The sequence below is a fragment of the Streptomyces sp. NPDC046727 genome, assembly GCF_040645635.1.
In the GTDB taxonomy this organism is placed as follows: Bacteria; Actinomycetota; Actinomycetes; order Streptomycetales; family Streptomycetaceae; genus Streptomyces.
Genome location: NZ_JBEYYR010000010.1, coordinates 224,903 through 269,377, shown reverse-complemented (window position 1 = coordinate 269,377; position 44,475 = coordinate 224,903). Strand labels below are relative to the sequence as shown.

The following is a 44,475-nucleotide window of genomic DNA, read 5'->3' as shown; positions in this document are numbered from 1 at the left end:
TACGCCTTCAACAAGGCCCACTCGGCCGCGTACGGCCTGGTCTCGTACTGGACCGCGTACCTGAAGGCGAACCACCCCGCCGAGTACATGGCCGCCCTGCTGACCTCGGTGAAGGACGACAAGGACAAGTCGGCCGTCTACCTCAACGAGTGCCGCCGCATGGGCATCAAGGTGCTCCCGCCGAACGTCAACGAGTCCGAGTCGAACTTCGCCGCCCAGGGCGACGACGTGATCCTCTTCGGTCTCTCCGCGGTCCGCAACGTCGGCACCAACGTGGTCGAGTCGATCATCAAGTGCCGCAAGGCGAAGGGGAAGTACAGCTCCTTCCCGGACTACCTGGACAAGGTCGAGGCGGTGGTCTGCAACAAGCGGACCACGGAGTCGCTGATCAAGGCCGGCGCCTTCGACACCATGGGCCACACGCGCAAGGGCCTCACCGCGCAGTACGAGCCGATGATCGACAACGTGGTCGCGGTCAAGCGCAAGGAGGCCGAGGGCCAGTTCGACCTCTTCGGCGGCATGGGCGAGGAGACCGGCGACGAGCCCGGCTTCGGACTCGACGTGCAGTTCAGCGACGAGGAGTGGGACAAGACCTACCTGCTCGCCCAGGAGCGGGAGATGCTCGGCCTGTACGTCTCCGACCACCCGCTCTTCGGCCTGGAGCACGTCCTGTCCGACAAGGCCGACGCGGGCATCGCCCAGCTCACCGGCGGCGAGCACGCCGACGGCGCGGTCGTCACCATCGGCGGCATCATCTCCGGCCTCCAGCGCAAGATGACCAAGCAGGGCAACGCCTGGGCCATCGCCACCGTCGAAGACCTCGCGGGCTCCATCGAGTGCATGTTCTTCCCCGCCACCTACCAGCTCATCTCGACCCAACTCGTCGAGGACGCGGTCGTCTTCGTCAAGGGCCGGCTCGACAAGCGGGAGGACGTGCCCCGGCTCGTCGCCATGGAACTGATGGTCCCCGACCTCTCCAACGCGGGCACCAACGCACCGGTGATCCTCACCATCCCCGCCGTGAAGGTCACCCCGCCCATGGTCAGCCGGCTCGGCGAGATCCTCAGCCACCACAAGGGCGACAGCGAGGTCCGCATCAAGCTCCAGGGCCCCCGCAAGACCACCGTCCTCCGCCTCGACCGGCACCGGGTCAAGCCCGACCCGGCCCTGTTCGGCGACCTGAAGGTGCTCCTCGGTCCGTCCTGCCTGGCCGGCTGACCCCCACGGCACGAAGCAGCATGAAGGGGCGCACCCATGACGGGTGCGCCCCTCGCATGTGCCTGGGCTTCAACTGCCCTCGGGCTTCAAGCGCCCTTTAGTTGTGGCCGAAGCTCTTCTGCTTCTTGCGAGCAACATCCGCGGGGCTGCCCTGGATGTGCGACACCGGCGACTCGTGCGTCTCCGACGCCGGCCGCTGCCCGTGCTCGTGTGCCTGGTCGGCCTGGGGCGCGCGGCTCTGCGGGCTGCCCTGCTTGCGGTTCTTGTTCTTGGCCATGGTGATCTGCCTCCTGTGGGGGATCTAGGGGCCAGGGCCGGGACCAGATTCACATAGGCTGACATCAGGCGCATGTCGGATAATTACCGTGTGTGACAGGGCAGGTGGGCGGGCGAGAACCGCAAACGCCACGCCGAAGATCGAGTTCGGGCCGTTAACCCCCGCGCGGTCGGGCAGACTCGAAGGAAGTCCGAAAGCAAAGCCTCCCGGGAAGAGGGTGAGTCGCGTGGACCGCTGCATCGTCCTGGTGGACGCCGGGTATCTGCTGGGCGCCGCCGCCAGCCTCCTCGCCGGCGAGCCCTCGCGGTCCCGGATCACCGTCGACCACACCGCGCTGATCCAGGCCCTGCGCGAACGCGCGGAGTCCGAGACCGAGCGTCCCTTGCTGCGCATCTACTGGTTCGACGGCGCGCCCGACCGGGTCCCCCAACCGGAGCATCGCCGGCTGCGCGTGATGCCCCGGGTCACCGTCCGGCTCGGTGCCCTCACCCGCAGTGACGGACGCTGGGCCCAGAAAGGCGTGGACGCCGCCATGCACGCCGAGCTGACCGAGCTGGCCCGCAACCGCGCCTGCTCCGACGTCGTCCTCGTCACCGGCGACGGAGATCTGCTGCCCGGCATGATGGCCGCCAAGGAGCACGGCGTCGCCGTCCACCTGTGGGCCGTCCAGGCCGCCGACGGCGACTACAACCAGTCCGAGGACCTCGTCGCCGAGGCCGACGAGCGGCGGGTGCTGGACCGCGCCTGGATCACCAAGGCCATCCGCGCCAAGGAGCTGACCGGCGTCTGCGCCCCGCCGCCCGCGCCCCGCCCCGAGATCGCCGCGATCCTCTCCGCGCCGCTGCCCGATTCCGCGCTCGCCGCGACGGCCGAGCGGCCCGCCGAACAGCCCGCGCACCCGTCGGCCGCCGCGACGGAGAACGGCACCCCGGAGCGGGTCCCCGCCGCCAAGGGCGTCCCCACCCCCAAGGACCTGGCCGCGCTGCGCGCCCCCGGCGCCCAGCCCGCGCAGCACCCGGCGACCGCGACGCTGCGCTGGTCCTCCGACAAGGGCTGGGTCGACCGGCCGGGCGTGGCGGCCGAACCCGCCGAGGCGGCCTCCATGCCGACGCTGGCCCAGCTCACCACCGCCGAGCAGCGGTGGGCCGACCGGGAGGAGGACATCACGACGGTCGGCGGCGATCCGTACGAGGTGGGGCAGGTCTTCGCCCGCCGCTGGATGTCCCGGCTCGGCGACCAGAGCCATCTGCAGCGGCTGTCGCAGATGTATCCGCGCATCCCGCACCGCATCGACGGCGAGCTGCTGCGGTACGCGGCGCGGTTCGGGCTGCTCGCACACAAGGACGACCAGATCGACGAGCACGACCGTTACGCCATTCGGGCGGGCTTCTGGCGGGAGTTCGACGTCCCGGCGGCGGCCGAGCCGCACGCACCCGCCGCCGACTGAGTCCCCGTAGCCGCCCCCGAAGACGAGTACAGGCCCCCGACCCCGTAGTCTCGTCCCTTGTGATGACGCGCGCGGGGCAGGCACTACGGTACGACACGGTCGTACGCGTGCGCGGGCTCAGCAAGACCTACCCGGCCGGGAAGGGCCGGCGGGGCACGCCGGGCACCCCCGAGGTGCGGGCCACCGACGAGGTGGAGCTGGACGTGCGGCGCGGCGAGGTCTTCGGGCTGCTCGGCCCGAACGGCGCCGGCAAGTCCACCCTCGTACGGCAGCTCACCGGGCTGCTGCGGCCGGACGCGGGCAGCGTCGAGATCCTCGGCCACGACATCGTGCGGCACCCCGAGCGGGCCGCCCGGATCCTCGCGTACCTCGGCCAGGAGTCCACCGCCCTGGACGAGCTGACCGTCTCCCTCGCCGCCGAGACCACCGGACGCCTGCGCGGCCTGGAGGTACGGCGGGCGCGGGCCGAGCGGGACGCCGTACTGGAGGAACTCGGGCTGACCCCGATCGCCGGGCGGGCGCTGCGGAAGCTGTCCGGCGGGCAGCGCCGGCTCGCCTGCTTCGCCGCCGCCCTCGTCGGCCCGCGACCGCTGCTCGTGCTGGACGAGCCGACCACCGGCATGGACCCGGTGGCCCGGCGCGCGGTCTGGGCGGCCGTCGACCGGCGGCGGGCCGAGCACGGGACGACCGTGCTGCTGGTCACCCACAACGTCATCGAGGCCGAGACGGTCCTGGACCGGGTCGCCGTGCTCGACCAGGGCCGGGTCATCGCCTGCGACACCCCCGCCGGGCTCAAGGCGCAGGTCGCCGGCGAGGTGCGGGTGGAGCTGGTGTGGCGGGAGCGGGCGCCGCTGGAGGTGCCCGAGGTCGCCGTCCTGCGCGAGCGGGCCGTGGAGTCCGGCCGGCGCTGGACGCTCCGGCTCGCGCCCGAGGAGGCACGCGCCGTCGTCGCCACAGTGACCGGCGGGGCCGCCTTCGCCGCCCTGGACGACTTCACGCTCGCCACGCCCAGCCTGGAGGACGTCTACCTGGCGCTGGGCGGCGCGGCCCGGCAGGGGCTGGTGAAAGCGTGAGCACACCGGCCGCGAAACGCGTATGGGTCTGCGCGACTGCCGTAGGGAAGAGGAGCAGCTCGTCGTGAGTGTCGTACCCGCCGAGGTTCTGCCGGGCGGCTCGCGGGCCGTGCCGGAGACGGTGCCCGGCGCGGCCGAGCTGGGGCCGCCCGCGCGGCTGTGGCCGTCGCTGGTGGCCGTCTACCGGGCGCAGCTGTCCCGGGCCCGGGTGGCGCGCATCCCGCTGCTGTTCGTGGCGACCTTCCAGTCCGTCGGCATCGCCGTGATGATGCGCGGTGTCGTCGACAGCGGCCACGAGGCCCAGTCCGTGGTGGCCGGCTCGTCCGTGCTGGTCGTCGCGTACGTGGCGCTGAACCTGCTCTCGCAGTACTTCGGGCAGCTGCGGGCCAGCGGCGGGCTCGACCACTACGCCACCCTGCCGGTGCCACCGGCGGCGGTGGTGCTGGGCGCGGCGGCGGCGTACGCCTCCTTCACCGTGCCGGGGACCCTGGTGACCGCCGTCTTCGGCTGCGCGCTGTTCGGGCTGCCTCTGTCCAACCTGTGGATCCTGGTGGCCGTCATCCCGCTCGCCGGGGCCGCGCTGGCCGGGCTCGGCGCCGCCTGCGGGCTGCTCGCGCCCCGGCCCGAGCTGGCCACGCTGCTCGGGCAGCTGGGCATGTCGGCGGCGCTGCTGCTGGGCGTGCTGCCGCCCGACCGGATGCCGGAGCTCGTACGGCTGGCCCGTGATCTGCTGCCGTCGACCTACGGCGTGGAGGCGTACGCCCGGACCTTCGGCGCCCACCCCGACTGGGCCGTCGTCCTGGTTGACCTGGGGGTGTGCGCGGGCGTCGGGGTGGTCTCGCTGGCCGTGGCGACCTGGGCCTACCGCAGGGCCGCCGTCCGGTGACGCGGGGCACAGCACGACCTGGCACGATGTCAGGGTGACCGCACCGTTGACTCCGCCACCGCCGCCGCACGACGACTCCCCGCACCAGGTCTGGCAGGCTTCGCCGCCGGCCGGGGCACCCGTCGGGAGTGGGTACGAACAGGACGGTCCCGGGATGAGGACGGAAGTGCGGGAGGCCGCCGTGATCACGGTGGCGTTGGCGCTCGGCGGCGTGCTGCTGGGGCTGCTGTGGTGGTGGCTGGCGCCGCATGTGCCGCTGGTCGGCGACGAGGTCGACAAGAGCTGGGTCGTCTACCTGAAGGACTCCGAGGGCGAGCAGGCCGTCGGGGTGGACGGTACGTTCGCCCTGCTGGGCCTCGCCTTCGGGCTGGTCAGCGCGGTCGTGCTGGTCCTGCTGCGGCGGCGTGGCGGGGTGCCGCTCGTGGTGGCGCTGGGCCTCGGCGGGCTGCTGGGGTCCCTGCTGGCCTGGCGGCTGGGGGTGTGGCTGGGCCCCGAGTCCGATGTGCTCGCGCACGCGCAGGCCGTGGGCAAGGGGGTGACGTTCTCGGCGCCGCTGAAGCTGTCGGCGAAGGGGGCGCTGCTCGCGTGGCCGCTCGCCGGGCTGCTGGTGCATCTCGGGCTGACCGCGCTGTTCGGGCCGCGGGACCCCGAGCCGCCCTATCCGCAGCAGCCGTATCCGCAGCAGCCGTAGCGATATCCGCAGCAGCCGTAGCTACGTCCCTCGCGCCCGCGCGCCCCGTGGGCCGCGCGGGTGCCGGCTCAGCCCCGGCCGATAGGCCTCAGCCCCGGCCGATAGGCGCCAGCACCGCCCCCGTCAGCTTCGCCAGATCCCCCGGCGCCAGCTCCACCTCAAGACCCCGCCGCCCCGCCGACACACAGATCGTCTCGTGGCCCTCCGCCGAGTCGTCGAGGACCGTCGTCAGCCTCTTGCGCTGGCCGAGCGGGGAGATCCCGCCGCGGACATAGCCCGTGGTGCGCTCGGCGAGGGTCGGGTCGGCCATCGCCGCCCGCTTGCCGCCCACCGCCGCCGCCAGGGCCTTCAGGTCCAGGGAGCCGGCCACCGGGACCACACCGACCACCAGGGCGCCGTCCACGTCGGCCACCAGGGTCTTGAAGACACGGTCGGGGGAGACGCCCATCGCCTCGGCCGCCTCCTCGCCGTAGGAGGGGTGGGACGGGTCGTGGTCGTAGGCGTGGACGGTGAAGTCCACGCCCGCCGCCGTCAGGGCCACCGTCGCGGGCGTGCCCCCGGACTGCTGCTGCTTCTTCGACTTCTTCGCCATCAGGAGTGCGGTTCCCTCGGTGTCCCTCAGTTCAGGCTGGTCGGCGCCCGCGTCAGCTCGAACGCGGGCAGCGACGGCAGGTTACGGATGATCGCCGTCTCCGCGCGAAGGAGTTTCAGCTCGTCCCGCAGGCGGGAGGCGGTGTCCGGGGCCTGGAGCAGGCGCTGTTTGGTCGGCGTGTCGTGCACCATCGCCGCCGCCACCAGGTACGACACCACGCTCGGGTCGTCCGGCAGCTCGGCGCCGGTGGACATCGAGCGCTCACGGGCGCCCGCCAGCCGCTTCTGGTACTGCCGGAAGGACCGCAGGACGCCCTCGGCCAGCGCGCCGGCCTCGTCCCCGGGTTCCTCCGGAAGTTCCTCCAGCTCCGCGGTCAGGAAGGGGCCCGACGCGTCCACGGACAGCAGACGGACGCGGGTCGTGCCCGTCGCCAGTACCTCGAACGTGCCGTCGGGCCGTTCCCGGACGGTCGCCGCGTCCGCCACACAGCCCACCCCGTGGAAGGCTCGGAGCGGGTCGGGGCCGAAGCCCGCGGCCGGGCCCCGCTCGGGCTGTGCCGTGGGATCCGGCATGCCCGGGGCGCTGGGCGCGACCTCGTGGCCGTCGCGGATGGCGACGACGGCGAACCGGCGCGGTTCGTCCTCGGGGGTCTTCAGCAGGTCGCGCATCATGGCGCGATAGCGCTCCTCGAAGACGTTCAGCGGCAGCACGAGACCCGGGAACAGCACCGAGTTCAGCGGAAAGAGCGGGAGACGGACGGTGGTCACGGCGCCCCAGCCTAGTGGTCGTCGGCGCAGGTGTGTCCGCCGTGGCCGCCGAGGGGCTCCGCCGGCGCCGGCAGCAGCCCGGCCGGGGCGGGCCGCGTACCCGCCGTCTCCAGGTGCTCGCGCAGGCGCAGGAAGTGGCCGAGCGGGTCGTCGCAGAGCCGGTCCCAGGGGAAGGACGTGGCGTACGGGCCGATCAGGCGCATCTGGGTGCGGGCGTCCTCCCAGCGTTCCAGCCGCAGCAGGACGTACAGCAGCTTGTTGCGGACCCGGGCGGGTCCCGGGTCGGCCGCCGGCAGGCGTGCGGACAGGGCGATCGCGCGGTCGGCCGCCGCGTCCAGCCGGGCGCGCGGCACCGTGGGGCCGCAGCCGTCGGTGAGGTAGCCGAAGGCCGCCCGGGCGGGCAGGGCCTGCACGAGCGAGCCGGCCGGGGCGTCCTGCGCCGCCCGGTCGGCGAAGTCGAAGCACGCGTGGTGGGAGCCGTGCCAGGAGGCGGCCAGGTAGAGCAGGGCGGCCACATGACAGCCGTAGTGGTGCGGGGCGCGCCGGACGGCCGCCTCCCACAGCTCCTCGACGTAGCGGTGCCCGGCCCGCGAGCCGCGCGCGTGGTCGAGCGCGATCCGCCAGGGCACCGGGTCGCCGACGTCGGCGCGGGCGGCGGCGGTGATCAGCGGGCTCACCTCGCGCAGCAGCTCGGCGCGGGCCGGCGAGGACCAGACGCGGTCCACCGCCAGCTGGGCCCCGACCAGCAGCACCCCGGGGTCGTCCGGGGCGGCGGCGCGCCACTCCTCGTACCACTCGGGGCGGGAGCGGGCGAAGGCCGCCAGGAGCCGCACGTACCGGTCCCGGTACTCCCACTCGGCCGCGGTGCGGGTGGCGGCGAGCAGGACGGCCGCGGCGGTGTACTCGCCCCGGCCGGCCGCGACCAGCGCCGGGGAGAGGCGGGTGTCGGGCGCGTCGAGCACGGCCTCGTCCCCGGCGGGCGGTCGGCCGGCCGGGGACGCGGAGCGTTTGGTCATCCGTGTGGGGCGGATGAACGAGGGCAGCAGAGCCATGGTGCCGACCATTGAAAGTCCGCAGGTCGGGGCGGCGCCAGAGGGCCTTGGCAAGTTGCGGAAGGTTGTACGGCGGACGGTCAAAGCCCGGTAAAGGGTGATGTGCAAGCTGTGAGCGTTCGAAGCGAATGATGTGTGTGAGGGCGTGTTCCGCCGGCCCCGCCGCCGCGCGGTCCTCAGCCCCGCCGCAGCAGCCGGGTCGCGCCCGCCGCCACCGTCGTCGCCAGGATCCAGCCGAGCAGGATCATCGCCGCCGCCAGCCACTGCCAGCCGCCGCTCAGCTGCCACTGGCCGGCCTGGCCCAGGTCGATCACGGGCAGCAGCAGGTCCAGCGTGAACAGCGCGGGGCTCCAGACCGGATGGCCGCCGGAGTTCACCGGCGGATGGTCCGCGTGCGCGAACGTGAGCGTGCCCGCCGCCCACAGCACCGCCATCCACACCGCGGCCCGGCCGGGACGGTAGCCGTACGCCACCGTCCAGTCCTGGACGTAACCCCAGAACTTGCCGGCCAGCGGCAGCGTCTCGCGCCGCCGGCGCTGCTTGGCGAGCAGCACCTCGCGCGCGTCCTCGTCCTCCCCGGCGGCGCGCAGCACCGCGGCCAGCCGCTCGTACGGCTCCGGGGCGTACTCGGCGGTGGCCGCCGCCACCCAGTCCAGGCGCTGGGTGAGCGGGAACGGTCCCTGCGGCACCAGGCTCTCGTAGGTGAACCCGCCCATGTGCAGACTGCCCGGGCCCGGCCAGCTGCTCGCGCGGTCCACCAGGGTCACCACCCGCGCGCCGGACAGCACCACCTTGCCCCGCTGCGGCTTGTCCCCGAGGAAGCGCAGCTCCGGCGTCTGCGCCCGGCGCAGCGACAGCTCCTGGTCGTCGGTGAAGACGAACCGGGCCCGCTCCAGGTCGACGGCGTCCCCGAACCGCCCGTCGTCCAGCCGCACCCCGCCCCGGCACTCGAACCGCTGGATGCGCGTCCCGCGCGCGGGTGTCGTGCCGCTCAGCAGCGGGCTGCCCACGCCGGCCGGGGTCAGGTACAGGGTGCGCTCGACCGTCAGCTGGGGGGCGTTCAGCGCGAAGCGGGAGTAGGGATTGGCGAGCCTCGCGCCGCGCAGGCTGAGCGACACACCGACCTGGGCGCCGCGCAGGCTCAGTTCGCCGTGCGACTCCAGCATCTCGGCCTGGAGGTCCTGGCCGACGGTCATGCCGTCCGCCGCGATCGACCGTCCGCTGCGGTCGCGGTACACGATCGCCTGGTTGAGTAGCAGATCGGTGCCGATGTGCGCGTCCGTCAGCCGGACCCCGTTCTGGAACCGGCAGCGCGGCAGGTGCAGGTCGCCCTCGGTGTGCACCCGGGCCGCCTCCAGGCGCGGCACCGCGCAGTCCACCAGCCGTACGGTCGTGAACCGGGCCTCCGGCAGCCGGACCTCCTCGTCGAAGCGGCAGCCGCGCAGCTCCACGTACGGCGTGACCTGGCCGCCCGCCAGGTCCAGCGAGCCGGTGACCCGTATGCCGACGAGCTTCAGCGCGGACACCCGGCCCGCGAGCGCCGGCGGGCCGTCCAGCAGCAGCCAGCAGACGATGCGGGCCCGTACGGTCCGCTCGGGACCCCAGGGGTGCCCGCCGTGCGGATCGTCCACCACGGAGTCCCCGCTGCTCAGGTCGTACACGCTGCCGTTGCGGAAGGCCTGCCACATGCCCGCCTCGGTCGCGGTCAGGTCGTCGGGCAGGTCCCCGGTGCGGATGCCGGCCCCCTCGGTCACCGCGCTCCTCTCCCGGTTCAGTGGTTTTCAGCGGTTTTCGTACAGCCGTTCATGCCCGCTGTGTGACCCCCGGAACACCACACGTGAAGGTGATCTTCCGGGTTCCGGCCAGCCTATGTACCAGTCATTGGTCCACGTTCTGTATCAGCCATTGATACGCGCGGACGGCTCCGGACGGCGGTCTGAGAGAATTGGGACTGTGATTTCCCGAATCGATCTGCGCGGCGACGCCCTTCCCGAGGGCCCCGCCCTGCGCGACCTGCTGCCCCGAGCCGACTTCGACGTTCAGGCCGCCCTGGAGAAGGTGCGTCCGATCTGCGAGGCCGTGCATCATCGTGGCGACGCGGCGCTGATCGACTTCGCCGAGAAGTTCGACGGAGTACGGCTGGAAACCGTCCGTGTCCCGGCCCGGGCGCTCACCGACGCGCTCGCCGGTCTCGACCCGGCGGTGCGCGCCGCCCTGGAGGAGTCCATCCGCCGCGCCCGGCTGGTCCACCGCGAGCAGCGCCGTACGACGCACACCACGCAGGTCGTGCCCGGCGGCTCCGTCACCGAGAAGTGGGTGCCGGTCGAGCGCGTCGGGCTGTACGCGCCCGGTGGCCGCTCGGTCTACCCGTCCTCCGTGGTCATGAACGTGGTGCCCGCGCAGGAGGCCGGCGTCGAGTCCATCGCGCTCGCCTCCCCGGCCCAGGCCGACTTCGGGGGCCTGCCGCACCCGACGATCCTCGCCGCCTGCGCCCTGCTCGGCGTGGACGAGGTGTACGCGGCCGGCGGCGCCACCGCCGTCGCGATGTTCGCCCACGGCACCGAGTCCTGCCCGCCCGCGAACATGGTCACCGGCCCGGGCAACATCTGGGTCGCCGCGGCCAAGCGCTACTTCACCGGCAAGATCGGCATCGACGCCGAGGCCGGCCCGACCGAGATCGCGATCCTCGCCGACTCCACCGCCGACCCGGTGCACGTCGCTTCGGACCTGATCAGCCAGGCCGAGCACGACCCGCTCGCGGCGGCTGTCCTGGTCACCGACTCCGTCGAGCTGGCGGACGCGGTGGAGAAGGAGCTGGAGCCGCAGGTCGCGGCCACCAAGCACATCGACGACCGGATCGTGCCCGCCCTCAAGGGCAGGCAGTCCGCGATCGTCCTCGTGGACGGCATCGAGGAGGGCCTCAGGGTGGTCGACGCGTACGGCGCCGAGCACCTGGAGATCCAGACGGCCGACGCCGCCGCGGTCGCCGACCGGGTGAGGAACGCCGGCGCGATCTTCATCGGCCCCTGGGCTCCCGTCTCGCTCGGCGACTACGCGGCCGGGTCCAACCACGTCCTGCCCACCGGCGGCTGCGCCTGCCACTCCTCGGGCCTGTCCGTCCAGTCCTTCCTGCGCGGCATCCACATCGTGGACTACACGAAGGACGCGCTCGCCGAGGTCGCCCACCACGTGGTGACGCTGGCGGACGCGGAGGACCTGCCCGCGCACGGCGCGGCGATCAAGGCTCGTTTCGGGTGGAAGGTTCCAGAAGGCAAGTGACCCGCATCGACGATCTCCCCGTACGGGACGAGCTGCGCGGCAAGTCCCCCTACGGCGCGCCCCAGCTGGACGTCCCCGTACGGCTGAACACCAACGAGAACCCCTATCCGCTGCCCGAGCCGCTGGTCGAGCGGATCGCGGAGCGGGTGCGGGAGGCCGCCCGGAACCTGAACCGCTACCCCGACCGGGACGCGGTCCAGCTGCGCACCGAGCTGGCCGCGTACCTGACGAAGACCGGCAAGTACCCGCTCGGCATGGAGAACGTGTGGGCCGCCAACGGCTCCAACGAGGTCATCCAGCAGCTGCTGCAGACCTTCGGCGGACCGGGCCGCACGGCGATGGGCTTCGAGCCGTCGTACTCGATGCACGCGCTCATCGCGCGCGGCACCGGCACCGGCTGGATCTCCGGCCCGCGCGGCGAGGACTTCTCGATCGACCTCGCCACCGCCGAGCGGGCCGTCGCCGAGCACAAGCCCGACGTCGTCTTCCTCACCACCCCCAACAACCCCACCGGCAACGCGGTCCCGCCGGAGACGGTCCTCGCGCTGTACGAGGCGGCCCAGGCGGCCAAGCCCTCGATGGTGATCGTGGACGAGGCGTACATCGAGTTCAGCCACGGCGCCTCGCTGCTGCCGCTGCTGGAGGGCCGCCCGCACCTCGTCGTCTCGCGCACGATGTCGAAGGCGTTCGGCGCGGCGGGCCTCCGCCTCGGCTACCTCGCCGCCGACCCGGCGGTCGTGGACGCCGTCCAGCTCGTCCGGCTGCCGTACCACCTGTCGGCGATCACCCAGGCGACCGCCCTGGCCGCGCTGGAGCACACCGACACGCTGCTGGGCTATGTCGAGCAGCTGAAGGCCGAGCGGGACCGGCTCGTCGCCGAACTGCGCGCGATCGGCTACGAGGTCGTCGAGTCCGACGCGAACTTCGTGCAGTTCGGCCGGTTCGAGAGCGCCCACGAGGCCTGGCGGAAGATCCTCGACCGGGGCGTGCTGGTCCGGGACAACGGCGTACCGGGATGGCTGCGGGTGTCCGCCGGCACCCCGGAGGAGAACGACGCGTTCCTCGACGCGGTCCGTGAATTGAAGAAGGAGCTTGAGGTATGAGCCGCGTAGGACGCGTGGAGCGCACCACCAAGGAGACCTCGGTGCTGGTCGAGATAGACCTCGACGGCACCGGCCGGACCGACATCGCGACGGGCGTCGGCTTCTACGACCACATGCTCGACCAGCTCGGCCGGCACGGTCTGTTCGACCTCACCGTGAAGACCGACGGCGACCTGCACATCGACTCCCACCACACCATCGAGGACACCGCCCTCGCGCTCGGCGCCGCCTTCAAGCAGGCCCTCGGCGACAAGGTCGGCATCTACCGCTTCGGCAACTGCACGGTCCCGCTGGACGAGTCCCTCGCCCAGGTGACCGTCGACCTGTCCGGCCGCCCCTACCTCGTGCACACCGAGCCCGAGAACATGGCGCCGATGATCGGCGAGTACGACACGACGATGACCCGGCACATCCTGGAGTCGTTCGTCGCCCAGGCGCAGATCGCGCTGCACGTGCACGTGCCGTACGGGCGCAACGCGCACCACATCGTGGAGTGCCAGTTCAAGGCGCTGGCCCGGGCGCTGCGCTACGCCTCCGAGCGCGACCCGCGCGCCGCCGGCATCCTCCCCTCCACGAAGGGCGCGCTGTAACCCATGACCGGTCTGTCGACCCTCCTGATCGTCGTCGGCCTCTTCCTGGTCGGCGGCATCATCTCCTTCGTCAAGCAGAAGATGCCCACCAGCCTGATCGTGCTGCTCTCGATCGGCGCGGGCCTGTGCCTGGTGGCGGGCGTCATGCGGCTGGAGGTGTGGAATTGAGCACCCCGTCGAGCAAAAAGAAGGTCGTCGTCTTCGACTACGGCTTCGGCAACGTCCGGTCCGCCGAGCGCGCCCTCGCGCGCGTGGGCGCCGACGTCGAGATCACCCGTGACTTCGACCGGGCGATGAACGCCGACGGCCTGCTGGTGCCGGGCGTCGGCGCCTTCGCCGCCTGCATGCGGGGCCTGCGCGCCGCCCGTGGCGACTGGGTCGTGGACCGCCGGCTGTCCGGCGGGCGCCCGGTCATGGGCATCTGCGTCGGCATGCAGATCCTCTTCGCGCGCGGCATCGAGCACGGCGTGGAGGCCGAGGGCCTGGACGAGTGGCCCGGCACGGTCGAGCCGCTCCAGGCCGACATCGTGCCCCACATGGGCTGGAACACCGTCGACGCCCCGGCCGACTCGCAGCTGTTCGCCGGCCTGGACGCCGACGCCCGCTTCTACTTCGTGCACTCCTACGCCGTCCACGAGTGGGCCCTGGAGACACACAACCCGCTGATCGAGGCCCCCAAGGTCACCTGGTCGACGCACGGCGAGCCGTTCGTGGCCGCCGTGGAGAACGGCGCCCTGTGGGCCACCCAGTTCCACCCCGAGAAGTCCGGCGACGCCGGCGCCCAGCTCCTCACCAACTGGATCGGAACCCTGTAGACCATGGCAAAGCTCGAACTCCTCCCCGCCGTCGACGTCCGCGACGGCCAGGCCGTCCGTCTCGTGCACGGCGAGTCCGGGACCGAGACCTCCTACGGCTCCCCGCTGGAGGCCGCCCTCGCCTGGCAGCGCTCCGGCGCCGAGTGGCTGCACCTGGTCGACCTGGACGCCGCGTTCGGCACGGGCGACAACCGCGAGCTGATCGCCGAGGTCGCGAAGGCGATGGACATCAAGGTGGAGCTGTCCGGCGGCATCCGTGACGACGCGTCGCTGGCCGCCGCCCTCGCCACCGGCTGCACCCGGGTGAATCTCGGCACGGCCGCCCTGGAGACCCCCGAGTGGGTCGCCAAGGTCATCGCCGAGCACGGCGACAAGATCGCCGTCGGCCTGGACGTGCGGGGCACCACCCTGCGCGGCCGCGGCTGGACCCGCGACGGCGGCGACCTCTACGAGACGCTGGCGCGCCTCGACAAGGAGGGCTGCGCCCGCTACGTCGTCACGGACATCGCCAAGGACGGAACGCTCCAGGGCCCCAACCTGGAGCTGCTTCGCAATGTCTGTGCGGCGACGGACCGCCCGGTCGTGGCTTCCGGCGGCGTGTCGTCCCTGGACGACCTCCGCGCCATCGCCGAGCTGGTACCCGTCGGTGTCGAGGGCGCCATCGTCGGGAAGGCGCTGTACGCGAAGGCGTTCACCTTGGAAGAGGCCTTGGAGGCTGTGTCGTCATGAGCGATGCCGTGCGGCGCGTGCAGAGCGGAAGTCCCTGGGAAGAGTCCTTCGGTTTCGCACGCGCCGTGGCGGCGGGCGACCGCGTCCTGGTGGCGGGCACGACGTCCTTCAAGGGCACCGTGCTGTACGGGGAGGGCGACCCGTACGAGCAGGCCAAGGTGGCCTTCACCAGCGCGCTGGAGGCGATCGCCGAGTTCGGGCTCGGCATCGACTCCGTGATCCGTACGCGGATGTACCTGACCCATGTGCGGGATGTGGACGCCGCCGGCCGGGCCCACAAGGAGCTGTTCGACTCCGTGCGCCCGGTCTCGACCCTGCTGGTCGTGGAGGGGTTCGTCGACCCCCGCATCCTGGTCGAAGTAGAACTTGAAGCATTCAGAGGAGCCTGAGCGATCATGACCCTGGCGGTCCGAGTCATCCCCTGCCTGGACGTGGACAACGGCCGGGTCGTCAAGGGTGTCAACTTCCAGAACCTGCGCGACGCGGGCGACCCCGTCGAGATGGCCAAGGTGTACGACGCCGAGGGCGCCGACGAGCTGACGTTCCTGGACATCACCGCGTCCTCGGGCAACCGGGAGACGACGTACGACGTGGTGCGCCGCACCGCCGAGCAGGTGTTCATCCCGCTGACGGTCGGCGGCGGCGTCCGCACGGCCGAGGACGTGGACAAGCTGCTGCGGGCGGGCGCCGACAAGGTGGGCGTGAACACCGCCGCGATCGCCCGCCCCGATCTGATCCGCGAGATCGCCGAGCGGTTCGGCCGCCAGGTACTGGTCCTCTCGGTCGACGCGCGCCGCACCCCTGAGGGCACCTTCGAGGTGACCACCCACGGCGGCCGGCGCGGCACCGGCATGGACGCCGTCGAGTGGGCCCACCGGGCGGCCGAGCTGGGCGCGGGCGAGATCCTGCTCAACTCCATGGACGCCGACGGCACCAAGGACGGCTACGACCTGGAGATGATCGCGGCGGTCCGCAAGCACGTGACCGTCCCGGTGATCGCGTCCGGCGGCGCCGGCAAGCTGGCCGACTTCCCGCCGGCCATCGAGGCGGGCGCGGACGCGGTCCTGGCCGCGTCGGTGTTCCACTTCGGCGACCTGAGGATCGGCGAGGTGAAGGAGAGGCTGCGGGAGGCCGGGCATCCCGTTCGGTAGTTCGAGGCGTCATCCCTGGTAGTGAACGCGGTAGTGATCAAGGTTGCGCAGTGGCTAGGGTGCTCATATGCCCGGAATCACGATCGAGTTCACCGAAGAAGAGCTGGCCGAGCTGCGCGCCGAGGCCAAGGAGCAGGGCGTCGCGATCAAGCGACTCGCGCACGACATACTGACCGAGGACGTGGTGCGCAGGCGGCAGAAGCAGCGGTTCGTCGAAGGGGCCACGAAGTACGCCCGGGAGATCATGGCGGACTTCGAAGAGCGCTTCCCGGCGGGACTCCGGTGACGCTCTACGTGGACGCGGGCTGGATCCTCAACGTCCAGGTCGAGGTCTCGCCCCACAACACCCCGATCCGTGACTGGGGTGCGCTGCACTGCATGGCCGAACGGCACAGGTACGAGCGCATCGCGGGCGAGGCCTACTACGAAGAGGCCGAGTCGCGCGCGGCGACGTTCCTGCACACGGCGCTGAGGCTGCGGCCGTTCACGGACTACAACGCGACGATCGGCATCGGCTGTGTCCGCGCGTACATGGAGGCGTCGGGAACACCGCTCGATCCGCGGCCCGGCGACTGGGCGAAACTCGTGTCCGACATCCGCAGCGACGAAGCCGACCTGACCGAAGTCGCCCGACTGCTGCGCGAGTGGGCCGCCTGACCAGGTGACCGGCTCCCACATATCCACCCTCCGGGCGGGGACGAAGCACGCGCTCTCCGCCCACCGCGACCCCGACGTTCGGCGCTGGCTGGCCGCCTACGCCTTCTCGATGCTGGGCGACAGCGTCTACTACCTCGCCCTGTCCTGGGCCGCGGTCCAGGCCGGCAGCCCCGCCCAGGCCGGACTGGTGATGTCGGTCAGCGCGCTGCCCAGGGCCGTGCTGATGCTCGGCGGAGGCGTGATCGCCGACCGGCTGGGCCCGCGAAGAGTCGTCATCGGCAGTGATGCCGTACGCTGCGCCGCCGTCCTCGCCGTGGCCGCCCTGCTGTTCCTCACCAGCCCCGGGCTGTGGCCGCTCGCCCTGCTGGCGCTGGTCTTCGGCACCGTCGACGCCGTGTTCATGCCCGCCGTGGGAGCGCTTCCGGCCCGTATCGCCGAGAAGAGCCAGCTCGCCCGCGTCCAGGGCATGCGCGGCCTCGCCATCCGTTTCGCGAGCGTCGTGGGGGCCCCGCTCGGCGGCCTCGGCGTGGCGGTCGGCGGCGCCCCGGCCGCGTTCGCCCTCGCCGGGCTGCTCATCGCGGTGTCGGTGCCGCTGCTGATGTCGGTGCGGATGCGGGACCTGCCCGCCGACGACCGCACCCCGGCCGGTGGCGGAGACCCGGCCGCGCCCCACCACGGCACCACCCCTTGGAGCGACCTGAAGGCCGGCCTGCGCTACGTCCGCCGCCACCGCGTCCTCGGTCCGCTGATGCTCGCCATCGCCCTCGGGGACCTGGGCTTCGTCGGCCCCCTGAACGTGGGCCTGACCCTGCTCGCCGACCGGCGCGGCTGGGGCGCCTCCGGCATGGGCTGGGTGCTGGCAGGGTTCGGAGTCGGCGCGGGTGCCGCCTCGCTGCTGCTGACCGTCCGGGGCCGGCTGCCACGGGCCGGGCTGGTCACCGGGTACGCCGTCATCGTGGGCTCCGTGGCCATGGGCGCCCTCGCCTACGTCCCGGCCCTCGGGGCCGCCGTCGGCACGGCCGTGCTGGTCGGCCTGCTCACCGGGCTCAGCGGCGCGATGTGCGGCGCCCTGCTGCAGACCCAGGCCGACCCCGCCTACCTCGGCCGGGTCACCTCCGTCTCCAGCCTGGTCAGCCTCGGCCTCGCCCCGCTGAGCATGCCGCTCGCCGCCGCCGCGATCGGCACCTGGGGACTCGGCCCGGTCTACGTCGTCAGCGCGACCGTCTGCGGCCTCGGCGGGGTCGTCGCCCTGGCCGTACCGGGCCTGCGCCGCGCGGAACTCCCCGGCTGACGGCCGCTCACTCGTTCGGCTGAACCAGCTGCACCAGATTGCCCACCGTGTCGTCGAACACCGCCGCCAGCGTCGGGCCCTGCTCCTGCGGCGGATGCGTGAACCGGACACCGGCGCCGCTCAGCCGCTCGTACTCGGCCCGGACGTCGTCCACGGAGAACACGATGCACGGCAGCCCCGCCTCGTGCAGCGCCCGGCGATAGGGCTCCGCGATCGGGCCCTGTCCGGGTTCCAGCAGCAGCTGGAGATCCGGCTGGGCCCCTTCCGGCGCCCCGACCGTCACGAAGAGCGTGCCGTCGCCGAGATCCATGCGGGTGCGGGTCTCGAAGCCGAGGACATCGGTGTAGAAGGCGTGCGCCTTCGCCACGTCGTCCACGTAGACGCCGGTCATCGCGACCTTGATCATGGGCGGGTCCTCTCAGATGCCCAGCTGCTTGGACTCGTGCAGTATCGTGATCGCGTCCGCGTCGCCGTCCAGGGCCACCTTGGCCGCGTTCTGCCGGCCGAACGCGAACATCAGCAGCTCCGACGGCTCGCCGGTCACCGTGACCACCGGGGTGCCCCGGTGCGCCACCGCCGTCCGGCCGTCCGGGCGGCGCAGCACCAGACCCGTCGGCACGCCCCGCGCCACCAGCCGCGCGCTGCGCTCCAGCCGGGACCACAGCGCGTCCTGGAAGACCGGGTCCAGCTCGCGCGGGCTCCAGTCCGGCTGGGCGCGGCGGACGTCCTCCGTGTGGACGTAGAACTCGACGACGTTGGCCGCCTCGTCGATCTGCTTGAGCTGGAACGGCGAGAACCGCGGCGGGCCGGTACGGATCAGCTGGATCAGCTCCTCGTACGGCTTCGCGGTGTACTCGGCCATCACCTTCTCCAGGCGCGGCGCGAGCTGCTTGATCAGCGTGCCCCCGGCCGCGTCCGGGCGGCGTTCGCGCACGACCACATGCGCGGCCAGGTCCCGGCTCCGCCAGCCCTCGCAGAGGGTCTCGGCGTCCGGGCCGACGGTTTCCAAGAGGTCGGCGAGAAGAAGCCGTTCACGCTTGGCGAAGGTCGACATGGGGTCAGCCTACGACCATGTGACCATTCCATGGACGCCGCTCCGGCCGTGTCGGTGGGGCGCGGCACAATGGCATCCATGACCAGTACGACCGGCAGCCCCCGGCCCAGCAGCCTCGACCCGGAGATCGCCGCGCGCCTGAAGCGCAGCGCCGACGGGCTCGTCCCCGCCATCGCCCAGCAGTACGACACCGGCGAGGTGCTCATGCTCGGCTGGATGGACGACGAGGCGCTGCACCGCACGCTCACCACGGGCCGCTGCACCTACTGGTCGCGCAGCCGCCGGGAGTACTGGGTCAAGGGCGACACCTCCGGCCACTTCCAGTGGGTGAAGTCGGTCGCGCTGGACTGCGACGCCGACACCCTGCTCGTCAAGGTCGACCAGGTGGGCGCCGCCTGTCACACCGGCGCGCGCACCTGCTTCGACGAGGACGTGCTGCTCAAGGACGCCGATTCCGGCGCGGCCGGATCCGGTCAGTAAGGTCAGCGGCCATGGATCTGGAGACCTTCCGCAAGCTCGCCACCGACCGCCGTGTCATCCCGGTCACGCGCAAGCTCCTCGCCGACGGCGACACCCCGGTCGCGCTCTACCGCAAACTCGCCGCCGAGCGCGCCGGCACCTTCCTGCTGGAGTCCGCGGAGAACGGCCGGTCCTGGTCCCGGTACTCCTTCGTCGGGGTCCGCAGCGCCGCCACGCTGACCGCGCGGGACGGCCAGGCGCACTGGCTCGGCACCCCGCCCGTCGGCGTCCCCACCGACGGCGACCCCCTCGCGGCCCTGCGCGCCACGCTGCAGGCCCTGCACACCCCGCACCAGGAGGGCCTGCCGCCCTTCACCGGCGGCATGGTGGGCTACCTGGGCTACGACATCGTCCGCCGGCTGGAGAAGATCGGCCCCGGCGAGCGCGACGACCTGCGGCTGCCCGAGCTGACCATGCTGCTCACCAGCGACCTCGCCGTCATGGACCACTGGGAGGGCTCGGTCCTGCTGATCGCCAACGCGATCAACCACAACGACCTGGACACGGGCGTCGACGAGGCGTACGCGGACGCGGTGGCCCGCCTGGACGCCATGGAGGCGGACCTCACCCGCCCGGTCGCCCAGCCTCCGGCCCACCTGCCGCCCTCCGAACTGCCCGAGTACACCGCCCTGTGGGGCGGCCCCGACTTCCAGCGGGCCGTCGAGGACGTCAAGGAGCGCATCCGCGCGGGCGAGGCCTTCCAGGTCGTGCCCTCCCAGCGCTTCGAGACCCCGTGCACGGCGAGCGCCCTGGACGTCTACCGGGTCCTCAGGGCCACCAACCCCTCGCCGTACATGTACCTGTTCCGCTTCGACGGGTTCGACGTCGTCGGCTCCTCCCCGGAGGCGCTGGTGAAGGTCGAGGACGGGCGGGCGATGGTCCACCCCATCGCCGGCACCCGGCACCGCGGCACCACGCCGCAGGAGGACCAGGCCCTCGCCGAGGAGCTGCTCGCCGACCCCAAGGAGCGCGCCGAGCACCTGATGCTGGTCGACCTCGGCCGCAACGACCTCGGCCGGGTCTGCGAGCCCGGCTCCGTCGAGGTGGTCGACTTCATGTCCGTCGAGCGCTACTCGCACGTGATGCACATCGTCTCGACCGTCACCGGCAAGGTGGCCCCCGGCCGCACGGCCTTCGACGTGCTCACCGCCTGCTTCCCGGCGGGCACCCTGTCCGGCGCCCCCAAGCCCCGCGCGATGCAGATCATCGACGAGCTGGAGCCGTCCCGCCGCGGCCTGTACGGCGGCTGCGTCGGCTACCTGGACTTCGCCGGCGACTCCGACACCGCGATCGCCATCCGTACGGCCCTGCTCCGCGACGGCACGGCCTATGTGCAGGCCGGCGCCGGTGTCGTGGCCGACTCCGACCCGGTCGCGGAGGACCAGGAGTGCCGCAACAAGGCGGCGGCGGTGCTGCGAGCGGTGCACACGGCGAACCGTCTGGGGCAGCAGGCCGCGCGATAGGGCGCTTCTCATACGAACCCCGGGTGCCGGTTCGCCCGGGGTTCAGGCGATAGTGGAGTACGTGACAGCTGTACCTCACCCCCGTTCCGAAGCCGCCGCGCCCGCCCGGTCCGGCCGGCGGAGCCTCGCCGTGGCCCTCCTGTCCGGTGCGCTCGGCGCGGCCGTGGCGCTGCTCGCGACCCGGCAGCGCTGGGCGGAGGGCACCGCGACGGTGGCCGGCGGCTCCTTCCCGCTGACCGCCAAGGGCAGCGACGTCACGGGCGTGCCCGCGGCCCTCGCCATAGTGGGCCTCGCCGCGCTCGTCGCCGTCTTCGCCGTCCGCAGGGCCGGCCGCCTCGTCGTCTCCGGGATGCTCGCGCTGTCCGGCGCCGGGATCGTCGCCGCGGCCCTGGTGACCGCCTCCGACAGCTCCGCCCTGGACGACAAGGCCGCCAAGGCGAGCGGCGACACCTCCGCCACGGTCGCCGCGCTCAGCCACACCGGCTGGCCCTACGTCGCGGCCGTCGGCGGCCTGCTGATCCTGGTCGCCGGACTGCTCGCGCTGCGCTACGGCAGCCTGTGGCCCGCGATGTCCGGGCGCTACGAGCGCGGCGCCGCCCGCCCGCGCCGCACGGCCCGGCCGGCCGACCCGGAGCGGCCCGAGGAGATGTGGAAGGCCCTGGACCGCGGCGAGGACCCGACGGGCGCGTGAGCCGCCGCCCGGAGTGCTGACGCCATGCGGTGAACCGGCTGCGGCGAACCGGATACGGCGAACCTGATGTGGTGAAACAGACGCCACCCCCGCGTCCGGCACGCGCACGCGTACGGGACAATGGACGGCGAGCGTCCGGCTCGTACGACACGTACACAGCAACGAGGAGCAAGTCATGGCGGGCAGCAGCCACGGTCACACCCCGGCCGCGTGGACCGGTGTCATCATCGCCTTCATCGGTTTCTGCGTCGCGGGTGCCTTCATGGTGATGGCCCAGCCCGTCGGCTTCTGGGCCGGCATGGCGCTCGTGGTCCTCGGCGGTGTGGTCGGCGCCGTCATGCGCGCCATGGGCCTCGGCCAGCCGAAGCAGACCCACGCCCTCCAGCACGTCGCCCCCGCCGCCACCCGTGAGCCGGTCGGCGCGGAGAGCTGAGCACGACGCCCACGCGAAGGGGCGGCCCGGCATCCAGGGGGATGCGGGCCGCCCCTCGCATGTGCCGGGGCCTTCCCGGGCCGCTCACCGGCGCGCGCCGGACGGGACGGCGGGGGAGAATGCCCGGGTGAGCGTCGACAGCCGTACGGTCGCCCCCCAGGGGGCGCACAGTGGCCCACCGGCCCCCGGGCCCGTCCGGCGACGGGTGGCCGTCCCCGCCGCGGTGCTCGTGGCCGTCGCCGGAGCCTTCGCGTACGTCGGCGCCGTCGACCCGAACGAACCCGGCCACTACCCCCTCTGCCCCCTGTACGCGCTCACCGGCCTGTACTGCCCGGGCTGCGGCGGGCTCCGCAGCGCGCACGCGTTCGTCCACGGCGACCTCCTCGGCGCCCTGCACGACAACGCGCCGGCCGTGGCGGCCTACCTGGGTTTCGCCGTGCTGTGGACCGTCTGGGTGGTCCGCGCGGCACGCGGCCGGCCGCTGCGGCTCGGCCTCGGACCGGCACAGCTGTGGACCGCCGGCGCGCTGCTGCTGGTGTTCACGGTCGTCCGGAACCTGCCGTCCGGTGGCTGGCTCCACCCTTGATCGAATGGCGAACGTCCAGGTAGTGGGACCGGCGTCCACCGGATGCGAAGCCATGGCGCTCCTGCGGATACCATCGCATTGACCACAGGTTTTCGGAACCTGAAGGAACCACCGTCAGGAAGGGGGCCGCTCGCGTGAGTGTGCTCGACGAGATCATCGACGGAGTCCGTGCCGACCTCGCGGAGCGGCAGGCACGCGTCAGCCTCGACGAGCTCAAGGAGCGCGCGGCCAAGGCCCCCGCCGCCAAGGACGGGGTGGCCGCGCTCAAGGGCGACGGCGTCAAGGTGATCTGCGAGGTCAAGCGCTCCAGCCCCTCCAAGGGCGCGCTGGCCGCGATCGCCGACCCGGCCGGGCTGGCCGCGGACTACGAGGCGGGCGGCGCGGCCGTCATCTCCGTCCTCACCGAACAGCGCCGCTTCGGCGGCTCGCTCGCCGACCTGGAGGCCGTCCGCGCGCGCGTGGACATCCCGGTGCTGCGCAAGGACTTCATCGTCACGTCGTACCAGCTGTGGGAGGCCCGGGCGTACGGCGCCGACCTCGCGCTGCTGATCGTGGCCGCCCTCGACCAGTCGGCCCTGGAGTCGCTGATCGAGCGCGCGGTGTCGATCGGCCTGACCCCCCTCGTCGAGGTGCACGACGAGGACGAGGTCGAGCGGGCGGTGGACGCGGGCGCCAAGGTCATCGGCGTCAACGCGCGCAACCTGAAGACGCTGGAGGTCGACCGCGGCACGTTCGAGCGGGTCGCCCCGGAGATCCCGGACCACATCGTCAAGGTCGCCGAGTCCGGCGTCCGCGGTCCGCACGACCTGATCGCCTACGCCAACGCCGGCGCCGACGCCGTGCTGGTCGGCGAGTCCCTGGTGACCGGCCGCGACCCGAAGGCGGCGGTGGCCGACCTGGTGGCGGCGGGCGAACATCCGGCACTGCGCCACGGCCGGGGCTGATCGCCCGCTAGGCTTGGTCCCGATGACTCTCACCGTGACGACCGTGGACCGGTACGCCCGCCTGGCGCGCGGCTGCCGCCCGAGGGGCTGCCGCGCCCCGGCAAGGCGCGTCCACGGTCGCAGGGTGCGGTACGTCATCGGTGACGAACCTGGGCAGGTGAACGGCATGCGATGGCAGCAGCGCCCCGTCAGGGGCGCGGGGCTCTGTTTGATCTGCGGCTACCGCCGCGCGGGCGCGAGCAACCACTGACGGCCCGCAGCCGACGGACGAATCCCCGCCCCCACGGCGAATAGTGTCTTCTCGCACGCACTCACCGTGAGGTTTCGGCATGCCCAGCAACTTCTTCTTCCCTGACCCGGAGGGTCAAGTCCCCAGCGCCGAAGGGTACTTCGGCGCGTTCGGCGGCAAGTTCATCCCGGAGGCCCTCGTCGCCGCGGTGGACGAGGTCGCCGTCGAGTACGACAAGGCCAAGCACGACCCCGAGTTCGCCCGAGAGCTCGACGACCTGCTGGTCAACTACACCGGCCGCCCGTCGGCGCTCACCGAGGTCCCCCGCTTCGCCGAACACGCCGGCGGCGCCCGCGTGTTCCTCAAGCGCGAGGACCTGAACCACACCGGCTCCCACAAGATCAACAACGTGCTCGGCCAGGCCCTGCTGACCAAGCGCATGGGCAAGACCCGCGTCATCGCCGAGACCGGCGCCGGCCAGCACGGTGTCGCGACGGCCACCGCCTGCGCGCTGTTCGGCCTCGACTGCACCATCTACATGGGCGAGGTCGACACCCGGCGCCAGGCCCTGAACGTGGCCCGGATGCGCATGCTCGGCGCCGAGGTCGTCGCCGTGAAGTCCGGCAGCCGCACCCTCAAGGACGCCATCAACGAGGCGTTCCGGGACTGGGTCGCCAACGTCGACCACACGCACTACCTGTTCGGTACGGTCGCCGGCCCGCACCCCTTCCCGGCCATGGTCCGCGACTTCCACCGGGTCATCGGCGTCGAGGCCCGCCGCCAGCTGCTGGAGCGGGCCGGCCGCCTCCCGGACGCGGCCATCGCCTGCGTCGGCGGCGGCTCCAACGCCATCGGCCTCTTCCACGCCTTCATCCCCGACGAGGGCGTCCGCCTGATCGGCTGCGAACCGGCCGGGCACGGCGTCGAGACCGGCGAGCACGCGGCCACCCTGACCGCGGGCGAGCCCGGCATCCTGCACGGCTCCCGGTCCTACGTCCTCCAGGACGACGAGGGCCAGATCACCGAGCCGTACTCGATCTCGGCCGGTCTGGACTACCCGGGTATCGGCCCCGAGCACTCCTACCTCAAGGACAGCGGTCGCGCCGAGTACCGCGCGGTCACCGACGACGCCGCCATGCAGGCCCTGCGTCTGCTGTCCCGTACCGAGGGCATCATCCCGGCCATCGAGAGCGCCCACGCGCTGGCCGGTGCCCTGGAGGTCGGCAGGGAGCTGGGCAAGGACGGCCTGATCGTCGTCAACCTGTCCGGCCGCGGCGACAAGGACATGGACACCGCCGCCCGCTACTTCGGCCTCTACGACACCGACGCCGAGGTGGCCGCCAACGAAGCCGACACCGCCGAGATCGAGGGGGACGCCAAGTGAGCGGGAACATCCAGCTGTTGACCGACACCCTCGCCGGTGCCAGGGCCGAGGGCCGGTCCGCGCTCATCGCCTACCTCCCGGCCGGCTTCCCGACCGTGGACGGCGGCATCGAGGCGATCAAGGCCGTCTTCGACGGCGGCGCCGACGTCGTCGAGGTCGGCCTGCCGCACAGCGACCCGGTGCTCGACGGCCCGGTCATCCAGACCGCCGACGACATCGCCCTGCGCGGCGGCGTCAAGATCGCCGACGTCATGCGCACGGTCAGGGAGGCGCACGAGGCCACCGGCAAGCCGGTGCTCGTCATGACGTACTGGAACCCCATCGACCGGTACGGCGTGGAGCGCTTCACCGCCGAGCTGGCCGAGGCGGGCGGCGCCGGCTGCATCCTGCCCGACCTGCCGGTCCAGGAGTCGGCGCTGTGGCGGGAGCACGCCGAGAAGCACGGACTCGCGACGGTCTTCGTCGTGGCGCCGAGCAGCAAGGACGAGCGGCTCGCCCAGATCACCGCGGCGGGCAGCGGCTTCGTCTACGCCGCCTCCCTCATGGGCGTCACCGGCACCCGTGACTCCGTCGGTGCGCAGGCCCAGGACCTGGTCCAGCGCACCCGCGGCACCGGCACCGAGCTGCCCGTCTGCGTCGGGCTCGGCGTCTCCGACGCGGCCCAGGCCGCCGAGGTCGCCGGCTTCGCCGACGGGGTCATCGTCGGCTCGGCCTTCGTGAAGCGGATGCTGGACGCCCCCGACCACGCCGCCGGCCTCGCGGCGGTCCGCGAGCTGGCCGGTCAGCTGGCGAAGGGCGTGCGCGGACAGGCATAACCGTCTGCGATGTCCCGTATCGGGCGATTCGGTCACTCGAACGAGTGGACCTGGGACCGGGGAGGCGCGCTGCGCCTCCCCGGTTCGTTCTGGGGGTGTGAGCGAGAAGAACCGTGACGGAAAGCGCACCGCCCGGGAGCGACTGGCGGTCGAGCGCGAGAAGCAGAAGGCCGCGGACAAGCGACGGCGGGCGCTGATCGTGGGCGCGAGCGTCGTCTGCGTCCTGGGCCTCGCGGCGGTGATCGGCGTGCTCGCCGCGAACGCCGGTAAGGAGAAGGGCAGCAGCGCGGGCCCGGCCGTGGCACCCTCGGGCGCGCAGGGCAAGGACAGCCTGGCGATCCCGGTCGGCAAGGACGGCGCCAAGTCGACGCTCACCGTCTGGGAGGACTTCCGCTGCCCGGCCTGCCAGGCCTTCGAGGTGGCGTACCGGCCGACGCTCCACGAACTGGCCGACGCCGGCAAGCTCAGAATCGAGTACCGCCTGGTCCGCCTGATCGACGGCAACCTCGGCGGCACCGGCTCGCTGCGCGCCGCCAACGCGGCGGCCTGCGCCCAGGACGCCGGAAAGTTCCGCGACTACCACGACGTGCTGTACGCGAACCAGCCCAAGGAGGAGACCGACGACGCCTTCGCCAACGACGACAAGCTGATCGAGCTGGCCGGCAAGGTCAAGGGCCTGGACACGCCCGCCTTCCGCAAGTGCGTCAAGGACGGCACCCACAACAGCTGGGTGGACAAGTCCAACAAGGCCTTCCAGGCCGGCGGCTTCAGCGGTACGCCCACGGTGCTGCTCGGCGGCAAGAACATCTACCAGGACCGGTCGATGACCCCGGCCAAGCTCAAGGAGATGGTGGAGGCGGCCAACCGCGGGTAAGCGTTTCTCACGCCCCCGTTATGGACCCGTAGCCGGGCTGCTTGCCGTCCCCACGGCCCGGCACGGTAGCGTCGGACCTGCCATGAACCTTGCCTACATCCCCAGCCCGTCGCACGGGGTGCTGTACCTCGGCCCCATCCCGCTGCGCGGCTACGCCTTCTGCATCATCATCGGCGTCTTCATTGCCGTCTGGTACGGCAACAAGCGCTGGATCGCCCGTGGCGGGCAGTCCGGCACGGTCGCCGACATCGCCGTCTGGGCCGTGCCGTTCGGCCTGGTCGGCGGCCGGCTCTACCACGTGATCACGGACTACGAGCTGTACTTCAGCGAGGGCCGTGACTGGGTGGACGCCTTCAAGGTGTGGGAGGGCGGCCTGGGCATCTGGGGCGCGATCGCGCTCGGCGCGCTCGGCGCGTGGATCGGCGCGCGGCGCCGCGGCATCCCGATGCCCGCGTACGCCGACGCCGTCGCGCCCGGCATCGCGTTCGCGCAGGCCATGGGCCGCTGGGGCAACTGGTTCAACCAGGAGCTGTACGGCCGCGAGACCCATCTGCCCTGGGCACTGCACATCACCTCCTCCGAGGGCGGCCGGGTGCCGGGCTACTACCACCCGACCTTCCTCTACGAGTCCCTGTGGTGCATCGGCGTCGCCCTCCTGGTCATCTGGGCCGACCGCCGCTTCAAGCTGGGCCATGGCCGGGCGTTCGCCCTGTACGTCGCCGCGTACTGCGTGGGCCGCGGCTGGATCGAGTACCTGCGCGTCGACGACGCCCACCACATCCTGGGCCTCCGCCTCAACGTCTGGACCGCGCTGATCGTCTTCCTGCTGGCGGTGCTGTACTTCGTGGTGTCGGCGAAGAAGCGGCCGGGGCGGGAAGAGGTCGTCGAACCTGCCGCGGTCGCCTCCGGCGGTGCGGCCGACGGTGCCGTCGACGGTTCGGCCGAGGGCACGGAGGCCGCCGCCGAGGGCGAGGAGAAGGCCGGGGAATCCGAGGAGTCCCCGAAGGACGAGGCGGAGTCGGCCAAGAAGGGCTGACCGCCGGTTGTACGACACCGAGGGCGTCCGGATTCCGTCCGGGCGCCCTCGGCGTGTGTGGGTGCGAAAGAGTTCAGGTTCTGGTGACCAGGGACAGCGTTCGCCGGGCCAGTGCCACCACCGCCGCGTCGATGAAGCGGCCGTCGGGGAGGGCCTGGGCGCCCTCGTGCGCGGTCGCCGCCTTGATCACCGTTTCCGCGTGCTCGATCTCCGCGTCCGTGGGCAGGTAGGCCCGCTCGATCACCGGCAGCTGCCGGGGGTGGATCGCGGCGCGGCCCAGGAAGCCGAGGGTGCGGCCGTGGGCGCAGGACGCGGCGAGGCCGTCCAGGTCGCGGATGTCGGGATGGACCGACTGCGGCGGTGGGGCGAGGCCCGCCGCGCGGGCGGCGACGATCACCCGGGAGCGCGGCCAGTCGAGACCCGCGTCGCCCCGTACCCCCAGGTCGGCCCGGACGTCCGCCTCGCCCAGGGCGATGCCCCGCAGCCCCGGGTGGGCGGTGGCGATGGCGTAGGCGTGCTCGATGCCGAGGGCCGACTCCAGGAGCGCGAAGAGGGGAACCGGCGTGGCCACCGCGACCTGCCGTACCTCGTCCGGGGTCGTCACCTTCGGCAGTCGCAGGCCGGACAGGCCCGGCAGGCCGGCCAGGGCGGTGAGGTCGGCGGCGGCCCAGGGACCGTCCAGGGCGTTGACGCGGACGTGCACCGGGAGCGGCTGCGGCTCGGTGAGGAGGTCCGCGGTGGCCGCGCGGGCGTACCCCTTGCGGTCCGGGGCGACCGCGTCCTCCAGGTCGATCACCACCACGTCGGCGCCGGCCGCCAGCGCCTTGGCCACGACGTGCGGGCGGTCGCCGGGGACGTAGAGCCAGGTGAGCGGGTAGCGGGTCACAGGGCGCCCTCCGCGCGCAGGGCCGCGAGGTCGGCCGGGGTGAGGCCCAGCTCGGTGAGCACGGCGTCGGTGTCGGCGCCGTGCGGGCGGCCGGCCCAGCGGATCGCGCCGGGCGTGGCGGAGAGGCGGAAGAGGACGTTCTGCATGCGCAGCGGTCCCAGCTCCGGGTCGGCGACGGTGGTGACCGTGTCCAGGGCCTGGTACTGGGGGTCGTCCAGGACGTCCCGGACGTCCTGGACCGGGGCTACCGCCGCCTCCGCCTTCTCGAAGGCCGCGAGGACCTCGGCACGGGTGCGGGCCGCGATCCAGGAGCCCACCGCCTCGTCCAGCACGTCGGCGTGCGCCGCACGGTCCGCACCCGTGGCGAACCACGGCTCCTCGATCAGCTCCGGGCGGCCCACCAGCCTGAGCACGCGCTCGGCGACCGACTGCGCGGAGGTGGAGACGGCGACCCAGGTGCCGTCGGCGGTGCGGTAGGTGTTGCGCGGGGCGTTGTTCGCGGAGCGGTTCCCGGTGCGTTCCTGGACGTAGCCGAGCTGGTCGTACCAGGTGGCGTGCGGGCCGAGGACGGACAGGATCGGTTCGATGATCGCCATGTCGACGACCTGCCCCGCGCCGGTGCGCGTCCGCCCGGCCAGCGCCGTCAGCACGGCGTACGCGGTGGCCAGGCCCGCGACCGAGTCGGCGAGGCCGAACGGTGGCAGCGTCGGCGGTGCGTCCGGTTCGCCGGTGACCGCGGCGAAGCCGCTCATCGCCTCGGCGAGGGTGCCGAAGCCGGGGCGGTGCGCGTACGGGCCGAACTGGCCGAAGGCGGTGACCCGGGTGAGGACCAGCCGGGGGTTGGCCGCCGACAGCTCGGGCCAGCCGAGGTCCCACCGCTCCAGGGTGCCGGGGCGGAAGTTCTCGATGACCACGTCGGCGGTGGCCGCGAGCCGCAGCAGGGTGGCCCGGCCACCGGGGGTGGACAGGTCGAGGGTGATGGTCCGCTTGTTGCGGCCGAGCACCTTCCACCACAGGCCGACGCCGTCCTTGGCGGGACCGTGACCGCGGGAGGGGTCGGGCCGCCGGGGATGCTCGACCTTGATCACCTCCGCGCCGAAGTCGCCGAGCAGTGTGGCGGCCATCGGCCCGGCGAAGAGGGTCGCCAGGTCCAGCACCCGCAGGCCGTCCAGGGCCGGACGCGTCCGTGTCGTCGTCCTCATGCGCTGTACTGGGCCTCGATCTCCGGGCGGTACGGCATCGACGCCGACGCCCCTGCCCGCTGCACGGAGATCGCCGCCGCGGCCGCCGCCCAGGACAGGGCCTCCCGCACCGGCTTCTCCTCGGCGAGGGCCACGGCGAGCGCGCCGACGAAGGTGTCGCCCGCGCCCGTGGAGTCGATCGCGGTCACCCGGGGAGCGGGAACCACGAGCGGTTCGGCGTCCCGGGTGACATAGAGGCAGCCCGTGGCGCCCAGGGTGACGGCGACCTCCGGCACCAGGTCCAGCAGGGCGGCTGCCGCGTCGCGCGGGTCGGTGCGGCCGGTGAGGGTGACCGCCTCGTACTCGTTCGGCACCAACAGGTCGGTCGCGGCGAGCAGTTCGGGCGGCAGCGGCTGGGCCGGGGCCGGGGTGAGGACCGTACGGACGCCGTGCCGGCGGGCCGCCTCCGCGCCCGCGACGACCGCGGCCATCGGGATCTCCAGTTGCAGCAGCAGGGCGTCGGCGGTGGCGATCACGCTCTCGTCGCCGGGGGAGAGATGGTCGACGGTGCCGTTCGCGCCCGGGATGACGACGATCGCGTTGCCGCCCTCGTCGTCCACCACGATGTGCGCGGTGCCGGAGTGGCCCTCCACCGTGCGCAGGAAGTCGGTGTCCACACCGGAGTGTTCGAGGGTGTCGCGCAGCCGCACGCCGAAGGCGTCGTTGCCGACCGCGCCGATCATCGAGACGGTGGCGCCGGCGCGGGCCGCGGCGATCGCCTGGTTGGCTCCCTTGCCGCCCGGGATCGTGCGGAACTCCCGTCCCGTCACGGTCTCGCCGCGCTGTGGGGCCTTGGCGACATAGGTGACGAGGTCCATGTTCGTGCTGCCGAGGACGGCGATATGGGTCATGAGCGGGTCGCCTCCAGGTGGGTGAGGTGGGCGAGGGTGTCGAAGCCGGTGCCGTCGAAGTCGGCGACGGTGGTGGCGAGCCGGTTCTTCAGCGGGGCCCGCCAGCGGTCGGGGAGCGCGGCGGGGGTGCCGGCGAGGAGGCCGGCGATGCTGCCGGCGGTAGCCCCGTTGGAGTCGGTGTCCCAGCCGCCCGACACCGCACGGCACACGGAGCCGGTGAAGTCGCCGTCGGCGTGGGTGAGGGCGGCGGCGATCAGGGCGGTGTTGGGGAGGGCGTGGACCCAGTGGTGGGCGGGGGAGTAGACGGCGTGGAGCTCGTCCACGACGTCGTCGAAGTCGCGGGTGACGGTGGCCAGATGGACGGCGTGGTCGAGCGCGGCCGCGAGGCGGGAGCGGGCCGGGACCACCGTACGGCCCGCGCGCAGGCATGCGTGGACGTCGCGGGTGCCGGTGCCGGCGGCCGCGATGACGGCGGCCGTGAACATCGCCGCGTAGACACCGTTGGCGGTGTGGGTGAGGACCGCGTCGCGGTGCGCCTGCGCGGCGGCTGCCGCCGGGTCGCCGGGATTGGTCCAGCCGTGCATGTCGGCGCGGATCAGCGCGCCGATCCACTCGCGGAACGGGTTGCGGTGCCGGGCCGTGTGCGGGGGTTCGATGCCGGTGAGGAGGTTGCGGTGGGCGAGGCGCTCGGCGGTGAAGGTGCGGCCCGGCGGGAGCTCTTCGAGCCAGAGCCGTGCCACGTCGCCGGTGGTGAAGTCCCGGCCGTGGCGCCGGAGCAGGAGGAGGTTGAGGAGGGGGTAGTCCAGGTCGTCGTCCTCGGGCATGCCGTCGATGTTCTCGGCGAGGGAGGTGGCGGCCGAGCGACGGTTCCAGGGGTGGGCGTCCAGCAGCTCCCGGGGGACGCCCTTCGCGGTGAAGTAGCCGGTCAGCGGCCAGTTGCCGGCGGCGCGGGCCAGGGCGCGGATGCCGTCGAGCGGAAGCTTCTCGACGGGCTTGCCGAGGAGACAGCCGATGGCCCGGCCGAGCCAGGCGGCTTCGAGGGCGGCCGGACCGGGGGAGGGGGCGCTTCTCAGGGCCGGCGGGGTGCCGCCGCCGGGTGGCGCCGGCCAGTCCGGGCAGAGGGCCTTGATCCGCTCCAGGTCCGTGGGCTCGTACTCGGACAACCTGCTGGGCAGGTCGGCCAGTTCGTCCAGCAGATCCTCCGCGAGGAGGCGGAGGTAGCGCGAGACGCCGTGCGGGGACGCGCCCGCGCGCTCCGGGGCGTCCGGGCCGCCCGCCGCCCGCCAGCGCGCCTCGACCGCCGACGGCTCGCGCCCGTCCAGACGGGCCTGGCGCAGCTCGTGGCCCAGCAGGTCCTCCGGCTGGACCCAGGTCAGTCGGAGCACGGCAGGCCTCCGAGCGTGCGGAACGCCTGCTCATGGGCGCGCCGGCGGCGCACGTCCCGGTCGAAGATCTCGCGCGCGACCTCGGTGAGCGTCCGGGCCGGTGCCCACAGGTCCAGGCGGCTGGCGTCCGCGACCGTCTTCGCCCACTCCTCGGGGACGGGCGAGCCGAGCGCGCCCGCGAGGGCGCCGGCCATCGTGGCGATCGAGTCGCAGTCCCGGCCGTAGTTGACCGAGCCGAGCACCGCGTGCCGGTAGTCGCCGCCGGACACGACCAGCATGCCCAGCGCGACGGGGAGCTCCTCGACGGAGTGCAGCCGGGAGGGGCGGCGGGCGGCGAGGGAAGGGGCGCGGTAGTCCGGGCCGACGGTGTCGTACGGGGCCACCGCCGCGCGCAGCGGGCCGAGCGCCGACTCGAAGTCCCGGTACCGGGCGGCGACTTCGCAGACCTTCTCGATCGCCGTGCGGGTGCCGTCCTTCGCCAGGGACAGACAGGCGGCCACGACCGAGTCCGGGGTCGCGCCGGGTGCGGTCGCGGCGGCGACGGCCGCGGCGAGGACTCCGGCCGCCTCCCGGCCGTACGACGACTGGTGCGCGCCGGTGACGTCCAGCGCCTCGGCGTAGCCGGCGGCCGGGTTGGCCGCGTTGACCAGGCCGACCGGGGCCATGTACATCGCGGCACCGCAGTTGACGATGTTGCCGACGCCCGCCTCCCGGGGATCGGCGTGCCCGTAGGCGAGCCGGGTCACCAGCCACTTCTCGGCGAGGAAGAGGCGGTGCAGCGGCAGCGCCTCGGCCTCCAGCTCCGGGATCCAGCGCGGGTTGGTCATCAGGTCGGGGACCAGGTGGTCGGCGACGGCGTAGGCGTCGAGGTGGTCGCGGACGCGGTCGTAGACCCGGACCAGCGCGTGCGTCATCAGGGTGTCGTCGGTGACGTGGCCGTCGCCCTTGTGGTACGGGGCGATGGGGCGGGCGGTGCGCCAGGCGTCGCCGTGCCAGGGGCCGACGATGCCGTGGACCCGGCCGCCGTGGCGCTCGGCGATCCGGTCGGGGGAGTAGCCCTCGACCGGGCCGCCGAGGGCGTCGCCGACGGCGGCGCCGACCAGGGCGCCGGTGATGCGGTCGGCGAGGCTGTGCGCGGGGGCCCCGCCGCTTTCGTCTTCTTTGGGTCCTTTGGATCCTTTGGAGTCCTTGGGCGTCATGCCCCGAATCATCCTCCTGGACGTGCCGGTTGTGCGGCTTCCAGGAGTCCGGCGAGTTCCACCAGGTCGGTGCCGGTGAGGCGGGGCAGGGTGCAGCCGGGCAGGATGCGGCAGGCGTCCCGCCAGGTCCGCGGGATGGCCGCGCCGCCGCCCAGGGCGCCGGTGAGCGCGCCCACCAGGGCGGGGGCGGAGTCGGCGACCCGGGACAGACAGGCGGCGGCGGGTACGGCCTCGGCGATACGGCCCCCGGCGGCGCCGGCCAGGGCGAGGGCGACGGGGACGGTCTCGGCGGCGGCGATGCCGTAGCTGTAGACGTGGTCGACGATCTGGTGTTCGAGGAGGGGTACGAGGGCGAAGGCGGACTCGCTGTCCTCGGCCAGGGCGAGGGCGTGGCGGGTGTTGCGGCCGATCTCCGTGTCCGGCGGGAGTTCGGCGAGCGCGGCGGTGACACAGGTGTCCGTGTCGGCGTCGGCGAGGGCGAGCGACAGGGCCGCCGCCATGGCCCGCGCGCCGTGCACGCCGTCGCCGTCCTGGGTGTAGCGGGCGTCGAACTCGGCGAGCGCGGCGGCCTGTTGCGGGTCGCCGCGATGGGCCACGGCGAGGACGCAGGCGCGGACGCAGGCCGCGTCGTCGAAGTAGTGCGGGTTGTCGTGGCCGGTGGCGGGCGGGCGCAGGCCGGTGGCGAGGTTGCCGAGGCCGGCGCGGACGGAGATACGGGCGCGCAGGGGCAGTACGGCGGACTCGACCTCCGGGGCGCGCTCCGCGGCGGCGGCGACCTCGGAGGCCACGGCGGTCCAGGTCAGGTCGATGGCGGCGCGCATACGGCGGGCCCGGCTGAGGTCGCCGAGGACGTCGTCGTCGCCGGCCCGCAAAACCGCCTCCGCGGCGAACACCGCCCACTCGGCGTCGTCGGAGGGGCCGAGGCGGAGGGGCTCCGGGGACTGGTTGAGGGCGATCGGCACGGGGAGTGTCGTGGTCGCGTTCTGCTCGGCGAAGGTGTCCAGCTCGCGGGTGAGGCGGCGGGTCCACTCGGGCATCCGGACGGCCCGGTGCCGGGCGGCGGGCCATCCGGCGGCGTCGCCCGCGGCGAGGCCCAGCAGAAGCCCCTCGATCCGGCGCGGTGTCATGACCGGCCCTCGCTGTCCGGCTGCCCGGGGTTTCCGGCCCCGACCAGGGGGCCCTGCCCCCTGGACCCCCGGTCCTTCGCCCACCCTCCCGCACGCTCGGCTTCGCCCGCGCGGGGGGACCCCCATCCCGGCTCGGTGGGCCGGGAGGCGGCGGCGAGAGGCTCTTCCGGCACCAGGAGGTCGGCCACGTCGAGGACGTGGTGGCCGGACATGGACGGCAGGCAGCGGCCCCGGGCCGGGGCGATGGCCGCGGCCCATTCCGGTGGGACGGCCGAGAGGCCCTGGGTCGCGCCGGACAGCGCGCCCGCCACCGCCGCCGTCGTGTCCGCGTCGCGGCCCATGTTGACGGCCGTCAGGACCGCTTCCCGGAAGTCGCCGTCGGCCGCCGCGTACGCGCCGAAGGCGAGGGCGACCGCTTCGGGGGCCAGGTCGGTCCAGGGGTAGCCGCCGATGACGACCGCGGAGCGGACCGCGCGTTCGCCGTGGTGGGCCACCGCCACCGCGCGCCGCAGCGAGCGCGCCGTCCAGGAGTCGTCCGGGACGACCGCGAGGGCCGCGGCGATCACCACCGGAACCGTCGCTCCGGTCATCGCCGCCGCCACGCCCGCCGCGACCGCCTGGCCGCCGTAGATGCCCTCCCCCTCGTGGCTGACCGAGCCGTCGATCGCCACCAGACGGGCCGCCTCTGCGGGCCGCCCGGCCGCGAAGACGCCGAAGGGCGCCGCCCGCATCGCCAGGCCGTCGCTCCAGGCGTGCCGGTGCTGGGCGGAGATGGGCGCGGCCAGGCCGCGGCGCAGGTTCTCCAGGGTGCCGCGCTCGCTGAAGCCCGCGCCGCGGAAGGGACCCTCGGCCCGGTCGGCGATCCACTCGTGCCAGGCCGCCTCCGCATCCGCCGGGGTGAGCGCCGAGCCGTGCCGGGCCAGCAGCAGACCGGAGAAGATCGCGTACTCGGTGTCGTCCGTGCCGCAGGGCCGCTCGGTCACGTACCCGGTGATCCGGCCCCAGCGGGCGCGGATCTCGGACGGCTTGAGGTTCTCCGCCGGGGCCCCGAGCGCGTCGCCGACGGCCAGGCCGAGCAGCGCGCCGCGGGCCCGCTCCCGCAGCCCGGTGGCGTCCCCGGGCGCCGGGACCGGGGGAGTGCAGGCGATCGATGCCATGGGCGGCCTCCTTCGGCGGGGTCACGGGACCCTTTGCGGATGTGTCCCACGGGAGGCGATCGGGCGAGCGCGCAGGGGGCTTCTGTCACCCGCTCGGCATCTGAGCTGACAATCGCACATATGAGCCCGCGGCAGGGAAATCGCAGGTTAGCCCAGCCTTTCCTTGCTGGCGAAGGGGGAATGATGGGCGTAGATTTTGGGTTGTCGAAAAGTAGAACGCGTCCAAACTTAGCTTTGGCTAAGCTTTCCTGGGGGTCCGCATGGCGATCATCGAAACCGAGGCCGCGCTGCACGAAGCGCATCGGGACAACCACACGCACCGCGATGTCAACGGAGGCTGGCTGCGGCCCGCCGTCTTCGGCGCCATGGACGGTCTCGTCTCCAACCTCGCCCTGATGACGGGCGTGGCCGGCGGATCCGTGAGCCAGCAGACCATCATCATCACCGGCCTCGCGGGGCTCGCCGCCGGCGCCTTCTCCATGGCGGCCGGCGAGTACACCTCCGTCGCCTCCCAGCGCGAACTCGTCGAGGCGGAACTCGACGTCGAGCGCCGTGAGCTGCGCAAGCACCCGCAGGACGAGGAGGACGAGCTCGCCGCGCTGTACGTGGCCCGCGGGGTCGAGCCGGCGCTCGCCCGGCAGGTGGCCCGGCAGCTGTCCCAGGACCCCGAGCAGGCCCTGGAGATACACGCCCGCGAGGAGCTGGGCATCGACCCCGGCGACCTGCCCTCGCCGCTGGTCGCCGCCGTGTCGTCGTTCGGGTCGTTCGCCCTCGGCGCCCTGCTGCCCGTACTGCCGTACCTGCTCGGCGCGACCGCGCTCTGGCCCGCCGTGCTGCTGGCGCTCGCCGGGCTCTTCGGGTGCGGTGCCGTGGTGGCCAAGGTGACCGCGCGCAGCTGGTGGTTCAGCGGTCTGCGGCAGCTCGCGCTCGGTGGTGCGGCGGCCGGTGTGACGTACGCCCTGGGCACCCTGTTCGGAACGGCCGTAGGATAGCCCGACCGGAACCTATGCGTTGGGCCGCATGAGTATCCGTTACTCGCTGGTTTCGAATGCTTAACCACCGGGCATGAGCCGTAAGCGCTGTGGGCAATGAGGCCTGCGGCGCACTCGCGGGATGGGTGAAGGTGCTCCTCCCGCTCCCCCAGGGCCGGCGGACGCCGATCTGATCGATCTTGTCCCGCTCGGTCCCCCCATACTTTTCACCGCCGCCGTGCGGTGCCTGCCGCCACCCTGCGGCACCTGCTGCAAACCCGTGCAGCGTCCGCATGTTGGAACGCAGTATCCGGTTCCCGGTAGTGCCTCCATCATGTAACCTGCACGAAATTTCGCCACACTCCGCAGAGGGCCAACGTCGTCCCTCGGCACCTGCCACATGCCATATGACGACGACGGGAGAGCCGATGCGTACGCCGCGCCAGCCGTCCCAGCATTCCGCGAACGGTCAGAACTGGTCGTTCATGGATGCTCGCCCTGCTGCGCAGGGTATGTACGACCCCCGCAACGAACACGACGCGTGCGGCGTCGGTTTCGTCGCCACCCTCACCGGCGAGGCGTCCCACACCCTGGTCGAGCAGGCGCTCACCGTGCTGCGCAACCTGGAGCACCGTGGTGCCACCGGCTCCGAGCCGGACTCCGGCGACGGCGCGGGCATCCTCTCCCAGGTGCCGGACGCCTTCTTCCGCGAGGTGGCCGGATTCGACCTTCCCGCCGCCGGTTCCTATGCGGTAGGCATTGCCTTCCTGCCGGTGGAGGGGACCGACGGTGCCGTCTCACGTATTGAGACGATCGCCGCCGAGGAGGGCCTGACGGTCCTCGGCTGGCGCGAGGTTCCGGTCGCCCCGGAGCTGCTGGGCGCCACCGCCCGCTCCACCATGCCGGTCTTCCGGCAGATCTTCGTCGCCGACGGCGCCAGCGAGGGCATCGCGCTGGACCGCAAGGCGTTCGTGCTGCGCAAGCGCGCCGAGCGCGAGGCCGGGGTCTACTTCCCGTCCCTGTCCGCCCGGACGATCGTCTACAAGGGCATGCTGACCACCGGCCAGCTGGAGCCCTTCTTCCCGGACCTGTCCGACCGCCGCTTCGGCTCCGCGGTCGCGCTCGTGCACTCCCGGTTCTCCACCAACACCTTCCCGTCGTGGCCGCTCGCGCACCCGTACCGCTTCGTCGCGCACAACGGTGAGATCAACACCGTCAAGGGCAACCGCAACTGGATGCGCGCCCGCGAGTCGCAGCTGGTCTCCGACCTGTTCGGCGACAAGGGCCTGGACCGGATCTTCCCCGTCTGTACGCCGGACGCCTCCGACTCGGCCTCCTTCGACGAGGTCCTCGAACTGCTGCACCTGGGCGGCCGCTCGCTGCCGCACTCCGTGCTGATGATGATCCCGGAGGCATGGGAGAACCACGCCTCCATGGACCCGGCCCGGCGTGCCTTCTACGGCTTCCACTCCACGATGATGGAGCCCTGGGACGGCCCCGCCTGCGTCACCTTCACCGACGGCACCCAGGTCGGCGCCGTGCTCGACCGCAACGGCCTGCGCCCGGGCCGCTACTGGGTCACCGACGACGGCCTCGTCGTCCTCGGCTCCGAGGTCGGCGTCCTCGACATCGACCCGGCCAAGGTCGTCCGCAAGGGCCGTCTGCAGCCCGGCAAGATGTTCCTCGTCGACACCGCCGAGCACCGCATCATCGAGGACGACGAGATCAAGGCGTCCCTCGCCGCCGAGCAGCCGTACGCCGAATGGCTGGAGGCCGGCGAGATCGAGCTGGGCGACCTGCCCGAGCGCGAGCACATCGTCCACACCCACGCCTCGGTCACCCGCCGCCAGCAGACCTTCGGCTACACCGAGGAGGAGCTGCGCGTCATCCTGGCGCCGATGGCCAAGTCCGGCGCCGAGCCGATCGGCTCCATGGGCACGGACTCGCCGATCGCGGCCCTGTCCGAGCGCCCGCGGCTGCTCTTCGACTACTTCACCCAGCTGTTCGCGCAGGTCACCAACCCGCCGCTGGACGCCATCCGGGAAGAGCTGGTGACGAGTCTGCGCTCGTCCCTGGGCCCGCAGGGCAACCTGCTCGACCCGACCGCCGCCTCCTGCCGGTCCGTCGTGCTGCCCTTCCCGGTGATCGACAACGACGAGCTGGCCAAGCTCATCCACATCAACGCCGACGGCGACATGCCCGGCTTCAAGGCCGCGACCCTCTCCGGTCTGTACCGGGTCTCCGGCGGCGGTGACGCCCTCGCCGCCCGCATCGAGGAGATCTGCGCCGAGGCCGACGCCGCCATCGAGAACGGCGCCCGGCTGATCGTCCTGTCGGACCGCCACTCGGACGCCGAGCACGCGCCGATCCCGTCGCTGCTGCTCACCGCGGCCGTCCACCACCACCTCATCCGCACCAAGCAGCGCACCCACGTGGGCCTGCTGGTCGAGGCCGGCGACGTCCGCGAGGTCCACCACGTCGCCCTGCTCATCGGCTTCGGCGCCGCGGCCGTGAACCCGTACCTGGCGATGGAGTCCGTCGAGGACCTGGTCCGCGCGGGCACCTTCCTGTCGGACATCGAGGCCGAGAAGGCCATCCGCAACCTGATCTACGCCCTCGGCAAGGGCGTCCTGAAGGTCATGTCCAAGATGGGCATCTCCACCGTCGCCTCCTACCGCGGCGCCCAGGTCTTCGAGGCCGTCGGCCTGGACGAGGCCTTCGTGGAGAAGTACTTCAACGGCACCGCCACCAAGATCGGCGGCGTCGGCATCGACGTCATCGCCGAGGAGGTCGCCGCCCGCCACGCCAAGGCCTACCCCGCCTCCGGCATCGCCCCGGCGCACCGCGCGCTGGAGATCGGCGGCGAGTACCAGTGGCGCCGCGAGGGCGAGCCGCACCTGTTCGACCCGGAGACGGTCTTCCGCCTCCAGCACTCCACGCGCACCGGCCGCTACGACATCTTCAAGAAGTACACGGACCGCGTGAACGAGCAGTCCGAGCGGCTCATGACGCTCCGCGGGCTGTTCGGCTTCAAGTCCGACCGCCCCTCGATCCCCCTCGACGAGGTCGAGCCGGTCTCCGAGATCGTCAAGCGGTTCTCGACGGGCGCCATGTCGTACGGCTCCATCTCCAAGGAGGCGCACGAGACCCTCGCCATCGCCATGAACCAGCTGGGCGGCAAGTCCAACACCGGTGAGGGCGGCGAGGACCCGGAGCGCCTGTACGACCCGGCGCGCCGGTCCAGCATCAAGCAGGTCGCCTCCGGCCGCTTCGGTGTCACCTCCGAGTACCTGGTCAACGCGGACGACATCCAGATCAAGATGGCCCAGGGCGCCAAGCCCGGCGAGGGCGGCCAGCTGCCCGGCCACAAGGTGTACCCGTGGGTCGCCAAGACGCGTCACTCGACCCCGGGTGTCGGTCTGATCTCGCCGCCGCCGCACCACGACATCTACTCGATCGAGGACCTGGCCCAGCTGATCCACGACCTGAAGAACGCGAACCCGCAGGCGCGGATTCACGTCAAGCTGGTCTCCGAGGTCGGCGTCGGCACGGTCGCCGCGGGTGTCTCCAAGGCGCACGCGGACGTCGTGCTCATCTCCGGTCACGACGGCGGCACGGGTGCCTCCCCGCTGACCTCGCTGAAGCACGCCGGTGGCCCCTGGGAGCTGGGCCTCGCCGAGACCCAGCAGACCCTGCTGCTCAACGGCCTGCGCGACCGGATCGTCGTGCAGACCGACGGCCAGCTGAAGACCGGCCGTGACGTGGTCATCGCCGCGCTGCTCGGCGCCGAGGAGTTCGGTTTCGCGACCGCGCCGCTCGTCGTCTCCGGCTGCGTGATGATGCGCGTCTGCCACCTGGACACCTGCCCGGTCGGCATCGCCACCCAGAACCCGGTCCTGCGCGACCGCTTCGCCGGCAAGGCCGAGTACGTGGTGAACTTCTTCCAGTTCATCGCCGAGGAGGTCCGCGAGATCCTCGCCGAGCTGGGCTTCCGCTCCATCGAGGAGGCCGTCGGCCACGCCGAGGCACTCGACGTCCACCGGGCCGTCGACCACTGGAAGGCGCAGGGCCTGGACCTGGAGCCGCTGTTCCACGTGCCCGACCTGCCCGAGGGCGCGGTCCGCCACCGGATCGTCGAGCAGGACCACGGCCTGGAGAAGGCGCTCGACAACGAGCTGATCAAGCTCGCCGCCGACGCGCTCGCCGCATCGGACGCCACCGAGGCCCAGCCGGTGCGCGCCCAGGTCGCCATCCGCAACATCAACCGCACGGTCGGCACCATGCTCGGCCACGAGGTGACGAAGAAGTTCGGCGGCGCGGGCCTGCCCGACGACACCATCGACATCACCTTCACCGGCAGCGCCGGCCAGTCCTTCGGCGCGTTCCTGCCGCGCGGCGTCACGCTGCGCCTGGAGGGCGACGCCAACGACTACGTCGGCAAGGGCCTCTCCGGCGGCCGTGTGATCGTCCGCCCGGACCGGGCCGCCGACCACCTCGCCGAGTACTCGACCATCGCGGGCAACACCATCGCCTACGGCGCCACCGGCGGCGAGCTGTTCCTGCGCGGCCGTACCGGTGAGCGGTTCTGCGTCCGCAACTCCGGCGCGCTGGTCGTCTCGGAGGGCGTGGGCGACCACGGCTGCGAGTACATGACCGGTGGTCGCGCGGTCGTCCTCGGCCCGACCGGCCGCAACTTCGCGGCGGGCATGTCCGGCGGCATCGCGTACGTCATCGACCTCGACCGCGACAACGTCAACGTCGGCAACGCCGGCTCGGTCGAGACGCTGGACGACTCGGACAAGCAGTGGCTGCACGACGTGGTGCGCCGCCACGCCGAGGAGACCGGCTCGACGGTCGCCGAGAAGCTGCTGGCCGACTGGGACGCGGCCGTGGCCCGGTTCAGCAAGATCATCCCCAGCACGTACAAGGCAGTGCTCGCCGCCAAGGACGCCGCCGAGCGAGCCGGTCTGACCGAGACCGAGATCACCGAGAAGATGATGGAGGCGGCGATCAATGGCTGACCCGAAGGGCTTCCTGAACCACGGCCGTGAGGTCGCCAAGACCCGTCCCGTCGGTGAGCGCGTCAAGGACTGGAACGAGGTCTACGTCCCCGGCTCCCTGCTGCCGATCATCAGCAAGCAGGCCAGCCGGTGCATGGACTGCGGCATCCCGTTCTGCCACAACGGCTGTCCGCTGGGGAACCTGATCCCCGAGTGGAACGACTACGCCTACCGCGAGGACTGGGCGGCGGCCCAGGAGCGCCTGCACGCGACCAACAACTTCCCGGAGTTCACCGGTCGCCTCTGCCCGGCCCCCTGCGAGTCGGCGTGCGTGCTCGGCATCAACCAGGCACCGGTCACCATCAAGAACGTCGAGGTCTCGATCATCGACAAGGCGTGGGAGACCGGGGACGTCGCCCCGCAGATCCCCGAGCGCCTGTCCGGCAAGACGGTCGCGGTCATCGGCTCGGGCCCGGCGGGTCTCGCCGCCGCCCAGCAGCTCACCCGGGCCGGCCACACGGTCGCCGTCTACGAGCGCGCGGACCGCGTCGGAGGCCTCCTCCGGTACGGCATCCCCGAGTTCAAGATGGAGAAGCGGCACATCAACCGCCGTATCGAGCAGATGCGTGCGGAGGGCACCCGCTTCCGCACCGGCGTCGAGGTCGGCCGGGACATCAACGCCCGCGACCTGAAGAAGCGGTACGACGCGATCGTGATCGCCGCCGGCGCCACGACCGCCCGTGACCTCCCGGTCCCCGGCCGCGAGCTCAAGGGCGTCTACCAGGCGATGGAGTACCTGCCGCTGGCCAACAAGGTCCAGGAGGGCGACTACGTCACCGCCCCGATCTCGGCCGAGGGCAAGCACGTCGTCGTCATCGGCGGCGGTGACACCGGCGCGGACTGCGTGGGCACCGCCCACCGCCAGGGCGCGGCCTCCGTCACCCAGCTGGAGATCATGCCCCGTCCGAACGACGAGCGGCACGCGACCAACCAGCCCTGGCCGACCTTCCCGATGCTCTACAAGGTCACCTCGGCGCACGAGGAGGGCGGCGAGCGGGTCTACTCCGTCTCCACGACCCACTTCGAGGGCGACGAGGACGGCAATGTGCAGTGGCTGCACCTGGCCGAGGTGGAGTTCGTGGACGGCAAGCTGACCCAGAAGCCGGGCACCGAGCGCAGGATCCCGGCCCAGCTGGTCACCCTCGCCATGGGCTTCACCGGCACCGACCGGGAGAACGGCCTGGTGGAGCAGTTTGGTCTAGACCTCGATGAGCGCGGTAACATCGCCCGCGACGCCGACTTCCAGACCAACGTGCCGGGTGTGTTCGTCGCCGGTGACGCCGGCCGCGGCCAGTCCCTCATCGTGTGGGCGATCGCGGAGGGCCGCTCGGCCGCCCGCGGAGTCGACCGCCACCTGACCGGTGCCAGCGACCTGCCGGCCCCGATCCGCCCGACGGACCGCGCCCTGGCGGTCTGACGGCACCCCGAGAACGTCCCGTACAACGGCGTGCGGAACACTGACGACGCCTGCCCCGTCCCCGACCGGACCCGGGCAGGCGTCGTCGCATGTCCGCACGTCGAGGGGGAGCCATGGCCGCGATCAGTCTGCGCAAGGTGGAGGAGACCGCGCCCGCCCTCGTCGGCGCCTACAGGTCGGCCGGGGTGTCGCTGCGCAAACACGGCCTGGACGGGCTGCGGGCCGCCGTCTACCTCGTCGTCGACTACTCGGGCTCGATGAAGCCCTACTACAAGGACGGCAGTGTCCAGGCGCTCGCCGACCGGGTGCTGGGCCTGTCGGCGCACCTGGACGACGACGGGCGCGTGCCCGTGGTGTTCTTCTCCACGGACGTCGACGCCGTCACCGACATCGCCCTCGCCGGACACCAGGGCCGCGTCGAGCGGATCGTGGCCGGGCTCGGGCACATGGGGAAGACCAGCTACCACCTGGCCATGGACGCCGTCATCGACCACTACCTGGACAGCGGCGCCACCGCCCCCGCCCTGGTCGTCTTCCAGACCGACGGCGGCCCGGTCAACAAGCTCGCCGCCGAGCGCTATCTGTGCAAGGCGGCCAGGCTCCCGCTGTTCTGGCAGTTCATCGGCTTCGGCGACCCGGGCAGCCGGCAGTTCGAGTTCCTGCGGAAGCTGGACGAACTGGCGGTGCCCGGCAAGCGGATCCTGGACAACGCCGGCTTCTTCCACGCGGGCGAGGACCCGCGGCGGGTCTCCGACGCCGAGCTGTACGACCGGCTCGTCGGCGAGTTCCCGAAGTGGCTCTCGGCCGCCCGCGCGGCGGGCGTCGTACGGCACTCCTAGAGCCCCTCCGCGAGCACCAGGTCACGGCACTCCTGAGGCGTGCCCCACGCCGAGCGCAGCGCCCGCGCCTTGGTCAGCCACAGCGACAGGTCGTACTCCGCCGTGTACCCGATCGCGCCGTGCAGATGCAGCGCCGTACGGGCCGTGCCGTACGCCGCCTCGCACGCGGTGAGCTTGGCCGCCGCCACCTCCGCCGGGCGCAGGGACAGCGCCGCGCCGAACAGCAGGGGCCGGGCGAACTCCAGGGCGGTCTTCGCGTCGGCCAGGCGGTGCTTGACCGCCTGGAAGGAGCCGATGGCCACCCCGAACTGGGTGCGCCGGCGGACGTAGGCGACGGTACGGTCGAGCAGGGCGAGGCCGAGGCCGAGGGCCTGGGCCGCGGTGGCCAGCCGGATCCAGGTGAGCGCCCGGTCGTACGGCGCGTCGGCGGTGAGGAGTTCGCCGGCGGGGGCGAGCGGGGTCAGCCGGCGGGCCGGGTCCAGGGAGCGGCGCACCGGGCCGGGGGCCTGCGTGCAGAGGTACAGGCCGTCGGGGCCGGGGGACAGGCGCAGCGAGGCCGCGTCGCCGTCGACGGCGTATCCGCCGGGCGCCGCCACCGTCGCCAGGTCCGTCCCGCCCACGAGCGCGGGCAGGAAGCGCCCCGCCAGCGGGGGCTCGCCGAGGAGCACGGCCGCCCCGGCCGTCTCCGCGAGCGGA

At 72.7% G+C, this 44,475-nt stretch carries 45 protein-coding genes (1 of these 45 running past the window's edge); 30 read left to right on the top strand and 15 right to left on the bottom strand.

What is annotated here, in order from left to right:
• Window positions 1–1,218: OB-fold nucleic acid binding domain-containing protein (locus tag ABZ937_RS15770; protein ID WP_361691616.1), on the top strand; the 1,218-nt coding region annotated here is incomplete at its 5' end.
• Between the two features lie 97 nt (window positions 1,219–1,315).
• Here ABZ937_RS15770 and ABZ937_RS15765 read toward each other — a convergent pair.
• Complete coding sequence (locus ABZ937_RS15765; RefSeq protein WP_361691613.1) at window positions 1,316–1,495, bottom strand: hypothetical protein; 180 nt, start codon at window positions 1,493–1,495, stop codon at window positions 1,316–1,318.
• A gap of 226 nt (window positions 1,496–1,721) precedes the next feature.
• Here ABZ937_RS15765 and ABZ937_RS15760 point away from each other — a divergent pair, with 226 nt between their 5' ends.
• The 4 genes from ABZ937_RS15760 to ABZ937_RS15745 all read left to right on the top strand — a co-directional run bounded on the left by ABZ937_RS15760 (window position 1,722) and on the right by ABZ937_RS15745 (window position 5,592).
• Window positions 1,722–2,942 carry an NYN domain-containing protein gene (locus ABZ937_RS15760; protein ID WP_361691610.1) on the top strand — a complete coding sequence of 407 codons (1,221 nt, stop codon included), beginning with the start codon at window positions 1,722–1,724 and terminating at the stop codon, window positions 2,940–2,942.
• A 62-nt stretch (window positions 2,943–3,004) separates the two neighbouring features.
• Window positions 3,005–4,015, top strand: a complete 1,011-nt coding sequence (locus ABZ937_RS15755) for an ABC transporter ATP-binding protein (RefSeq protein WP_361691607.1) — start codon at window positions 3,005–3,007, stop codon at window positions 4,013–4,015.
• A 64-nt stretch (window positions 4,016–4,079) separates the two neighbouring features.
• On the top strand, window positions 4,080–4,901 hold the full coding sequence (locus ABZ937_RS15750; RefSeq protein WP_361691604.1) for an ABC transporter permease: 822 nt from the start codon (window positions 4,080–4,082) through the stop codon (window positions 4,899–4,901).
• Between the two features lie 34 nt (window positions 4,902–4,935).
• Window positions 4,936–5,592 (top strand): AAA family ATPase, encoded by a 657-nt coding sequence (locus ABZ937_RS15745; RefSeq protein WP_361691601.1) that lies wholly within the window; start codon window positions 4,936–4,938, stop codon window positions 5,590–5,592.
• Between the two features lie 88 nt (window positions 5,593–5,680).
• On the opposite strand, the gene ybaK is transcribed toward ABZ937_RS15745, so the two are convergent.
• The 4 genes from ybaK to ABZ937_RS15725 form a co-directional block, all read right to left on the bottom strand.
• Entirely contained in the window at window positions 5,681–6,184 is a 504-nt protein-coding gene (ybaK, locus tag ABZ937_RS15740; RefSeq protein ID WP_361691598.1) for a Cys-tRNA(Pro) deacylase, read from the bottom strand.
• Window positions 6,185–6,210: 26 nt separating this feature from the next.
• Window positions 6,211–6,951, bottom strand: a complete 741-nt coding sequence (locus ABZ937_RS15735; RefSeq protein WP_361691595.1) for an LON peptidase substrate-binding domain-containing protein — start codon at window positions 6,949–6,951, stop codon at window positions 6,211–6,213.
• Between the two features lie 11 nt (window positions 6,952–6,962).
• Window positions 6,963–8,015, bottom strand: a complete 1,053-nt coding sequence (locus ABZ937_RS15730; RefSeq protein ID WP_361691592.1) for a hypothetical protein — start codon at window positions 8,013–8,015, stop codon at window positions 6,963–6,965.
• 164 nt (window positions 8,016–8,179) lie between these two features.
• Window positions 8,180–9,757: an oxidoreductase gene (locus tag ABZ937_RS15725; RefSeq protein ID WP_361691589.1), complete on the bottom strand. Its 1,578-nt coding sequence runs from the start codon at window positions 9,755–9,757 to the stop codon at window positions 8,180–8,182.
• Window positions 9,758–9,956: 199 nt separating this feature from the next.
• Here ABZ937_RS15725 and hisD point away from each other — a divergent pair, with 199 nt between their 5' ends.
• From hisD to ABZ937_RS15670, 11 genes are all read left to right on the top strand, one after another.
• Window positions 9,957–11,282, top strand: a complete 1,326-nt coding sequence (gene hisD, locus ABZ937_RS15720) for a histidinol dehydrogenase (protein WP_361691586.1) — start codon at window positions 9,957–9,959, stop codon at window positions 11,280–11,282.
• A complete protein-coding gene (locus ABZ937_RS15715; protein WP_361691583.1) occupies window positions 11,279–12,385 on the top strand; it encodes a histidinol-phosphate transaminase in 1,107 nt (368 codons plus the stop codon). Before hisD ends, ABZ937_RS15715 begins: the two co-directional genes overlap by 4 nt.
• Window positions 12,382–12,975, top strand: a complete 594-nt coding sequence (gene hisB / locus ABZ937_RS15710; protein ID WP_030783530.1) for an imidazoleglycerol-phosphate dehydratase HisB — start codon at window positions 12,382–12,384, stop codon at window positions 12,973–12,975. Before ABZ937_RS15715 ends, hisB begins: the two co-directional genes overlap by 4 nt.
• 3 nt (window positions 12,976–12,978) lie before the next feature.
• Window positions 12,979–13,143 carry a hypothetical protein gene (locus tag ABZ937_RS15705; RefSeq protein WP_014672133.1) on the top strand — a complete coding sequence of 55 codons (165 nt, stop codon included), beginning with the start codon at window positions 12,979–12,981 and terminating at the stop codon, window positions 13,141–13,143.
• Entirely contained in the window at window positions 13,140–13,790 is a 651-nt protein-coding gene (gene hisH / locus ABZ937_RS15700) for an imidazole glycerol phosphate synthase subunit HisH (protein ID WP_361691579.1), read from the top strand. Before ABZ937_RS15705 ends, hisH begins: the two co-directional genes overlap by 4 nt.
• Window positions 13,791–13,793: 3 nt before the next feature.
• Complete coding sequence (gene priA, locus ABZ937_RS15695) at window positions 13,794–14,519, top strand: bifunctional 1-(5-phosphoribosyl)-5-((5-phosphoribosylamino)methylideneamino)imidazole-4-carboxamide isomerase/phosphoribosylanthranilate isomerase PriA (protein ID WP_361691576.1); 726 nt, start codon at window positions 13,794–13,796, stop codon at window positions 14,517–14,519.
• A complete protein-coding gene (locus ABZ937_RS15690; protein WP_361691573.1) occupies window positions 14,516–14,908 on the top strand; it encodes a RidA family protein in 393 nt (130 codons plus the stop codon). The genes priA and ABZ937_RS15690 overlap by 4 nt, the downstream gene beginning before the upstream one ends.
• A gap of 6 nt (window positions 14,909–14,914) precedes the next feature.
• Complete coding sequence (gene hisF, locus ABZ937_RS15685) at window positions 14,915–15,670, top strand: imidazole glycerol phosphate synthase subunit HisF (protein ID WP_361691570.1); 756 nt, start codon at window positions 14,915–14,917, stop codon at window positions 15,668–15,670.
• Between the two features lie 67 nt (window positions 15,671–15,737).
• On the top strand, window positions 15,738–15,956 hold the full coding sequence (locus ABZ937_RS15680; protein WP_361691567.1) for a hypothetical protein: 219 nt from the start codon (window positions 15,738–15,740) through the stop codon (window positions 15,954–15,956).
• On the top strand, window positions 15,953–16,327 hold the full coding sequence (locus tag ABZ937_RS15675) for a hypothetical protein (RefSeq protein ID WP_361691564.1): 375 nt from the start codon (window positions 15,953–15,955) through the stop codon (window positions 16,325–16,327). Before ABZ937_RS15680 ends, ABZ937_RS15675 begins: the two co-directional genes overlap by 4 nt.
• A gap of 4 nt (window positions 16,328–16,331) precedes the next feature.
• Entirely contained in the window at window positions 16,332–17,618 is a 1,287-nt protein-coding gene (locus ABZ937_RS15670; protein WP_361691561.1) for an MFS transporter, read from the top strand.
• A 7-nt stretch (window positions 17,619–17,625) separates the two neighbouring features.
• Here the strand turns inward: ABZ937_RS15670 and ABZ937_RS15665 are convergent, their stop codons facing one another.
• A complete protein-coding gene (locus ABZ937_RS15665; RefSeq protein WP_361691558.1) occupies window positions 17,626–18,024 on the bottom strand; it encodes a VOC family protein in 399 nt (132 codons plus the stop codon).
• A gap of 12 nt (window positions 18,025–18,036) precedes the next feature.
• Window positions 18,037–18,672: a TIGR03085 family metal-binding protein gene (locus ABZ937_RS15660; protein WP_361691555.1), complete on the bottom strand. Its 636-nt coding sequence runs from the start codon at window positions 18,670–18,672 to the stop codon at window positions 18,037–18,039.
• A 78-nt stretch (window positions 18,673–18,750) separates the two neighbouring features.
• Between ABZ937_RS15660 and hisI the strand changes: the two genes are divergently transcribed.
• The 10 genes from hisI to lgt all read left to right on the top strand — a co-directional run bounded on the left by hisI (window position 18,751) and on the right by lgt (window position 27,646).
• Complete coding sequence (gene hisI / locus ABZ937_RS15655) at window positions 18,751–19,152, top strand: phosphoribosyl-AMP cyclohydrolase (RefSeq protein WP_361691552.1); 402 nt, start codon at window positions 18,751–18,753, stop codon at window positions 19,150–19,152.
• Between the two features lie 11 nt (window positions 19,153–19,163).
• Window positions 19,164–20,654 (top strand): anthranilate synthase component I, encoded by a 1,491-nt coding sequence (locus ABZ937_RS15650; protein ID WP_361691549.1) that lies wholly within the window; start codon window positions 19,164–19,166, stop codon window positions 20,652–20,654.
• Between the two features lie 52 nt (window positions 20,655–20,706).
• Entirely contained in the window at window positions 20,707–21,345 is a 639-nt protein-coding gene (locus ABZ937_RS15645; protein ID WP_361691546.1) for a TIGR02234 family membrane protein, read from the top strand.
• A gap of 175 nt (window positions 21,346–21,520) precedes the next feature.
• A complete protein-coding gene (locus tag ABZ937_RS15640) occupies window positions 21,521–21,778 on the top strand; it encodes an HGxxPAAW family protein (RefSeq protein WP_361691543.1) in 258 nt (85 codons plus the stop codon).
• A gap of 205 nt (window positions 21,779–21,983) precedes the next feature.
• Window positions 21,984–22,364, top strand: a complete 381-nt coding sequence (locus ABZ937_RS15635; RefSeq protein WP_361691653.1) for a DUF2752 domain-containing protein — start codon at window positions 21,984–21,986, stop codon at window positions 22,362–22,364.
• A gap of 134 nt (window positions 22,365–22,498) precedes the next feature.
• On the top strand, window positions 22,499–23,308 hold the full coding sequence (gene trpC / locus ABZ937_RS15630; protein WP_361691540.1) for an indole-3-glycerol phosphate synthase TrpC: 810 nt from the start codon (window positions 22,499–22,501) through the stop codon (window positions 23,306–23,308).
• Between the two features lie 329 nt (window positions 23,309–23,637).
• Window positions 23,638–24,921 carry a tryptophan synthase subunit beta gene (gene trpB, locus ABZ937_RS15625; protein WP_361691537.1) on the top strand — a complete coding sequence of 428 codons (1,284 nt, stop codon included), beginning with the start codon at window positions 23,638–23,640 and terminating at the stop codon, window positions 24,919–24,921.
• Window positions 24,918–25,736, top strand: a complete 819-nt coding sequence (gene trpA, locus ABZ937_RS15620) for a tryptophan synthase subunit alpha (protein WP_361691534.1) — start codon at window positions 24,918–24,920, stop codon at window positions 25,734–25,736. The genes trpB and trpA overlap by 4 nt, the downstream gene beginning before the upstream one ends.
• Window positions 25,737–25,833: 97 nt before the next feature.
• Window positions 25,834–26,610, top strand: coding sequence for a thioredoxin domain-containing protein (locus tag ABZ937_RS15615; RefSeq protein WP_361691531.1), 777 nt, complete (start codon window positions 25,834–25,836; stop codon window positions 26,608–26,610).
• Between the two features lie 82 nt (window positions 26,611–26,692).
• On the top strand, window positions 26,693–27,646 hold the full coding sequence (gene lgt, locus ABZ937_RS15610) for a prolipoprotein diacylglyceryl transferase (protein WP_361691528.1): 954 nt from the start codon (window positions 26,693–26,695) through the stop codon (window positions 27,644–27,646).
• A 73-nt stretch (window positions 27,647–27,719) separates the two neighbouring features.
• Here the strand turns inward: lgt and ABZ937_RS15605 are convergent, their stop codons facing one another.
• The 7 genes from ABZ937_RS15605 to ABZ937_RS15575 are packed head-to-tail and all read right to left on the bottom strand — an operon-like array spanning window position 27,720 to window position 35,492.
• On the bottom strand, window positions 27,720–28,532 hold the full coding sequence (locus ABZ937_RS15605; RefSeq protein WP_361691525.1) for a CoA ester lyase: 813 nt from the start codon (window positions 28,530–28,532) through the stop codon (window positions 27,720–27,722).
• On the bottom strand, window positions 28,529–29,734 hold the full coding sequence (locus ABZ937_RS15600) for a CoA transferase (protein WP_361691522.1): 1,206 nt from the start codon (window positions 29,732–29,734) through the stop codon (window positions 28,529–28,531). The genes ABZ937_RS15605 and ABZ937_RS15600 overlap by 4 nt, the downstream gene beginning before the upstream one ends.
• Window positions 29,731–30,624, bottom strand: a complete 894-nt coding sequence (gene rbsK / locus ABZ937_RS15595) for a ribokinase (protein ID WP_361691519.1) — start codon at window positions 30,622–30,624, stop codon at window positions 29,731–29,733. The genes ABZ937_RS15600 and rbsK overlap by 4 nt, the downstream gene beginning before the upstream one ends.
• Entirely contained in the window at window positions 30,621–32,009 is a 1,389-nt protein-coding gene (locus ABZ937_RS15590; RefSeq protein ID WP_361691516.1) for an ADP-ribosylglycohydrolase family protein, read from the bottom strand. Before ABZ937_RS15590 ends, rbsK begins: the two co-directional genes overlap by 4 nt.
• On the bottom strand, window positions 31,997–33,208 hold the full coding sequence (locus ABZ937_RS15585) for an ADP-ribosylglycohydrolase family protein (RefSeq protein WP_361691513.1): 1,212 nt from the start codon (window positions 33,206–33,208) through the stop codon (window positions 31,997–31,999). The genes ABZ937_RS15590 and ABZ937_RS15585 overlap by 13 nt, the downstream gene beginning before the upstream one ends.
• 8 nt (window positions 33,209–33,216) lie before the next feature.
• Window positions 33,217–34,335 carry an ADP-ribosylglycohydrolase family protein gene (locus ABZ937_RS15580; protein ID WP_361691510.1) on the bottom strand — a complete coding sequence of 373 codons (1,119 nt, stop codon included), beginning with the start codon at window positions 34,333–34,335 and terminating at the stop codon, window positions 33,217–33,219.
• On the bottom strand, window positions 34,332–35,492 hold the full coding sequence (locus ABZ937_RS15575) for an ADP-ribosylglycohydrolase family protein (protein ID WP_361691507.1): 1,161 nt from the start codon (window positions 35,490–35,492) through the stop codon (window positions 34,332–34,334). The genes ABZ937_RS15580 and ABZ937_RS15575 overlap by 4 nt, the downstream gene beginning before the upstream one ends.
• 260 nt (window positions 35,493–35,752) lie before the next feature.
• On the opposite strand from ABZ937_RS15575, the gene ABZ937_RS15570 reads away from it, so the two are divergent.
• The 4 genes from ABZ937_RS15570 (at window position 35,753) to ABZ937_RS15555 (ending at window position 43,779) form a co-directional block, all read left to right on the top strand.
• Window positions 35,753–36,484, top strand: coding sequence for a VIT1/CCC1 transporter family protein (locus ABZ937_RS15570; protein WP_361691504.1), 732 nt, complete (start codon window positions 35,753–35,755; stop codon window positions 36,482–36,484).
• Window positions 36,485–36,891: 407 nt separating this feature from the next.
• Window positions 36,892–41,484 (top strand): glutamate synthase large subunit, encoded by a 4,593-nt coding sequence (gene gltB / locus ABZ937_RS15565; RefSeq protein WP_361691501.1) that lies wholly within the window; start codon window positions 36,892–36,894, stop codon window positions 41,482–41,484.
• Window positions 41,477–42,940, top strand: coding sequence for a glutamate synthase subunit beta (locus ABZ937_RS15560; protein WP_361691498.1), 1,464 nt, complete (start codon window positions 41,477–41,479; stop codon window positions 42,938–42,940). The genes gltB and ABZ937_RS15560 overlap by 8 nt, the downstream gene beginning before the upstream one ends.
• A gap of 113 nt (window positions 42,941–43,053) precedes the next feature.
• The gene (locus ABZ937_RS15555; RefSeq protein WP_361691495.1) at window positions 43,054–43,779 is read left to right on the top strand and encodes a VWA domain-containing protein; all 726 of its coding nucleotides are present in this window, start codon (window positions 43,054–43,056) and stop codon (window positions 43,777–43,779) included.
• Here ABZ937_RS15555 and ABZ937_RS15550 read toward each other — a convergent pair.
• Window positions 43,776–44,475, bottom strand: partial view of an acyl-CoA dehydrogenase family protein gene (locus tag ABZ937_RS15550; RefSeq protein WP_361691492.1) — the 3' portion only. Its footprint extends 254 nt past the window's final position; the window shows 700 of its 954 coding nt (coding positions 255–954); its start codon lies off the right edge, out of view — the gene reads right to left on this strand; it ends in the stop codon at window positions 43,776–43,778. The two genes, ABZ937_RS15555 and ABZ937_RS15550, sit on opposite strands and share 4 nt — an antisense overlap.

What these genes read in the sequence shown, in the direction of transcription:
- ABZ937_RS15765 (WP_361691613.1), bottom strand. Translation starts at nt 1,495, where the DNA reads ATGGCCAAGAACAAGAACCGCAAGCAGGGCAGCCCGCAGAGCCGCGCG.
- ABZ937_RS15755 (WP_361691607.1), top strand. Translation starts at nt 3,005, where the DNA reads ATGACGCGCGCGGGGCAGGCACTACGGTACGACACGGTCGTACGCGTG.
- ybaK (WP_361691598.1), bottom strand. Translation starts at nt 6,184, where the DNA reads ATGGCGAAGAAGTCGAAGAAGCAGCAGCAGTCCGGGGGCACGCCCGCG.
- ABZ937_RS15730 (WP_361691592.1), bottom strand. Translation starts at nt 8,015, where the DNA reads ATGGTCGGCACCATGGCTCTGCTGCCCTCGTTCATCCGCCCCACACGG.
- hisB (WP_030783530.1), top strand. Translation starts at nt 12,382, where the DNA reads ATGAGCCGCGTAGGACGCGTGGAGCGCACCACCAAGGAGACCTCGGTG.
- ABZ937_RS15705 (WP_014672133.1), top strand. Translation starts at nt 12,979, where the DNA reads ATGACCGGTCTGTCGACCCTCCTGATCGTCGTCGGCCTCTTCCTGGTC.
- priA (WP_361691576.1), top strand. Translation starts at nt 13,794, where the DNA reads ATGGCAAAGCTCGAACTCCTCCCCGCCGTCGACGTCCGCGACGGCCAG.
- ABZ937_RS15690 (WP_361691573.1), top strand. Translation starts at nt 14,516, where the DNA reads ATGAGCGATGCCGTGCGGCGCGTGCAGAGCGGAAGTCCCTGGGAAGAG.
- hisF (WP_361691570.1), top strand. Translation starts at nt 14,915, where the DNA reads ATGACCCTGGCGGTCCGAGTCATCCCCTGCCTGGACGTGGACAACGGC.
- ABZ937_RS15680 (WP_361691567.1), top strand. Translation starts at nt 15,738, where the DNA reads ATGCCCGGAATCACGATCGAGTTCACCGAAGAAGAGCTGGCCGAGCTG.
- ABZ937_RS15665 (WP_361691558.1), bottom strand. Translation starts at nt 18,024, where the DNA reads ATGATCAAGGTCGCGATGACCGGCGTCTACGTGGACGACGTGGCGAAG.
- ABZ937_RS15660 (WP_361691555.1), bottom strand. Translation starts at nt 18,672, where the DNA reads ATGTCGACCTTCGCCAAGCGTGAACGGCTTCTTCTCGCCGACCTCTTG.
- hisI (WP_361691552.1), top strand. Translation starts at nt 18,751, where the DNA reads ATGACCAGTACGACCGGCAGCCCCCGGCCCAGCAGCCTCGACCCGGAG.
- ABZ937_RS15650 (WP_361691549.1), top strand. Translation starts at nt 19,164, where the DNA reads ATGGATCTGGAGACCTTCCGCAAGCTCGCCACCGACCGCCGTGTCATC.
- ABZ937_RS15640 (WP_361691543.1), top strand. Translation starts at nt 21,521, where the DNA reads ATGGCGGGCAGCAGCCACGGTCACACCCCGGCCGCGTGGACCGGTGTC.
- trpB (WP_361691537.1), top strand. Translation starts at nt 23,638, where the DNA reads ATGCCCAGCAACTTCTTCTTCCCTGACCCGGAGGGTCAAGTCCCCAGC.
- lgt (WP_361691528.1), top strand. Translation starts at nt 26,693, where the DNA reads ATGAACCTTGCCTACATCCCCAGCCCGTCGCACGGGGTGCTGTACCTC.
- ABZ937_RS15600 (WP_361691522.1), bottom strand. Translation starts at nt 29,734, where the DNA reads ATGAGGACGACGACACGGACGCGTCCGGCCCTGGACGGCCTGCGGGTG.
- rbsK (WP_361691519.1), bottom strand. Translation starts at nt 30,624, where the DNA reads ATGACCCATATCGCCGTCCTCGGCAGCACGAACATGGACCTCGTCACC.
- ABZ937_RS15585 (WP_361691513.1), bottom strand. Translation starts at nt 33,208, where the DNA reads ATGACGCCCAAGGACTCCAAAGGATCCAAAGGACCCAAAGAAGACGAA.
- ABZ937_RS15580 (WP_361691510.1), bottom strand. Translation starts at nt 34,335, where the DNA reads ATGACACCGCGCCGGATCGAGGGGCTTCTGCTGGGCCTCGCCGCGGGC.
- ABZ937_RS15575 (WP_361691507.1), bottom strand. Translation starts at nt 35,492, where the DNA reads ATGGCATCGATCGCCTGCACTCCCCCGGTCCCGGCGCCCGGGGACGCC.
- ABZ937_RS15570 (WP_361691504.1), top strand. Translation starts at nt 35,753, where the DNA reads ATGGCGATCATCGAAACCGAGGCCGCGCTGCACGAAGCGCATCGGGAC.
- gltB (WP_361691501.1), top strand. Translation starts at nt 36,892, where the DNA reads ATGCGTACGCCGCGCCAGCCGTCCCAGCATTCCGCGAACGGTCAGAAC.
- ABZ937_RS15560 (WP_361691498.1), top strand. Translation starts at nt 41,477, where the DNA reads ATGGCTGACCCGAAGGGCTTCCTGAACCACGGCCGTGAGGTCGCCAAG.
- ABZ937_RS15555 (WP_361691495.1), top strand. Translation starts at nt 43,054, where the DNA reads ATGGCCGCGATCAGTCTGCGCAAGGTGGAGGAGACCGCGCCCGCCCTC.